This is a genomic window from Arthrobacter sp. RT-1 (assembly GCF_003367205.1).
In the GTDB taxonomy this organism is placed as follows: Bacteria; Actinomycetota; Actinomycetes; order Actinomycetales; family Micrococcaceae; genus Arthrobacter.
Map to the genome: position 1 here is coordinate 67,796 of NZ_QRGQ01000009.1, position 57,671 is coordinate 125,466.

At 66.7% G+C, this 57,671-nt stretch carries 50 protein-coding genes; 21 read left to right on the forward strand and 29 right to left on the reverse strand.

All coding sequences use genetic code 11. The features are described from left to right. On the forward strand, positions 1–920 hold a 920-nt coding region (locus DXK94_RS21645), incomplete at its 5' end, for an HNH endonuclease (protein ID WP_258868509.1). Positions 921–1,088: 168 nt separating this feature from the next. Here DXK94_RS21645 and DXK94_RS09780 read toward each other — a convergent pair. The 3 genes from DXK94_RS09780 to DXK94_RS09790 all read right to left on the reverse strand — a co-directional run bounded on the left by DXK94_RS09780 (position 1,089) and on the right by DXK94_RS09790 (position 4,617). Continuing rightward, a complete protein-coding gene (locus DXK94_RS09780; RefSeq protein ID WP_115524816.1) occupies positions 1,089–2,447 on the reverse strand; it encodes an ABC transporter substrate-binding protein in 1,359 nt (452 codons plus the stop codon). 291 nt (positions 2,448–2,738) lie between these two features. Then, positions 2,739–3,683 (reverse strand): carbohydrate ABC transporter permease, encoded by a 945-nt coding sequence (locus tag DXK94_RS09785; RefSeq protein WP_115524817.1) that lies wholly within the window; start codon positions 3,681–3,683, stop codon positions 2,739–2,741. Continuing rightward, on the reverse strand, positions 3,673–4,617 hold the full coding sequence (locus DXK94_RS09790; protein ID WP_079597532.1) for a carbohydrate ABC transporter permease: 945 nt from the start codon (positions 4,615–4,617) through the stop codon (positions 3,673–3,675). Before DXK94_RS09790 ends, DXK94_RS09785 begins: the two co-directional genes overlap by 11 nt. Before the next feature lie 376 nt (positions 4,618–4,993). Between DXK94_RS09790 and DXK94_RS09795 the strand changes: the two genes are divergently transcribed. The 4 genes from DXK94_RS09795 to DXK94_RS09810 all read left to right on the forward strand — a co-directional run bounded on the left by DXK94_RS09795 (position 4,994) and on the right by DXK94_RS09810 (position 10,705). Beyond that, positions 4,994–6,262, forward strand: a complete 1,269-nt coding sequence (locus tag DXK94_RS09795) for an ABC transporter substrate-binding protein (RefSeq protein ID WP_115524818.1) — start codon at positions 4,994–4,996, stop codon at positions 6,260–6,262. 87 nt (positions 6,263–6,349) lie between these two features. Beyond that, positions 6,350–7,498, forward strand: coding sequence for an acetylxylan esterase (locus DXK94_RS09800; protein ID WP_115524819.1), 1,149 nt, complete (start codon positions 6,350–6,352; stop codon positions 7,496–7,498). Between the two features lie 16 nt (positions 7,499–7,514). Next, positions 7,515–9,590, forward strand: coding sequence for a DUF6807 family protein (locus DXK94_RS09805; RefSeq protein WP_115524820.1), 2,076 nt, complete (start codon positions 7,515–7,517; stop codon positions 9,588–9,590). Next, on the forward strand, positions 9,587–10,705 hold the full coding sequence (locus DXK94_RS09810; RefSeq protein WP_115524821.1) for a Xaa-Pro peptidase family protein: 1,119 nt from the start codon (positions 9,587–9,589) through the stop codon (positions 10,703–10,705). Before DXK94_RS09805 ends, DXK94_RS09810 begins: the two co-directional genes overlap by 4 nt. A 317-nt stretch (positions 10,706–11,022) precedes the next feature. Here DXK94_RS09810 and DXK94_RS09815 read toward each other — a convergent pair whose 3' ends face one another. From DXK94_RS09815 to DXK94_RS09835, 5 genes are read right to left on the reverse strand one after another with little or no spacing between them, the layout of a single operon-like run. Beyond that, a complete protein-coding gene (locus tag DXK94_RS09815; protein WP_115524822.1) occupies positions 11,023–12,474 on the reverse strand; it encodes an aldehyde dehydrogenase (NADP(+)) in 1,452 nt (483 codons plus the stop codon). A 26-nt stretch (positions 12,475–12,500) separates the two neighbouring features. Further along, a complete protein-coding gene (locus DXK94_RS09820) occupies positions 12,501–13,604 on the reverse strand; it encodes a mandelate racemase/muconate lactonizing enzyme family protein (RefSeq protein WP_115524823.1) in 1,104 nt (367 codons plus the stop codon). Further along, entirely contained in the window at positions 13,604–14,509 is a 906-nt protein-coding gene (locus tag DXK94_RS09825; RefSeq protein WP_115524824.1) for a 5-dehydro-4-deoxyglucarate dehydratase, read from the reverse strand. The genes DXK94_RS09820 and DXK94_RS09825 overlap by 1 nt, the downstream gene beginning before the upstream one ends. Then, positions 14,506–15,471: an NAD(P)-dependent oxidoreductase gene (locus tag DXK94_RS09830; protein WP_115524825.1), complete on the reverse strand. Its 966-nt coding sequence runs from the start codon at positions 15,469–15,471 to the stop codon at positions 14,506–14,508. Before DXK94_RS09830 ends, DXK94_RS09825 begins: the two co-directional genes overlap by 4 nt. 30 nt (positions 15,472–15,501) lie before the next feature. Beyond that, positions 15,502–16,950, reverse strand: a complete 1,449-nt coding sequence (locus DXK94_RS09835; RefSeq protein ID WP_115524826.1) for a Gfo/Idh/MocA family oxidoreductase — start codon at positions 16,948–16,950, stop codon at positions 15,502–15,504. Positions 16,951–17,314: 364 nt separating this feature from the next. Here DXK94_RS09835 and DXK94_RS09840 point away from each other — a divergent pair, with 364 nt between their 5' ends. Next, positions 17,315–18,349: a LacI family DNA-binding transcriptional regulator gene (locus tag DXK94_RS09840; RefSeq protein ID WP_115524827.1), complete on the forward strand. Its 1,035-nt coding sequence runs from the start codon at positions 17,315–17,317 to the stop codon at positions 18,347–18,349. A gap of 24 nt (positions 18,350–18,373) precedes the next feature. On the opposite strand, the gene DXK94_RS09845 is transcribed toward DXK94_RS09840, so the two are convergent. Then, entirely contained in the window at positions 18,374–19,084 is a 711-nt protein-coding gene (locus DXK94_RS09845) for a FadR/GntR family transcriptional regulator (RefSeq protein WP_115524878.1), read from the reverse strand. Positions 19,085–19,183: 99 nt separating this feature from the next. On the opposite strand from DXK94_RS09845, the gene DXK94_RS09850 reads away from it, so the two are divergent. Beyond that, the gene (locus DXK94_RS09850; RefSeq protein ID WP_115524879.1) at positions 19,184–20,521 is read left to right on the forward strand and encodes an alpha-hydroxy acid oxidase; all 1,338 of its coding nucleotides are present in this window, start codon (positions 19,184–19,186) and stop codon (positions 20,519–20,521) included. Between the two features lie 81 nt (positions 20,522–20,602). On the opposite strand, the gene DXK94_RS09855 is transcribed toward DXK94_RS09850, so the two are convergent. Next, positions 20,603–21,160, reverse strand: a complete 558-nt coding sequence (locus DXK94_RS09855) for a helix-turn-helix transcriptional regulator (RefSeq protein WP_115524828.1) — start codon at positions 21,158–21,160, stop codon at positions 20,603–20,605. A gap of 152 nt (positions 21,161–21,312) precedes the next feature. Here DXK94_RS09855 and DXK94_RS09860 point away from each other — a divergent pair, with 152 nt between their 5' ends. Beyond that, the gene (locus DXK94_RS09860) at positions 21,313–21,783 is read left to right on the forward strand and encodes a hypothetical protein (protein WP_115524829.1); all 471 of its coding nucleotides are present in this window, start codon (positions 21,313–21,315) and stop codon (positions 21,781–21,783) included. A gap of 24 nt (positions 21,784–21,807) precedes the next feature. On the opposite strand, the gene DXK94_RS09865 is transcribed toward DXK94_RS09860, so the two are convergent. Then, positions 21,808–23,019 (reverse strand): acetoin utilization protein AcuC, encoded by a 1,212-nt coding sequence (locus tag DXK94_RS09865; RefSeq protein ID WP_115524830.1) that lies wholly within the window; start codon positions 23,017–23,019, stop codon positions 21,808–21,810. Positions 23,020–23,123: 104 nt separating this feature from the next. On the opposite strand from DXK94_RS09865, the gene DXK94_RS09870 reads away from it, so the two are divergent. Further along, the gene (locus DXK94_RS09870) at positions 23,124–24,554 is read left to right on the forward strand and encodes a TrkH family potassium uptake protein (RefSeq protein ID WP_115524831.1); all 1,431 of its coding nucleotides are present in this window, start codon (positions 23,124–23,126) and stop codon (positions 24,552–24,554) included. Between the two features lie 40 nt (positions 24,555–24,594). Then, complete coding sequence (locus DXK94_RS09875; RefSeq protein ID WP_172801511.1) at positions 24,595–25,233, forward strand: TrkA family potassium uptake protein; 639 nt, start codon at positions 24,595–24,597, stop codon at positions 25,231–25,233. Positions 25,234–25,293: 60 nt separating this feature from the next. On the opposite strand, the gene proC is transcribed toward DXK94_RS09875, so the two are convergent. The 5 genes from proC to DXK94_RS09900 all read right to left on the reverse strand — a co-directional run bounded on the left by proC (position 25,294) and on the right by DXK94_RS09900 (position 32,563). Beyond that, entirely contained in the window at positions 25,294–26,127 is an 834-nt protein-coding gene (proC, locus tag DXK94_RS09880) for a pyrroline-5-carboxylate reductase (RefSeq protein WP_115524832.1), read from the reverse strand. Positions 26,128–26,431: 304 nt separating this feature from the next. Next, positions 26,432–27,421, reverse strand: coding sequence for a Ppx/GppA phosphatase family protein (locus tag DXK94_RS09885; protein ID WP_115524833.1), 990 nt, complete (start codon positions 27,419–27,421; stop codon positions 26,432–26,434). Positions 27,422–27,501: 80 nt separating this feature from the next. Next, positions 27,502–27,954 (reverse strand): SseB family protein, encoded by a 453-nt coding sequence (locus DXK94_RS09890; protein ID WP_079597549.1) that lies wholly within the window; start codon positions 27,952–27,954, stop codon positions 27,502–27,504. 94 nt (positions 27,955–28,048) lie between these two features. Beyond that, positions 28,049–30,775 (reverse strand): type I DNA topoisomerase, encoded by a 2,727-nt coding sequence (gene topA, locus DXK94_RS09895; protein WP_115524834.1) that lies wholly within the window; start codon positions 30,773–30,775, stop codon positions 28,049–28,051. A 123-nt stretch (positions 30,776–30,898) separates the two neighbouring features. After that, positions 30,899–32,563: a methyltransferase gene (locus DXK94_RS09900; RefSeq protein WP_115524835.1), complete on the reverse strand. Its 1,665-nt coding sequence runs from the start codon at positions 32,561–32,563 to the stop codon at positions 30,899–30,901. A gap of 89 nt (positions 32,564–32,652) precedes the next feature. Here DXK94_RS09900 and DXK94_RS09905 point away from each other — a divergent pair, with 89 nt between their 5' ends. Further along, on the forward strand, positions 32,653–33,111 hold the full coding sequence (locus tag DXK94_RS09905) for a hypothetical protein (RefSeq protein ID WP_079597552.1): 459 nt from the start codon (positions 32,653–32,655) through the stop codon (positions 33,109–33,111). A 50-nt stretch (positions 33,112–33,161) separates the two neighbouring features. Beyond that, on the forward strand, positions 33,162–33,725 hold the full coding sequence (locus tag DXK94_RS09910) for a hypothetical protein (protein WP_079597553.1): 564 nt from the start codon (positions 33,162–33,164) through the stop codon (positions 33,723–33,725). A 30-nt stretch (positions 33,726–33,755) separates the two neighbouring features. On the opposite strand, the gene DXK94_RS09915 is transcribed toward DXK94_RS09910, so the two are convergent. Next, positions 33,756–34,649: a rhodanese-related sulfurtransferase gene (locus DXK94_RS09915; RefSeq protein WP_115524836.1), complete on the reverse strand. Its 894-nt coding sequence runs from the start codon at positions 34,647–34,649 to the stop codon at positions 33,756–33,758. A 116-nt stretch (positions 34,650–34,765) separates the two neighbouring features. Between DXK94_RS09915 and DXK94_RS09920 the strand changes: the two genes are divergently transcribed. Beyond that, positions 34,766–35,458, forward strand: coding sequence for a GNAT family N-acetyltransferase (locus DXK94_RS09920; protein ID WP_115524837.1), 693 nt, complete (start codon positions 34,766–34,768; stop codon positions 35,456–35,458). A gap of 88 nt (positions 35,459–35,546) precedes the next feature. Then, a complete protein-coding gene (locus tag DXK94_RS09925; protein ID WP_115524838.1) occupies positions 35,547–37,934 on the forward strand; it encodes a DEAD/DEAH box helicase in 2,388 nt (795 codons plus the stop codon). A 119-nt stretch (positions 37,935–38,053) separates the two neighbouring features. Here DXK94_RS09925 and DXK94_RS09930 read toward each other — a convergent pair whose 3' ends face one another. The 7 genes from DXK94_RS09930 to ssd all read right to left on the reverse strand — a co-directional run bounded on the left by DXK94_RS09930 (position 38,054) and on the right by ssd (position 43,486). After that, positions 38,054–38,437, reverse strand: coding sequence for an Rv3654c family TadE-like protein (locus DXK94_RS09930; RefSeq protein ID WP_258868510.1), 384 nt, complete (start codon positions 38,435–38,437; stop codon positions 38,054–38,056). 65 nt (positions 38,438–38,502) lie between these two features. Then, positions 38,503–39,015 carry a TadE family type IV pilus minor pilin gene (locus tag DXK94_RS09935; RefSeq protein ID WP_395928825.1) on the reverse strand — a complete coding sequence of 171 codons (513 nt, stop codon included), beginning with the start codon at positions 39,013–39,015 and terminating at the stop codon, positions 38,503–38,505. Continuing rightward, the gene (locus tag DXK94_RS09940) at positions 39,012–39,362 is read right to left on the reverse strand and encodes a DUF4244 domain-containing protein (protein ID WP_115524839.1); all 351 of its coding nucleotides are present in this window, start codon (positions 39,360–39,362) and stop codon (positions 39,012–39,014) included. The genes DXK94_RS09935 and DXK94_RS09940 overlap by 4 nt, the downstream gene beginning before the upstream one ends. Positions 39,363–39,580: 218 nt before the next feature. Then, a complete protein-coding gene (locus DXK94_RS09945; protein WP_115524840.1) occupies positions 39,581–40,195 on the reverse strand; it encodes a type II secretion system F family protein in 615 nt (204 codons plus the stop codon). Then, positions 40,192–41,028: a hypothetical protein gene (locus DXK94_RS09950; protein WP_115524841.1), complete on the reverse strand. Its 837-nt coding sequence runs from the start codon at positions 41,026–41,028 to the stop codon at positions 40,192–40,194. The genes DXK94_RS09945 and DXK94_RS09950 overlap by 4 nt, the downstream gene beginning before the upstream one ends. Then, complete coding sequence (locus DXK94_RS09955) at positions 41,025–42,287, reverse strand: TadA family conjugal transfer-associated ATPase (RefSeq protein WP_115524842.1); 1,263 nt, start codon at positions 42,285–42,287, stop codon at positions 41,025–41,027. The genes DXK94_RS09950 and DXK94_RS09955 overlap by 4 nt, the downstream gene beginning before the upstream one ends. Further along, on the reverse strand, positions 42,284–43,486 hold the full coding sequence (gene ssd / locus DXK94_RS09960; RefSeq protein ID WP_115524843.1) for a septum site-determining protein Ssd: 1,203 nt from the start codon (positions 43,484–43,486) through the stop codon (positions 42,284–42,286). Before ssd ends, DXK94_RS09955 begins: the two co-directional genes overlap by 4 nt. Positions 43,487–43,616: 130 nt before the next feature. On the opposite strand from ssd, the gene DXK94_RS09965 reads away from it, so the two are divergent. Next, on the forward strand, positions 43,617–45,335 hold the full coding sequence (locus DXK94_RS09965) for a bifunctional 3'-5' exonuclease/DNA polymerase (protein WP_115524844.1): 1,719 nt from the start codon (positions 43,617–43,619) through the stop codon (positions 45,333–45,335). 149 nt (positions 45,336–45,484) lie between these two features. After that, positions 45,485–45,676: a DUF1508 domain-containing protein gene (locus DXK94_RS09970; protein ID WP_079597563.1), complete on the forward strand. Its 192-nt coding sequence runs from the start codon at positions 45,485–45,487 to the stop codon at positions 45,674–45,676. 94 nt (positions 45,677–45,770) lie between these two features. Here DXK94_RS09970 and DXK94_RS09975 read toward each other — a convergent pair whose 3' ends face one another. The 3 genes from DXK94_RS09975 to DXK94_RS09985 form a co-directional block, all read right to left on the reverse strand. Then, a complete protein-coding gene (locus DXK94_RS09975; protein ID WP_115524845.1) occupies positions 45,771–46,448 on the reverse strand; it encodes a CoA pyrophosphatase in 678 nt (225 codons plus the stop codon). Then, the gene (gene nth / locus DXK94_RS09980; protein WP_115524882.1) at positions 46,445–47,239 is read right to left on the reverse strand and encodes an endonuclease III; all 795 of its coding nucleotides are present in this window, start codon (positions 47,237–47,239) and stop codon (positions 46,445–46,447) included. The genes DXK94_RS09975 and nth overlap by 4 nt, the downstream gene beginning before the upstream one ends. A 65-nt stretch (positions 47,240–47,304) precedes the next feature. Continuing rightward, positions 47,305–48,660 carry a hypothetical protein gene (locus DXK94_RS09985; protein WP_115524846.1) on the reverse strand — a complete coding sequence of 452 codons (1,356 nt, stop codon included), beginning with the start codon at positions 48,658–48,660 and terminating at the stop codon, positions 47,305–47,307. Between the two features lie 410 nt (positions 48,661–49,070). Between DXK94_RS09985 and acs the strand changes: the two genes are divergently transcribed. Together acs and DXK94_RS09995 are read left to right on the forward strand one after the other, a co-directional pair. Then, the gene (acs, locus tag DXK94_RS09990) at positions 49,071–51,071 is read left to right on the forward strand and encodes an acetate--CoA ligase (RefSeq protein ID WP_115524847.1); all 2,001 of its coding nucleotides are present in this window, start codon (positions 49,071–49,073) and stop codon (positions 51,069–51,071) included. 94 nt (positions 51,072–51,165) lie between these two features. Continuing rightward, positions 51,166–51,954 (forward strand): DeoR/GlpR family DNA-binding transcription regulator, encoded by a 789-nt coding sequence (locus DXK94_RS09995; protein ID WP_115524848.1) that lies wholly within the window; start codon positions 51,166–51,168, stop codon positions 51,952–51,954. Between the two features lie 9 nt (positions 51,955–51,963). Here DXK94_RS09995 and DXK94_RS10000 read toward each other — a convergent pair whose 3' ends face one another. Both DXK94_RS10000 and DXK94_RS10005 read right to left on the reverse strand, forming a co-directional pair. Beyond that, complete coding sequence (locus DXK94_RS10000; RefSeq protein ID WP_115524883.1) at positions 51,964–52,983, reverse strand: LacI family DNA-binding transcriptional regulator; 1,020 nt, start codon at positions 52,981–52,983, stop codon at positions 51,964–51,966. A 10-nt stretch (positions 52,984–52,993) separates the two neighbouring features. Then, positions 52,994–54,199 (reverse strand): Gfo/Idh/MocA family protein, encoded by a 1,206-nt coding sequence (locus DXK94_RS10005; protein ID WP_079597568.1) that lies wholly within the window; start codon positions 54,197–54,199, stop codon positions 52,994–52,996. A 209-nt stretch (positions 54,200–54,408) separates the two neighbouring features. Between DXK94_RS10005 and DXK94_RS10010 the strand changes: the two genes are divergently transcribed. The 3 genes from DXK94_RS10010 to DXK94_RS10020 are packed head-to-tail and all read left to right on the forward strand — an operon-like array spanning position 54,409 to position 57,668. Continuing rightward, positions 54,409–55,350, forward strand: a complete 942-nt coding sequence (locus DXK94_RS10010) for a carbohydrate ABC transporter permease (RefSeq protein WP_115524849.1) — start codon at positions 54,409–54,411, stop codon at positions 55,348–55,350. 9 nt (positions 55,351–55,359) lie between these two features. After that, entirely contained in the window at positions 55,360–56,286 is a 927-nt protein-coding gene (locus DXK94_RS10015) for a carbohydrate ABC transporter permease (RefSeq protein ID WP_115524850.1), read from the forward strand. A gap of 44 nt (positions 56,287–56,330) precedes the next feature. Next, complete coding sequence (locus tag DXK94_RS10020; RefSeq protein ID WP_115524851.1) at positions 56,331–57,668, forward strand: sugar ABC transporter substrate-binding protein; 1,338 nt, start codon at positions 56,331–56,333, stop codon at positions 57,666–57,668. Positions 57,669–57,671: the final 3 nt, after the last annotated feature.

Below are 57,671 nucleotides of genomic sequence, written 5' to 3' on the forward strand. Positions count from 1 at the left end.
TTGATGCCGCTCGGTCCCGCGGTGATGAACGGTCCCGCGGCCAGGTTATGGCCGACTCCCTGGTCGAACGCGTCACCGGGACCCCCGGCGGGATCACCGGGATCGACATTCAGCTGGTCGTGACAGACCGCACCCTCTTCCAGGGCGACAGCGAACCCGCCCGACTCACCGGCTACGGCACTGTCCCCGCACAATGGGCGCGCGAGACCATCCTGAACAGGACAACCAGCCCCGGTTCCGCGGGGATGGCCGCCCCGGACGCTAGTGCTGGTTCTGGCTCCGGTTCCGGTTCCGGTTCTGGTTCTGGTTCTGGTTCTGGCTCCGGTTCTGGTTCTGGCCCTTATGTTGGTTCTCCCGATCAGCATGAATTGTCCGTCTGGCTCCGCCGGCTCTACACCGCCCCCGGCACCGGCGAGCTGGTCGCGATGGACTCAAAAGCCAGGTTCTTCCCGCCCGGGCTCCGCCGGTTCCTCCAAGTACGCGACGACACCTGCCGGACCCCCTACTGCGACGCGCCCATCCGGCATGACGATCACATCATCCCTTGGCACAACGACGGACCAACCAGCAGCACCAACGGCCAAGGGCTCTGCGAAGCCTGCAACCACACCAAGGAAAACCCCGGCTGGACCGCCAAACCCATCCCCGGAACCCGCCACACCGTCGAAACCCGAACCCCAACAGGCCACACCTACTACTCCACCGCGCCCCCACTTCCCGGGACGCCGCTTATTGGCGCGCCCGTCAAGGATTCAACTCCAATACCGCTAACCAATGGGGGACGTGGAGTCGATCCAGCAGCAAGGGAATGTGCGGAGCACGCCAGCCAGCAGAAACCAGGCGTCATTGTGTTGGGCCGCGTCATGCAACACCATCCCCCGGTTTCGCGTAAAAAGGTGCGTCCAAGAAGCTCCCCTTGAACAGCTCCGTTTGAGCAGCTCCATGTATGTGGCTCCGGCTTAAACAGCTCCGCCCCGGAAGGAACCGCAAGGTTCCCGCCGGGACGGTGCTGCCACCCGCCGTCGGACGTTAGGGGGCGGAGGAGGCGTCCACCCGATCTGTCCGGAGCCGTGTTGGCGGTGTGAAAACTAGCTGCTGATGGCTGACTTCATCTCGTCGTGCGCCTTCTTGCCGGCTTCCTCCGTGGACAGCCGTTCGAAGAGCACCTCGGAGGTGTAGCGCTTGATGATCTCCTGGATGGAACCGGCGCCCTTCGGCGGCGGAGCCGGAGCCTCGCCAAGCTCGTCCTTGATCTGGTCGATGAACTTGACCACCTTGACGTCTGCCGGTGTCAGCTTGGATTCGATGGCTGCCCGGACCTCGGAGTTCGGGTAGACGCCACGGTCAGCAAGGAGCGTTTCGCCGGCCTTGACGTTGTTGGCCAGGAAGTTGATGAACTTGGCAGTTTCCTCAGGGTGCTTGGTGCGCGAGGAGGCTGACCAGAACTGCGAGGCCTTGTACCAAAGCCCGGCGTCAGCGGCAGACCCTGTCTTGGTGGGGAACCGCAGGATCTTCAGGTCGCTGCCGGAAGCCTTTTCCAGCGCAGGAGCCTGGTTGGACCACCAGAACGCCATGCCGTTCTTGCCGGTGGCGAGGCCACTCTGGTCCAGCGGGGCAGCCTCGGCTTCAACAACCTCGGATGCCGTGGGAACAGCCTTGTTCTCGCTGAGCTGCTTCAGGAACGCCCACCATTCGGCGATGTCACTGGGTTCGAAACCCAGCTTGCCGTCGGACGTGTACAGGGACTTGCCGTTCTGGCGGAGCCAAACGCCGAGTGAAGCCTCATCGGTTCCGTAGGCGGCGGCGCCGTAAGTGCCCTTGGGGGACTTTTCCGTGATTTCGGAGGCGATCCGCTCGAAGTCATCCCAGGTCCACTTGGAGTCATCCGGCAGCGGGACGCCGGCTGCCTCGAAGACGGCCGGGTTGGCCAGGATGGTGGCGGCGTTGATGCCTGCGGCGATGCCGGTCAGCCCGTCCTCGCTCTTGCCTGCATTCAGCGCGGCTTCATCGAGCTTGGACGTGTCGATCTCGTATTTGGAGAGGTCCAACAGGGCGCCGCGGCTTGAGTATTCGGTGATGTACTTTTCGTCCATCTGGATGATGTCCGGGGCGTCGTTGGCGGCAACCTGGGTGGCGAGCTTGTCCCAGTAACCGCTCCAGTCGCCGAACTCCGGCTTGATCTTGATGTTGGGGTTCTCGGCCTCGAACTGCTTGATGGCCTCCTGGGTCAGCTGGGCGCGCTTGTCGCCGCCCCACCAGGAGAACCGTAGTTCCACAGTGCCGTCGGCGTTTTGCGGGGCGGCAACCCCGCCGCAGGCACTAAGGGCCATAACGACGGCGGCTGCAGCGGCAACCACGCCTGTCTTACGGATGCGGCGGGCGGCGCCACGGGATGGAGTCTCTGCCGATTGCTTTGCAGCAGACGCAGAACGGGGGAAAAGCGGCACTGGGTACTCCGATCTTCTTTGATCTAGGTGCTGGGGATGGTTTGCTTCGGATGCTGGTGTTGCAGGGTTTCACTATTCATTGATGCTGGGGCAGTTAGCGGGAAAACGCTTTCTGCAGCTAATGCTACAAGTGAAAAACTTGTATTACAAGGAGTTGGAGAGGGCAAATTTACGGGTGGTTTCGTTCCGGCAGCCCAACGGCCCGTCGCGAGGACGGGCCGTCGGGTTGCGCTGCTGGTGCTCCGGAAAGCCGCCTAATCGCGGCGCCCGGCAGGTCCTGCAAAGTGCAGGTTATTTGATGCCGGTGGTGGCGATGCCCTTGATGAGGAACCGCTGGCCAAAGAGGAAGACGAGGAAGACCGGCAGCAGGGACACGATGGACATCGCGAACAGCGATCCCCAGCTGGTGGCGGACTGCGAGTCCACGAAGGCGCGCAGTGCCACGGGGACGGTGAACATGTCCGGGTCCGTCAGGTAGATCAGGGCGCCGAAGAAGTCGTTCCAGGTCCAGATGAAGGTGAAGATGGTGGTGGTGGCCAGCGCGGGGACCATCAGCGGCAGGATGACCCTCAGGAAGATGCGCGGGTGGCCGGCGCCGTCGATCCGGGCCGCTTCATCCAGTTCACGCGGGATGCCGCGGATGAACTGGACCATCAGGAAGACGAAGAACGCTTCGGTGGCCAGCAGTTTGGGCACGATCAGCGGCCAGAAGGTGTTCACCCAGCCGATCTGCGAGAACAGGATGTACTGCGGAACGATGACTACGTGGAACGGCAGCATGATGGTCAGCAGCATGATGCCGAAGAACAGCTTCTTGCCGGTGAACTGCAGCCGGGCGAAGGCGTAGGCGGCCATGGAGCAGGAGATCAGGTTGCCCAGGATCGAGCCGATCACCACGATGGCGGAGTTGATCATGTAGTGCCCGAACGGGTGGGTCAGGGCGGACCAGCCGTCCGTGTAGTTGCTCATCTCCAGGCTGTCGAGCCAGAGGCCGGGTTCGCGGAAGATCAGTTCGTTTGCCCGCAGCGAGGAGACGATCATCCACAGCAGTGGGTAGATCATCAGGCCGCCGGCAAGGATCAGGATGGCGTGCTTCATCAGGGCTTTACCGCGCTGGGCCCTGCTGAAGGCGAGGGTGCCGCGGGACTCGCGGACCTTGGGCTTGCGGTGGTTCGTAGGCTTGCCCGGCCCTGACTTCTTGTCCGGGGTGGGCAGCGTCTCCAGCTTAGTCGTCATAGAAAACCCAATACTTAGAAGCGATGAAGTTGATGGCGGTGAAGACACCGATGATGACCAGCAGGAACCACGCCATGGCGGAGGCGTAGCCCATGTCGAACTGGCCGAACCCCTTTTGGTAGAGGTACAGGGTGAAGAACATCGTGGAGTCGGACGGACCGCCGTTGCCTCCGGAGACGATGAACGCCTGGGTGAACGACTGGAACGAACCGATGATCTGCAGCACCAGGTTGAAGAAGAGGATGGGGCTCAGCATCGGCATGGTGATCCGCCAGAACTGCTGCAGCGTGGTGGCGCCGTCAACCTTTGCGGCCTCGTAGTACATGACCGGAATCTGCCGCAGGCCGGCCAGGAAGATGATCATGGGGGCGCCGAAGGTCCACACGTGCAGCAGGATGATCGATCCGAGCGCGGTGCTGGGATCGGAGATCCAGCCCGGACCCTGGATGCCGAACATCGCCAGGACCTGGTTGACCAGGCCGGTGGTGCCGAAGATCTGCTTCCACAGGATGGCAACGGCCACCGAACCGCCCAGCAGGGACGGCAAGTAAAACACGGAGCGGTAGAACGGCAGTCCGCGCAGGCCTTTATCCAGGACCAGGGCGATCAGCAGTGCCACGGCCAGCTGCAGCGGAACGCCGACCAGGACGTAGGTGAACGTTACGCCGAGCGAGTTGTGCAGCCGGGCATCGGTCAGCATGCGGGTGAAGTTGTCCAGGCCCACCCATTCCGGGGGCTGGAGCAGGTTGTAGTCCGTGAAGGACAGGTACAGGGACATGATCATGGGCCCGATGGTGATGGCCACAAGGCCCACCAGCCACGGCAGAAGGAAGATATAGGCGGCCTTGTTATCCCGGCCGTTCGCCTTCTTTTCCTCGGCGGAGAGTTTGCCCTTGCGGCGGGAAATCGAGCTGAGCTCGCTGATGGCGCTCACCGCAGTTGCCCCGTCCCGTTCAGGCCCGCTGCTGCCGGCGCATGCGCCGGGCGCGGTGTCCTGGGTATGTGTTTTGCGGCCATGTTGTCTCCTTTGGTCATCGTGGCCTCCACGTTCTTGGTTATCGCCGGGGCGATGTGTTCGAGCACCTTGCGGCTCCGGGGTCCCGCCGCAACAGCGTCAGGAGTGCGTGGTCCGGATGCCGCCGGTGGTGTTGGTGAAAAAGCGGCTCCGTACCAAAGTAAACGGTTTCTTGACTCCTGTATAGCCCTTTGTTAGTTTTTGAGAAAACGCTTTCTTGTTACGCGCATCACCCAACACTAGATCACACAACCTGAGGGGCAGGACAATGCGGTTTCGTCTCAAAAAGTCAGTAATGGGGGTGGCCGGCGCAACAGCGGCGATGGCCCTGGTTCTCACCGGATGCGGCAGCAGCCCGGAGACCGGAAAGGTGGGGACTGTCGAAGATCCTGTTACCATCCGGTTTGCCTGGTGGGGCAACGATTCCCGCGCCAAAACCACCCTGGAGGTCATCAAGGACTTCGAGGCCGCGAACCCCACCATCAAGGTCCAGGGCGAAAACACCGAGTTCAGCTCCTACTGGGACAAGATGGCCACCCAGATCGCCGGCGGCACCACGCCGGATGTCTTCGCCATGAGCGGCGCCTACCCCAGCGAATATGCCACCCGCGGCGTCCTGCTGGACCTGGACAAGGTCAAGGACCAGATCGACACCTCCAAGTTTGCCGAAGGGACGGTGGACCTCGGCAAAATCGACGGCAAGCAGTACACCATCACGGCCGGCGTTAATGCCATGTCCATGGTGATTGACCCGAAAGTCTTCGAGGCTGCCGGAGTGGAGCTGCCCGACGACGAGACCTGGACCTGGGACGACTACGCGGACATCGCCGCCGAGATTACCCGGAAGTCTCCTGCGGGAACATTCGGAACCACCCCGATGACCAACGACTCGTTTCTGGCGGTGTGGGCCCGCCAGCACGGCGAGGACCTGTACACGGACGACGGCAAGAAGCTGGGCATCAGCGAGGACACCGCCACAAAGTGGTTCGAGATGAACAAGAAGCTGATGGACACCGGCGGCGCACCCTCGGCCTCCCAGACTGTTGAGGACAACTCAGCCCAGCCGGAGCTGACGCTGATGGGCCAGGGCAAGCAGGGCATGAAGATCTCCTGGAGCAACCAGATGAACTCCTACTCGGGTTCACCCCTGGTCATGATGAAACTGCCGAACGAGAGCAAGCAGCCCGGCACGTGGCTGCGGTCCTCCATGGAATACGCCATCTCCTCCAAGTCGGCGCACCCCAAGGAAGCAGCCATGTTCATCAACTACCTGGTGAACAACGTGGACGCGGCCACCAAGATCAAGAGCGACCGCGGCATGCCTGCCAACACCGATCTCAAGGCCGCCATCACACCCCTGCTAAAGGAATCCCAGCAGAAGGAAGCGGAATACCTGGACCGCGTCGCTGAGATGAAGATCGAACCGCCGCTGCCCTTCCCCGCCGGGTCGTCGGCCACCATGGAGGTCATCAACCGGCTCACCACGGACGTCCTGTTTGGAAAGACATCACCGCGCGACGCCGCCAAGAGCTTCATCCAAGAAGTCAACTCGAACCTGGGCTGATCCCCGTACGGCGGATCAGAGCAGGCAGGCAGCAGCCGGACGCCCATCAAGCAGCTTCAACCAATCACAACCAGAGGAGGCAGGCCAGTGAGTGCCACTACCCGCCCTGCACGGCCCAGTGCCATTGCCGGTTACGAGGACTGGCCTGCCTACGTCCGCCAACCCCCGCGCTACCGTGCCGCCACCCCCGGGGCCCAGGAACTCTCGGACGCGTTGGGCGTGCCCGCCGTGTCCCGCCTTCCGGAGGTGACAATCCAGTGGGAAGAAACGTACGACGGCGTCACCACCTCCCAGCTCAGCTGGCAGTTGGGCTTCGGGCCGGCAACCACCGCCTGGCTGGTCAGGCCTGCGGACTCCGCAGGCCCGCTGCCCGGAGTCCTCGCGCTGCACTGCCACGGCGGGAACAAGTTTGGCGGTGCGGACCGGCTGGTGGAGCTTCCAACGAACCATCCCTCTGCCGAGGCCGCCCGCGCCGGCCATTATGACGGACACGCCCTCGCCACCGAGACTGCCCGCAGGGGCTTTGCCGTCCTGGCCCATGACAGCTTCGCCTGGGGCAGCCGCCGCTTCGACCTCTCCAGTCCCCCGTGGCGGACTGCCTCCGCGCTGGAGGCGCGGCGGGCGCAGTGGCGGGAGGACGGCGTCGTGCCTTCCGAGGCGGACGACTACAACGCCGCGGCCGCGTTCCACGAAGACACTGTTGCCAAAACAGCCGGGCTTCTGGGCACCAGCCTGGCCGGTATGGTGGCCCACGACGACCTCGCCGCGCTGGACATCCTGGCCGGACTGCCAGGAGTGGACGCAGACCGCCTGGGCTGCGTCGGCTTCTCCGGCGGCGGGGGCCGGTCGCTTGCCCTGGCCGTGCTCAGCCCAAAGATCCGGGCATCGGTGGTGACGTGCATGATGACCACGTTCCAGTCGCTCCTGCCCGCGTACCTGGACGCCCACTCATGGCTGCTCCAAACGCCCGGGCTGTGGAAACTGGGCGACTGGCCTGAACTGACTGCCCGGTCAGATGCCGACTTCCTGGTGCAATACGCGCTGGCCGATGAGCTGTTCCCGGAGCACGGGATGCGGCAGGCCCACCGGGTGCTGGAAACGCTGCACCGCGACGGGAAGTACACCGGGACCTTCTGGCCCGGCGGCCACGTCTTCACCACGGCAATGCAGGACGAAGCCATCGATTTCCTGGCCGGCGCCCTGCACCTCAAGACTCCATCCACTACAGCCCTTTAGCCTCAAGGACCCTTTGATGACTCAGCAATCCGCCACCGCGGAACACGGCAGCAGCCCCCGCCACGCCGCGCCTTTACCCGCCGCCGTGCCGCGCATCGCCCTGGTGGGCGTCCACGGCTTCGGCGAACGGCACCTGGCCAACCTCGCCCGGCTGGAGGAGGCCGGCGCCGTCGAACTGGTCGCCGTCGCTGACCCCAACCCTCCAGAGCCGGGCAAACTCGCGGAATCTGTTGCCGTCTTCCCCGACCTGGACGGGCTGCTCGCAGCCCAGCCGGGAGCCGACGTCGTCATCCTCGCCACCCCTATCCAGACGCACGCGCCGCTGGCCGTCGCAGCCCTCCGGGCAGGCATGGACGTCTACGTTGAAAAGCCCCCGGTAGCGTCGCTGGCCCAGTTCAACGAGGTCCTGGCAGCCGCCGAGGCAGCAGGCAAACTGGTCCAGGTAGGCTTCCAAAGCCTGGGGTCCCACGCCCTGCCCGCCATCCGGGACCTCGTTGAGACAGGCGGCATCGGGGATGTCCTGGGCCTGAGCGCCAAGGGCCAGTGGGTGCGGAACAAGGCATACTTCAAACGCTCGCGCTGGGCCGGGAAGCGCAGCCTGGACGGCATCGACGTTGTGGACGGCGTGGCCACCAACGCACTGGCGCACGCAGTCGCCACGGCCCTGCACATGGCCGGGGCACACACGCTTTCGGACGTCGCATCCGTGGACACGGACCTTTACCGCGCCCACGAAACCGAGAGTGACGACACCTCGGTGATCCGGGTGCGCACCGCCCACGGCACCACCCTTCTCTGCGGCCTGACCCTCTGTGCTCCGGAACAGCTGGATCCCTCGGTCACCGTGCACGGCACCCGGGGCGAGATCACCCTGTTCTACACAAAGGACGAGGTGGTCATCACCACCCCGGACGGCGAGCGCCGGGAAAGCTTCGGCCGGACGGACCTGCTCGAAAACCTCCTGGAGGCCCGCGCCACGGGTGCTCGACTTCTGTGCTCGCTGCCGGACACCGGCGCCTTCACCACGGTGCTGGAAGCCATCCGCACCGCCCCGGCGCCGCAGGCCATCGGTCAGGACCACATCAGCTGGGAGGGCGACGGTGACGACGCCCATCCCGTGGTCCCCGGCATCGCAAACCTGATTGACCGCGCTGCCAAGGCGCAGGCAACCTTCGCTGAGCTTGGATTCCTATGGGCACGCGCCCTTCCGGCGGTCCGCTCGCTGACCGTGGACGGGCGTGCGGTGGCGGATTACCAGGACGGCAGCCGCATTCGTGCCGTTTCCTCGCCGCGGCCCTACCTGCACCCCGTCCGCACGCTGGCCGGCACCGTGGTGACCGACCACCAGCCGTTTGACCATGTGTGGCACCTGGGCGCGGGCGTGGCGCTGCAGGACGTGGACGGCATCAACTTCTGGGGCGGCAGGACTTATACGCGCGACGCCGGGCAGTACGTCTGGCGGCGCGACCACGGCAGCATCTCCGTCACCGAAACTGTCCTGGATCAGACCGCCGCCGTGTCCGGCGGCTCCGCCGGCAGGCTGCAGGAGACGCTCAGCTGGAACGGACCCGACGGCAAGCCCGTCCTCGCGGAAGACCGATCCTGGCGCTGGCAGGGCATCAGCCCAAGGGTGTGGGCCCTGTCCCTCGAGTTCGCCCTCTCCCCCGCCGGCACCAACCCGGTCAGTCTGGGCAGCCCCGGCTCCAATGGCCGCCATGAGGGCGGCTACGGCGGCTTTTTCTGGCGGCTGCCGGAGTGCCGCAGCGCTGCTGTGTGGACCCCCGCCGGCACCGGTGAACCGGGGGTGCACGGCAGCGTGGCGCGCTGGCTCGCCTGGACCGGAAAGTTCGGCCCGGGAACGGCCGACGGCGAGGCCACCCTGGTTTTCGTCGCTCCCCGCGGTTCCACGGACCCCTGGTTCGTCCGCCTGGAAGGGTATCCCGGCGTGGGCCAGTCGCTCGCCTGGGACACTCCCGTCATCGCCGAACCCGGCAACCCGGTCCGGCGCAAAATTTTCGTCTTTATTGCCGACGGCATCCTGAACACCACCGACATCGAAGCTTTAATCAACCAACAGGGGGACCTCTCATGACCCAGACAACAGCCGCCGCTCCGCCGGCCCTCCGCGTATCACCGGCATCAGCGGCGGACCGGGAGGTCAAGCGCCGCCGGGTCCTGGACATCCTTGACGCCGCCGGCCGGGACTCGCTGCTCCTGACAACGCACACGGCACTGACCTGGTACCTGGACGGCAGCCGGGTCCACATCAGCCTCGCCGGCGATCCCATCGCCGCGGTGCTGGTGGACCGCGGCGGCGACCACCTGGTGACCTTCAACAACGAAGCCGGCCGTATCGCCGCCGAGGAGCTCCCGGCCGGGGTCTCCCTGCACACCGTTCCCTGGTACGGAAACCTGCACGAGGCTGCCGCCGCCGTCGGCTCTTCCCCTGCCGGAGCCCAGGCTCCGCTGGTGGAAGCGGACGTCGCGTCCGAGCTGCGCGCCGCCCGCCAGCAGCTGCTTCCCGCCGAAAGCGCCCGCTACGCCCTCCTCAGCGCCGAGTTGGCAGCCATCATGACCGATGTGCTGTCCACCGCACGGCCGGACACCACGGAATTTGAGCTGGTGTCCGCCCTGGCCGAACGCGTGGTGGCGGCAGGAGCGGAACCCCTGGTCCTGCTGTGCAACGGCAGTTCCCGCAACACGTTCCGCCACCCGCTGGCCACCCATTCCCCCCTTGGCCGCCGCGCGATGGCCGTGGTCTGCGCGCGCCGGGACGGCTTAGTTGCCAACATCACCCGCTGGGTGCGGTTCGACGCCGGCACTTTGGAGGAGCGGGACGCGGAGGCCCGGATCGCCGCAGTGGAGGCGGACATCTTCGACGCCACGGTCCCGGGCGCGCGGCTGGACCGTATCTTCTCCGAAATTCAGGCATCGTACGTCCGTCACGGCTTCGGCGCCGACCAGTGGGAACAGCACCACCAGGGCGGTCCCGCCGGGTATGCGGGCCGGGACCCGCGCGTTACCTCCGCCGTGGCGGACACGGTTGTCCTGGGCCAGACCTTCACCTGGAACCCTTCGGGTCCCGCAGTCAAGATCGAGGACACCGTGCAGCTGACGGAGTCCGGCCTGCAGGTCCTCACGGTGGACCCCCGCTGGCCGGTGGCCATCGTGAACGGGCTGCAGCGCCCCGTCACGCTGCAGCTGTAACCCTCTCTCACGTGATGCCGGTTTCTCGCCGATCCTCTCTCACGTGTCGCTCCGGCCGGGGCGGCACGTGAGGGGGCGTCGGGCTGGACGTACGACGGCGTCACGTCTGGCAGCCTTTTGGCCCACCACAGGCGCCGCTCCCCCGCCAAACCGGGCGCCGTCGTTGTGCGCTTGCCAAAAGCCGGCGCTGCGTGACGCCCGCCGGCCGAGCAGCACTCCGGACGTCCTGCCGCTTAAACTGAAACGCGCTATCACTCTCCTAAAGAAAGTGATAGAGCGTTTGAGTTTAAGCGGCACTGAGTGCGAGAGCGCTACAGCTACGGCAGCACGAGTTCACCGTCCACACGACGCGGGATGCGCAGCGGGTTGGCCTCGTGCAGCGCCGGGTGCAGCACCGTTTCCGGCGCGTCCTGGTAGGCGACCGGCCGCTGGAACCTGCGCACCGCCGTCGCGCCCACCGAGGTGAAGAGGGACGTGGTGGCCGGGTACGGGCCGCCGTGCTGCTGGGCCCAGTTGACGGCGACGCCGGTGGGCCAGCCGTCGAACAGGACCCGGCCGGCCAGCCCGGAGAGCTGCTCCACGAGCGCTGTGACGTCCTCGCCGGGCTGGGCGTGGAGGGTGGCTGTCAGGCTGCCCGGCACCTTGGCCAGCACGGCCGACAGTTCGGCCTGGTCCGCGTATTCGATCAGCACGGTGGTGGGTCCGAAGCACTCTTCGAGCAGTTGCCCCGGGTTCTCCAGCACCTTCGCGGCGGAGATGGAGAAGACCACCGGCGCTGCACCGTTGGCTGCGGCATCCTGGTCCACGCTGCCGCTGACCACGTCCACCCCGGGCACCGACGCAAAGCTGCGGAGCCCATCCGGGTATGCCTCGGCGATCCTGCTGGTGAGCATGCCGACGGCGGGCTTGTCCTTGCTGGCCTCCGCCACTTCCGCGGCAAAGGAGGTTCCTGCCGGAATGAAGACCAAACCCGGCTTGGTGCAGAACTGCCCCGCACCAAGCGTGAACGAGCCTGCCAGGCCCGCCGAGAGCTGGCCGCTGCGTTCTGCCAGTGCTGCAGCGGTGATGACCACTGGATTGAGGCTGCCCAGTTCCCCGTAGAACGGGATGGGGTCGGGCCGGGAGGTTGCGAGGTCGAACAAGGCACGCCCCCCGGGGATGGAGCCGGTGAACCCCACTGCCTTGATGGCCGGGTCCTGGACCAGGGCGGTGCCCACCTCACGGCCGCTGACCAGCGCGAACAGGCCTTCCGGTGCTCCCGCGGCGCCGAGGGCATCAGCCACGATTTCCGCTGTCCGCTCGGACAGGCGCAGGTGGCCGGAGTGGGCCTTGACGATGACGGAGCAGCCCACGGCGAGGGCCGAGGCGGTGTCACCTCCGGCCACCGAGAAGGCAAACGGGAAGTTGGAGGCGGAAAAGACTGCCACCGGACCGATCGGCCGCAGGATGCGGCGGAGGTCGGGCTTGGGCGGGGTGGAGGCCGGGTCCGCGTGGTCGATGATGGCCTCGAGGTAGGAGCCTTCGGTGATCACGCGGGCGAAGAGGCGCAGCTGGCCGGAGGTCCGGGCCACTTCGCCGGTCAGCCGCGGGGCGCCAAGGCTGGTCTCCGAATCCGCAATGTCCACCAGTTCGGCAGCGTTGGCATCCAGCGCGTCAGCTACTGCCGTGAGCCAGGCAGCGCGTTCGGCATCGGGTGCGGCGGCGGAAATCGTGGCTGCCTGGGTGGCGGCGGCGGTGAGTTCGGACAGGGAAAGCGTTGCAGTTGTCACTCAGGTACCTGTTCTTCGTCTGTAGTTTAAAGTTCGTCCCGGAACCGGAAGCCGAGGCCCGGCTGGCCGGCCAGGGTTACCCGGCTGTCGCTGAAGCGCACGGGAGAGGGCCCGTCCAGGATGCCGAGCTGTTCGAAGGATGCTTCTTCCACGTCCTCCACGAGTGTGGGCTCCGCCAGGGTGAGCGCCAGCTGTCCGGAAAGTTCCGGCAGCAGGTGGGGCATCACCCGGATGCTGTTGGTCCGGGCCAGCTCGACGATCCGCCGGAACGGGGTAATCCCGCCCACCCGGATGATGTTGGGCTGGATGATGTCCACCGCCTCGGCGTCGATGAAATCGCGGAAGCGGTAGATGGTGTGCAGGTTTTCGCCGAGCGCGATGGGCACAGGTGAATGCTTGCGGAGCCTGCGGTATGCCCACAGGTCGTCGGCGCGGATGGGTTCCTCCAGCCACTCCAGCCCGAAGCCGGACAGGACATCCAGGGCGCGGAGGGTGGTAGGGAGGTCCCAGCGCTGGTTGGCGTCGATCATCAGCTTCCGGTCGGGCCCCAGAACGGAGCGGACTGCGGCCACCCGTTCAGCGTCCTCCCGGATATCGGGCTTGCCCACCTTGATCTTTACCGCCTGGTGCCCGGCCGCAACCCACCGCTCAACCTGGGCAACGAGCTCTTCAAGGGTGTAGTGCAGGTTCACCCCGGACCCGTACACCTCCGCCGATTCCTGCCGCTGGCCCAGGAGCCCGGCCACGGATGTCTGGGAACGGCGGGCCTGCAGGTCCCACAGGGCAAGGTCGACGCCGGCCATGGCGATGGTGGTCAGTCCCCCGCCGCCGGCCTCGTGCAGGCGTTTCCACAGCGCGTCCCAGACGGTCTCCGGATTGGCCGGCAGCCCGGTGACAAAAGGGGCGATGTCGTAGTCCAGCAGCGCCTTGACGGCCTGCGGGCCGATGGTGGGCGTCCATGTAAAACCGTGCCCCGCGCCGCCGTCGTCCGTGTGGATTTCGGTGACGATCACGTGGTTCTCGGGTGCCTCGACGCCCCAGCTTCGGCGCAGCGGGACGGTGATGAGCCGGGAGGTCAGGCCCGTGATGCGGGGAACGGTGCGGACGGCTTCGGCCGCCGGGGCGCTCATCAGCGGCCGGCCAGCTCGTAGCCCTTGGCGAGGATGGACTTCAGCTGCACCAGCTGCTCCTCTGTGGGGTCCACCAGCGGCGGGCGCACGGAGCCTACCGGCAGCCCGCCCAGGCGCAGGCCTGCCTTGATCAGCGAAACGCCGAAGCCCGGGGTCTGGTCGCGGAGGCGGACCAGGGGCGCGTAGAAGCCTTCGAGCAGGGCGTTGCGGCGCTCCTCGTCGCCGGCCATGTAGGCGTCGTAGTAGGCCTTGGCGATCTCCGGGGCCATGGCGAAGGCGGCCGAGGAGTAGAGCGGGATGCCGAGGCCGCGGTAGGCGCCCTGCGTCAGTTCCGCGGTGAGCAGTCCGTTGAAGAAGGCGAAGTCCTCCCGGTCGGTGGCCTTGACGGCGGACACAATCTCCTGGGCAAGGCCCACGTCCCCCAGCCCGTCCTTGAAGCCGACCACCTTCGGGTTGGCCGCCAGGCGGGCCATGGAAGCGGCCGTGAACTTGGCGTTGCCGCGGTGGTAGACGATCACCGGCAGGCTGCTGGCGGCAGCGACTGCTTCGATGTAGGCCACCAGTCCGTCCGTGGGCCCGGTGACCAGGTACGGCGGCAGGACCAGGAGGGCGTCCGCGCCGGCTTCTTCCGCGGCGCGGGCGGCTGCAAGGGCGTGGCCAAGCGGACCACCGGCGCCGGCTACTACCGGGACTTTTCCTGCCACAACCTCGACGGCGGCCGTCACCACCGTGCGGACCTCCTCGATGCTGAGGGCGTGGAATTCGCCGGTTCCGCAGGCGGGGAACACACCGCCGGGCCCGAACGGGAGCCGGGAGCTGATGTGTTCCTTCAGCAGCTCTACATCAACGGCACCTTCGGCCGTGAACGGAGTGACAGGAAAGAACAGTACGCCGTCGAATTTCATGATGTCTCCTTGGTTCCGCTGCCGGCACTGACCAGCGCGGAGGTCTCGTCGTTGAGGGTGGGATGGGACTTGAGTTCCGTGCGCCAGCTGCGCGTGGGCTGCCAGCCCAGGAGTTCCTGGGCTTTAGCGATGGAGAAGGCGGGGCTGGTGCCGGTCAGCCCGGCACTGAGGGCTTCACTTCCGGGCAGGAACCTGGGCATCAGTTCGGCGAGGGATGCCGTGGCGAGGGCGTCGGCCGCGCCCACGAAGAAGGTTTCCCCGTTGGGAATGGAGTCCATCTTCTGCAGCAGCAGGATCAGGAAATCCGCCACGTCCCGGGCATCCACGTAGTTGAACAAGGCCGGGGCGGACAGCGCCGGATCGGCCAGCCGCTCGGCAAGGGTGTGGCCCTGCTGCGTCGGTGCGCCGTCCCACTCCTCCGGCGAGATCACGAAGCAGGGGCGGAAGGCGGCATAACGGATCTTCTCCCCCTGCGCGGCAGCGAACATCTGCACGGTCTGCTCGGCGATGAGCTTGGACAGGGCGTAGGCATTCCACGGCCGCGGCGTGGTCCGCTCGTCAAGCGGGAACGCGGCCGGCAGCCACCCGGCGGGCGAACCGTAGCCGAGGACCGTGGGGCTGCTGGCCGTCACGATCTTCGGCACTCCCAGTTCCGTCGCGGCGCTGACCACGGCGAAGGCGAGCCGGGTGTTGGTGGCGAAGATGACGTCCTCGGGCGCGCTGAACGGAACCGCGATCGCCGCAAGGTGGATGACGGCGTCGGGCCTGGTCTCGCGAAGGAGGCGCAGCGCCTCCCCCGGAGCAAGGAGGTCTGCCGTTTCCTGCACGACGCCGGCTGGCAGCTGATCGGCCGGCACGGCGTCCCGGTCCACCGAGATGACGTGGTGGCCGGCTTCTGCAAGCCCCGCCACCACACTGCGTCCCAGCCGGCCGGAGCCGCCGGTGACAAAAATCCTGCTCATATTGGTTCCTTTAGGTTTTCAGGCCGCGGACTAGGCGCCGCGTCGGAGGTCGACGCCGAGGTCCAGGTCCTCGATGCGGACGGGCAGGGACGATTCAAGCGAGCGGTTCCCGGCGATGCCCACGGAGACGGAGCGCAGTCCGTCCAGGTAACCGGACGGTCGGCCCAGGGGGTCTTCCCCCGGTCCGTTGAAAAGGTCCGAGAGGAGGAGCTCGTCCCCGCCGCCGTGGCCTCCTTCGCCGTTGACGATCGGCACCTCGTAGGCAGCTTCCCAGTGGCGCTGGACCACGAGGCGTTCACCGTTGCGGCGGATGGCGTCGTCTTCCTCGACGGGGGTAGCACTCGGGTCCACCACGGTCTTTTTGTCCGTGCTGCTGGTGACGGCGGCCCGTTCCACCACTTCGAGTTCGGCGCGGCCTTCGGTGCCGTTGACCGCCACGCGGTAGCCCTCCCAGGGGCTGTGTGCGTTCAGTGAGTAGCTCAGGCGCGGCCCGCCCTGGTATTCCACAACCAGCGCGAGGTTGTCCTCGATGGTGATGCCGCCGGTGAAGACGTCCTGGTCGCGGCGGTATCCGTCGTAGTGCTCGTTGTCCAGGAAGAGGGCCTTGAGCCGCTCGTCCTCGCGGAGGTCCAGCGTGAACGGGTCCTTCTCTGCCGTGGCCGGGGCGTCGGCGCTGGGGGTGCCGCGTTCGGGACGGGGGCCCAGGCCGCGTTCTGCCGCATTCTTGTCGCCATAGAACTTCAAGCCGCCGGAGGCAAAGACGCGCTCGGGGACGTCATCGATCCACCAGTTGACCAGGTCGAAGTGGTGGGATGCCTTGTGGATCAGCAGGCCGCCGGAGTTCTTCTTATCGCGGTGCCAGCGGCGGAAGTAGTCAGCCCCGTGGACGGTATCCAGGACCCAGCTGAAGTCGATGGAGGTAACCTTGCCGATCACACCGCTCTGGATGATTTCCTTGAGGGCGCTGTTCCGCGGCGAGTAGCGGTAGTTGAACGTGACCACCACGTTGCGGCCCGTCTCGTGCACGGCCTGGGTGATGCGCCGGCAGCCCTCGGCGTCGATGGTGAGCGGCTTTTCCACCACAACGTCGGCCCCTGCACGGAGCGCTTCAACAATGTAGTCGGCGTGGGTGTAGTCCGGCGTAGTCACCACTACGCGGTCGATGTTGTTGGCCTGGATGAAGGCGGTGAGATCTGCGGGATCGAACGAAGCAACAGGCCCCGGCGCACCCAGTTCCTGGATGAGCTTCTGGTAGAACTCCACGCGCCCGGGATTCACGTCGGAGAAGGCCACCAGCTCTGCGGTGTGGGCATAGTTGCCGAAGATTGCCCGGATGTACATTTCCGAGCGGCCCCCGGTGCCGATCAAGGCAATGCGGGCTTTACCGCCGGCTGCGGCAGCAGCGCCCACAGTTGCGGCGGTGTCCGGAGCAGCTGTTGCCGCCCCTGCAGCAGAACTGGATTCGGCTGTGTTGACCATGAGGGGTCCCTTTCGAAAGCTGATACCCGGCCGCCCGGCGGCCTCTGACGTTCGACAATCGGTGCAGTGCTGCACCTTGCCCAAGAAAGCGTTTTCTCAGGTCGCTATAAGATTTGTACCAAGGGGAATGTGCATCCGTCAACCATTATCAGCGTTGGGAGAAAACGGTTTCCAGTCCGGCTGCGGCTCCGGCTCCGCCGAATGGACAAAAAGTTGCTGGAAAACTTGGGAAAATGAGAGAAATCGCTTTCCCGCAGCGGTATATGCTGTGTTGGACACGCCGTCGGGCAAAGGCGGCAGGAGCCTGCCATCGGGCAGCAGTACGCGCAGGGACACCGTCCGCTGCGCCAAGGAAGGGACCAGCATGGTCAGGAAATCGGCAACCGGCCGGATTGGCATCGCGGATGTCGCCATCAAGGCAGGGGTTTCGCACGCCACGGTTTCCCGCGTAATGAACGGCAACTTCACAGTGGACCCGGACATCGCAGCCCGCGTCCGGGCAGCGGCGGCGGAACTGAAGTACCAGCCCAATCCTGTCGGGCGCAGCCTGGCCCTGGGTAAGACCGACACCATCGGAATCGTTGTGCCGGACCTGGCCAACCCCACCTTCCAGGCGATTCTTCGCGGCCTGAGCCGCGCCGCCGCGCAGGACAGCTACCGGGTTCTGATCGCCGATTCCTTCGAGGTTTCCAGCGAGGAGGCCATCCTCGCCGGCGAGGCCCGCCGTCGCTGTGACGGCCTCGTCCTCTGCGCACCCCGCATGAGCGACGCCGAACTGGAGGAGATCGCACCCTCGCTGCACCCCCTGGTGCTGATCAACAGGACCACCGCAGCCGCCGGCGTACCCAGCCTGGTGGTGGACTACGGCCAGGGCGTGCAGGACATCGCGGAGCACTTGGTGGACCTCGGACACACCCGCCTGGCATTCCTTGCCGGTCCGCCCCGCAGCGCCTCGAACGGACTCCGGCTCCAGGGACTGGAGTCCTTCAAGGCAGCCCATCCCCAGGTGGAGGTGACCATGCTTGAAGGCGGATCCGACTTCGACACCGGACACGGGGCAGTGGACGCGGTACTGGAGAGCGGCGCCACGGGAATCCTGGCCTTTAACGACCTGGTGGCCATGGGCCTGATGAGCGGGCTGCATGAACGCGGCCTGGACGTGCCGGGAGACATCTCCGTCACCGGCTTCGACGATATTCCGTTCGCCAAATACACGACGCCGGCCCTCACCACGGCGGCGGTGCCCATCACGGAACTGGGCGAGCAGGCATGGCAGCAGCTGCGGGCGCTCATCCGCAAGGAGGAGAACGAGGCTCCGGGGAGCCGGTACCAGCCCAGGCTCGAAGTGCGTTCAAGCACCGGCCCGGCCAAGGCCCCCCGCACGGCAGTCCACGGCTGACGGGCCGGCGGACGCGGGCCCGCGCTACGGCCGGGCCGGTTCCGTTCCGGCGGAAGCCAGCCCGGCCTCTTTGTAGTACCCCTCAATGTGGGCGGCCACCAGACTGGCCGCCTGCCCGCCGTCGTCGTTCCTGATGGCCGCCAGGATGTCCTGGTGCTCGGCCCGCAGCCGCGATGCCGTGGCCTCCCAGTCAGGCAGTCCGGACGTCAGCTCCGCCGCATATCCCTGAATGGACTCGCGGAGCGATCCCATCATCGCGCTCACAACGGCGTTGCCCGCGGCGTCGGCCAGCGCCAGGTGGAAACGGACGTCCAGTGCCAGGAAGTCGCTGACCGCGAGGTCTTCTGCGGCCATCGCTTCAAGAAGCGCCGAGGCCTCCTCCAGTTCCGGTGCATCCGGACCGGCTTTCGCCACGGCCCACGACTCCAACAGCACGCGGGTTTCCACGATGTCCGCCACCGGCAGGTGCTGGGTGGCCACGTGCAGCCGGAGGGCGGAGCCAAGCGCGGCCGTCGGATCCGAAATGACAACGGTTCCCGCTTCCGGGCCCGACCCTACGCCGGCCCGGACCACACCCATGGCCTCAAGGATGCGGATCGCCTCCCGGACCGAGGTCCGCGACACCTTCAGCTGTTCCGCCAGGGTGCGCTCGGCCGGAAGCCGGCCGCCCACGGTCAGCCGGCCGCCGGAAAGCTCGTTCTCGATCCAGGACAGGACAAGCTGGTGGGTGCGCATACGTAAATAGTAGTTGATGTGGTTGGACCACATGGCCTAGAGTGTGGTTAGACCACAGAAGGTTCCGGACACGGACCCGCCTGCCCAATGGAGGACGCCATGACCCACACCATCCAGCCCAACAACCCGGAAACGACCCCCGCGCCGGATGCCACCGACATTCCCGCCGCGCCGGCACCCGCTAAAGCACCGGCGCCGTCCGCTGTTCCGGCGGCACTGAAGCGGCGCATCCCCAAGTACTCGGACCTGGCCCCCCTGATGCAGTTCAAGAAGCCTGAGTTCAGCAAGGAGGCCCGGCTCAAGCGCGCCAGCACCATTTGGGAACTCCGGGACATCGCCAAGCGCCGCACCCCCCAGGCCCCGTTCGACTACACGGACGGCGCAGCTGAAGAGGAAATCACCCTCGGCCGAGCACGCCAGGCGTTCCTGGACATCGAGTTCCGGCCCGGCATCCTGCGGAACGTCTCCACGATCGACCTGGGCACCGAAATCCTGGGCAAGCCCTCCCGCCTTCCCGTGGGCATCGCCCCCACCGGTTTCACCCGGATGATGCAGTCCGAGGGCGAGTACGCCGGTTCCCAGGCGGCCGAAGCTGCGGGCATCCCCTACACCCTCTCCACCATGGGCACCGCTTCCATCGAGGACGTCGCCGCCGCCGCCCCGAACGGCCGCAACTGGTTCCAGCTGTACCTCTGGACAGACCGCGACCGCTCGCTGGAACTGATTGAGCGCGCCGCCAGGGCCGGGAACGACACATTGATGGTCACCGTGGACACCGCCGTCGCCGGCGCCCGCCTCCGCGACGTCCGCAATGGCATGACCATCCCGCCGGCACTGACAGTCAAGACCGTGCTGGACGCTTCCTACCGCCCGGCCTGGTGGTTCAACTTCCTCACGCACGAGCCGCTGACATTCGCCTCGCTGTCCCGCTACACCGGCACCGTGGCGGACCTCATCAACTCGATGTTCGACCCCACCCTCACCTTCGAGGACCTCGACTGGCTGCGCGAAACCTGGAAGGGCAAGCTGGTGGTCAAGGGCATCCAGACCGTGGAGGACGCCCGCCGGGTGGTTGACCACGGCGCCGACGGTGTGGTGCTGTCCAACCACGGCGGACGCCAGCTGGACCGGGCTCCCATTCCGTTCCACCTGCTCCCCGAGGTCAAGCAGGCTTTCACGGCGGACAACACCGACGCCGCGATCATGCTGGACACCGGCATCATGAGCGGCGCTGACATCGTGGCAGCCCTGGCCCTCGGTGCGGACTTCACCCTGATCGGCCGCGCCTACCTGTACGGACTGATGGCCGGCGGCCGCGCCGGTGTGGACCGCACCCTCCAGATCCTAGAGAAGGACATGGCCCGCACCATGGCGCTCCTCGGCGTCAGCAACATCTCGGAGCTCACCCCGGACCACGTCCGCCTGCTGAACAGGTAGGTCCTGCCCCAACTGAGTAGCGTCAAGTGTCGTTTTGAGGGGTCAAAACGACACTTGACGCTACTTACTTGGGCTAAGGGGCTACTTTTTGCGGCCGAACTTCGGCAAGTTGGCCAGCAGGTCGGCCGCGCGGGTCGCCGCACGGCCCACCGTGCGGCCGATTTGCTGCGGAACGCTGTCATCGCTCAGCGACTGTGTGGTGCCGCCGGGAATAACGACGGCGGGGCTCAGTTCGGCACCGTCCGGTGCCAGGACGCCTTCCGAGACGGCCTCGGCAGCCACCGCCTCGGGCGTCTCGCCGGCAGCGCCCCGGGGGGTGGCGGAGTCCCCGGCGGCGCGGCCTGCGGGACGGAGCGGAGCAGCAGCGGGAGCCGACGAGCCGACGTCGAACGTTTCCAGCCAGCTGGCGATCCCTTCCAGCGGCTTGCGGTTCAGCGCGTAGTAGCGCTTCTGTCCCTGCGCCCGCATGCTGACCAGCTGCGCCTCGCGCAGGACCTTGAGGTGCTTGGAAATGGTGGGCTGGCTTGCTGCCAGTTCTTCCACGAGTTCCCCCACGGCCTTGTCTCCGGAGCGGAGGGAGACCAAGATGTCCCGCCGGGTTGATTCCGCAATGACGGCAAATACGTCGTCTGTCACCATGCCTCCCACCCTAACGACATATACGCCGAAAGGCATCAACTATTTCGTCAGCCAACTGGCTATTGCTGCCCATGCGGCGCAGGTGTTACAACGGTTGAACTGTGCCCCGGCCGGCCCGGCCGCCGCCACCTGAGACAAGGGGGTGGGCCATCATGGATGCCCTGCGCCGGCAACTGTTCAACATCATCGCTTTTGTGTTCCTGGGCCTTTTCGTCGCCGTGTGGGGCAGCGTGCTGCTCCGCGTCGGGTTCTGGGTGCCGGACGGAAGGACTGCCGCTCCCGCCCTGAACGGCGCATTGGTCACGGCGGCGGGTGTCCTGACCACGTCGCTTAGCTCGCTGACAGCCTCCGCCCTGGGATTTACCATCGCCGAAGTGCGGCACGCTGAGGGGTCTGGCCGCACCGAAACCCCCTTCAGCCCCGGCGACGTCACCGCCAGGCTGTCCGGACGGATCGTCGCGGCCATTGTGGTCTACATGGCGGTGGGGCTGCTGGTCCTGCTCCTCTGGCTGGCCAAGGGCACGGCGTCCACGGACCTGATCGGAGCGTTCGCCCTGTCGCTGCTGGGCTGGCTGATTGGCGCGGCAGGCGTGGTGTTCCAGACCGAAAAGGCTGCATCCTGATGCAATGCGGGGCCGGACGGGACACTAGTCGAACCAGGGGTCGAGTCCGTGGAGCGGGAACACGGATTTGCGGGTGGCCATGACGGTACGGTCCACGGCGTCGTTGGGATCGAAACCGACCTCCCATGACCGCCACCACAGCTCCACGTCGTCGCCCATCAGGCCGGGCGTGGACGTGCCGAATTTCCCTTCCACATAGTCGCGCCAGTCCTGCGGCACCGGCGTACGCAGCGGCACCGGCCGCCCCGCGGCGATGGCCACCAGGTGACTCCAGGACCGCGGCACCACATGCAGGACGTTGTACCCGCCGCCGCCGGTGGCGATCCAGCGGCCGTCGCAGTGGCGCTCGGCGAGATGTCCGACGGCGGATGCCGCCTCCCGCTGGCCGTCAACGCTGAGATTGAGGTGCGTGAGCGGGTCCGTCCGGTGGGAGTCACAGCCGTGCTGGCTTACGATCACTTCGGGTTCGAAGGCGGCCACGAGCTGCGGCACCACGGCGTAAAACGCCCGAAGCCAGCCGGCGTCGCCCGTTCCGGCCGGCAAGGCGATGTTAACGGCCGTCCCCTCCGCCTGCGGCCCGCCGATCTCGTTGGCGAACCCGGTACCGGGGAACAGCGTGAGGCCCGTTTCGTGCAGGGAAAGGGTGAGGACCCGGGGATCGTCCCAGAAGATGCTTTCCGTGCCGTCGCCGTGGTGGGCGTCAACGTCGATATACGCCACCTTGCGGATGCCGCCGTCGAGCAGCTTCTGCACGGCAAGTGCGGCGTCGTTGTAGATGCAGAAGCCGCTGGCACGGTCCCTGGCCGCGTGGTGCATGCCGCCGCCGAAGTTCACGGCGTGCAGGGCTGACCCGTCCAGGATTCGGGACGCAGCCAGCAGGGATCCGCCCGCCAGCCGCGCGGCGGCTTCATGCATCCCGGCAAAGGCGGGGTCGTCCTCGGTGCCCAGGCCGCGGGATTCATCCGATTCGGACGGGTCCTCGCTCACCCGCCGCACCGCAGCAACGAACTCGGCCGAATGCACGGACTCCAGGTCGGCGTCGGCGGCCACCTCGGGGGCTTCCACCGAAACATGCTCAAGATCAAACAGTCCCAGGCTCCGGACCAGGCGTGCCGTTAGGTCCATCCGCTCCGGTGCCATGGGATGGCCGGGTCCGAAGTTGTAGGCGGTCATGTCAGGGCTCCACGCCACCGTCGTTGGCGGCGCGGGCTTGCTGAGACCGGGCAGGTATGTCATCAATCACAGGCTACCGGAGGCCGGGCCCTTGTCCGCCCGGCCATTACGCGGGCATTAGTGGTTTACTACTGAGGGAAGCAGATTCAACCGAGGAAAAGCCACACATGACGCAAAGCCAGTCGAGGCCCCGGAATTCGGCCAGCTGGCACCCCGCGCAGGAGCGGGAGGGCCTCTGGATCCTAACGCGGCTCCGCGACTTCATTGACGACATTGCCAACACTTCCCCTGCCCGGCTTGCCCTGAGCGCGTTCGCCGCCGTCTGCCTGGTGTTCACCTTCCTGCTGTCCTTGCCCGTTTCCTCTGCCACCGGCACCGCAACCCCACTGCACCAGGCAATGTTCACCGCAGTTTCCGCCGTGTGCGTTACAGGCCTCACGGTAGTGTCGACGGCGGTCCACTGGTCCTTCTTCGGCCAGCTGGTGATCCTGATCGGCGTGTTCATCGGCGGCCTGGGCACCCTGACCCTGGCGTCGCTGCTGGCCCTGATGGTGAGCAAACGGCTGGGAGTCCGCGGCAAGATCATTGCGGCGGAATCCATGAACAACGCAGGCCGCCTCGGTGAAGTGGGTACCCTGCTGCGGATCGTCATCACCACCTCCGTGGTCATCGAAGGGATCCTGGCGCTGGCGTTGATCCCACGGTTCCTCACCCTGGGCGAGCCGTTCTGGCAATCCGTGTGGCATGGAATCTTCTACGCCATCTCATCCTTCAACAACGCCGGCTTCACCCCGCACTCGGACGGCATCGTCCCGTACGAGACTGACCTGTGGATCCTGGTTCCCCTGATGCTGGGCGTCTTCCTGGGCAGCCTTGGATTTCCCGTGGTGATGGTCCTGCAGCAGAACGGCTTGAACTGGAAGCGGTGGAACCTGCACACCAAGCTGACCATCCAGGTTTCCTTTATCCTCCTGGTGGCGGGTACGTTCCTGTGGGGCCTGATGGAGTGGGACAACGCGCGGACCATCGGCACGATGGGTTTCGGAGACAAGGTGACACACTCGCTGTTCGCCTCCGTCATGACCCGGTCCGGCGGGTTCAACCTGGTGGACCAGAATCAGATGGAATCCACCACCATGCTCCTGACGGACGCCCTGATGTTCGCCGGCGGCGGCTCAGCGTCGACGGCGGGCGGCATCAAAGTGACCACCATCGCCGTGATGTTCCTGGCCATCGTTGCTGAAGCTCGGGGCGACGCCGACGTCAAGGTGTACGGCAGGACCATCCCGGAGGGCAGCATGCGGGTGGCCATTTCGGTCATCGTTGCCGGCGCCACCCTGGTGTCCGTCTCCGCGTTCCTCCTGCTCCATATCAGCGGCGCGTCCCTGGACCGCGTCCTGTTCGAGACCATTTCCGCGTTCGCCACGGTGGGGCTGAGCACCAACCTCAGCGCGGAGGTTCCGCCCGAGGGCGTGTACGTCCTGACAGCGCTCATGTTTGCGGGCCGTGTAGGCACCGTAACCCTCGCCGCCGCCCTGGCCCTGCGCCAGCGCAGCCAGCTCTACCACTATCCCGAAGAGAGGCCCATCATTGGCTAGTTCCCCAGACGCCCCCAGGCGCCCCGCACACAATGCCCCGGTGCTGGTGATCGGGCTGGGCCGCTTCGGTTCATCCACCGCCGAGCAGCTGGTGAAGCAGGGCCGTGAAGTGCTCGCGATCGAACGGGACCGGACCCTGGTGCAGAAGTGGGCTCCCCTGCTGACCCATGTGGTGGAGGCCGACGCCACCAACATTGACGCACTCCGGCAGCTTGGAGCCCAGGAGTTCAGCTCGGCCGTCGTGGGCGTGGGCACGTCCATTGAGTCTTCCGTGCTGATTACCGTCAACCTGGTGGACCTGGGCATTGAACACTTGTGGGTGAAGGCGATTACACCGTCGCACGGCAAAATCCTCACCCGGATCGGCGCCAACCACGTGATTTATCCGGAAGCGGACGCTGGCGTACGCGCGGCGCACCTGGTGTCCGGGCGCATGCTCGACTTCATCGAATTCGACGACGACTTCGCCATCGTCAAGATGTACCCGCCCCGTGAAACAGTTGGTTTCACGCTTGATGAGTCCAAGGTCCGCTCCAAGTACGGCGTGACGATCGTGGGCGTGAAGTCACCGGGTGAGGACTTCACCTACGCGCGGCCGGAGACCAAGGTGTCCTCGCGGGACATGCTGATCGTGTCCGGCCACGTGGACCTGCTGGAGCGTTTCGCCGCCAGGCCGTAGTCCCCAACCGCACCCTAACCTCGCAAGCTCGGCCAGGGAACCTTGCGGCCGTCGGCCCAATTAGCCGAGCTGTTTAGTGATCTCCGCTGCCCTGTCCGCTGCGGCCTTGGCCCCGGCGGCGATGATGGACGGAATGCCCTGCTCATCAAAGGTGGCGATGGCGCGTTCCGTGGTGCCGTTCGGGCTGGTGACCGCCTTCCGCAGTGCTGACGGGTCGGCACCGGGTTCGGCGAGCATGAGCCCGGCGCCGGCTACGGTTTCGCGGGCCAGGAGCAGGGACAGTTCATGGTCCAGGCCCAGTTCCACCCCCGCGGCGGCCATTGCTTCCGCGAGGTAGAACGCGTAGGCGGGTCCCGAGCCGCTGATGGCCGAGAGCGCGTCCACCTGTTCCTCGGGTACTTCGACGACTGTTCCTGCGCCCTGCAGGATGTCCTTGACCTGCTGGAGCTGTTCAGGGGTGCAGTTGGTGCCGGGCGAAACGGACACCACGCCGCGGCCCAGTTTGGCCGGTGTGTTGGGCATGGTCCGGATGACCGGCTGCCCGGCGGGAAGCGCGGCTTCGAGCTGGGCGATCGACACGGCGGCGGCCACGCTGACCACTACGGTGTTCGGCGAGAGAGCCTCGCTGATTTCCCGGGCGAGGTCCGCGATGCCCACCGGCTTGACGCCAAGAATGACGACGGCGGACCCCTTGGTGGCCTGCCTGTTGTTGTCCGGTTCCTCCTCGCCTGCGATGGCGGTGATGCCGTGGTACCGCTCGGCCAGTTCGGCGGCACGCTCGGCGCGCCGGACCGTGGCCACGACGTCCGCCGGATCCGTGCCAGCTTCCAGCAGGCCGCCGAGAATGGCCTCGTTCATGGATCCACAGCCAAGGAATGCGATTCGGTTGCTCATGGCTCCATCATTGCAGTTAGCCACGGCGGGTGCCGACTTCTTACAGCAACGCGGGGTCGGATAAAGCCCAATTCCTGACCGATTTTGGGCCATGTCTGACCCCGCGTTGGCTGGATTCACAGCTGGCTCACATGTTCAGCGCAGGTCCCTCACAAGTTGCGCCCCTACTGTGGTTACTACCTCATTGAGGGTGCGAGTGATGCGGCAGGCATGGGGATGTCTGCCAGGGCACCGGCGGCTGGCAACAGGTTTTCCCCCATTTTCCTGTTGCCGGCCCCGGTGCTTCCGCTTTTAAAGGCCAGTCCTAGACGGGTGCCTCCACGGCCTGCGGGGCGGCGATATGCGGCGCGGGTTCAAGAGGCCCGGAGAAGACCAGCTGGTCAAGGCGGCGCAGAATGAGGCCTTCGCGCAGGGCCCAGGGACAGATGCGGAGCTTCTTGAATTTGAACAGCTCCAGTGCGGCCTCAGCCACCAGCGCACCGGCTAGGAGCTGGTGTGCGCGCGCCTCGGAGACACCGGGCAGATGCAGCCGGTCTTCAGCTTTCATCGCCGAAATGCGCTGCGCCCAGATCCCAAGGTCGGAGGCGTGCAGTTCCCGCTTGACGTAGGGACCGCCCGCGCTCGGTGCCGCCCCGGCGATCCGGGCCAGGGACCGGAATGTCTTGGAGGTTCCGGCCACCAGGTTGGCCCTGCCCAGGCCGTCGAACTCCCGGACCGCGGGCTTCAGGGTGGCCTGGATGTACCGCCGCAGTTCCTTCACGCTCTTTGCGCTGGGAGGGTCCTCCGCCAGCCAGTCCCGGGTGAGCCGGCTGGCGCCCAGGGGCACTGACGTGGCCACCTCCGGGAGCTCGTCCTGGCCAAAGGCCATCTCGAAGGAACCGCCGCCAATGTCCAGGTTCAGGATGGGGCCGGCACCCCAGCCGTGCCAGCGGCGAACGGCGAAGAAGGTCATGGACGCTTCCTCACTGCCGGTCAGCTCCTGCAGCGTCACGGTGGTTTCATGCTTGACGCGGGCCAGGACCTCGGGACCGTTGGTGGCCTCGCGGATGGCCGACGTACAAAACGCCAGGAGGTCCTCTGCCTTGTGCCGGGCCGCGAACTCCCACGCTTCCAGCACGAATTCGGTGAGTTCGTGCTGCCCGGCGTCGCTGATGCTGCCGTCAGGTTCCAAGTACTGGACCAGGGACAGGGGCCGCTTGTGAGATGCAAAAGGAACCGGGCGCGCACCAGGGTGGGCATCCACCAGCAGAAGATGGACAGTGTTGGACCCGATATCGAGGACGCCTAGTCGCATCCTGCCATTATTCACTGGCGCAGCAGGTGGATTCCAACCGCCACCCAGTCAACGGGTGCAGCAGGTCAATTGTTGCGGCGTCAGTTGGTGGACGGGTCCGTCGGGGCATCGCCGGGGAGTTCGTCCGCGCGCTTGAAATCGCGCTTGATGTTGGCGACGCCCTCGGGGTTGATTTCGAAGCCGTAGGCCGCCCCGGGGTTGATGACCATGCCCAGCTCCTCGCCGATGTTGGCGATGATCGCTGCGCCCTGGGTGCCGAGCACGTTAGGGGCTGCTGCAAGATACTGCTCGTCAACACGGCTGGGGTGCGAGAAGACGGCAAGGACGGGGTCGCCGTCGGAGTTGGCCAGGACCAGGGGCTCCACCTGGGAGTCCTCGCCCTCGATGCCGTCCGAGCTGACGATGTACACCTCGCTGTTGAGGAAGGACAGGATGACGTCCACGGGACTCGCGTCAGGCTCTCCGCCCTTGGCGAGCTTCTCCTCAAGGTCGTTCAGCGGAGTCGGGTCGGCAATTCCGGGCTGTTCAGTCATGCCTCTACCCGATCACGTTCCGGTGCCTCGCGCAAACGCCGGTTGCTGAGCTGTTCGAAACATGGGTTTCGAACAGCTCAGCAACCGGAAGAGATTACTTCTTGGCCGTTGCCTTCTTTTTGGCCGGCGCCTTGCGGGTGGCCGTGCGCTTGACCGGGCCCTTGGCGCGCTTCTCGGCGAGGAGCTCCACGGCCTGTTCGCGGGTGAGTTCCTCCAGCGAGGTGGCGCGCGGAACGGTGATGTTGGTGATCCCGTCGGTGATGTACGGGCCGAACCGGCCTTCCTTCACCACGATGTTCTTCTCGGACACCGGATCGGGGCCGAATTCCGCCAGCGGCGGCACCGCAGCACGGGCACCGCGCTGCTTCGGCTGGGAGTAGATCTCGAGGGCCTGCTCCAGCGTGATGGTGAAGATTTCTTCCTCCGAGCCGATGGACCGGGAGTCCGTCCCCTTCTTCAGGTAGGGGCCAAACCGGCCGTTCTGCACGGTGATGAGGTTCCCTTCGGCGTCCTCGCCCAGGACGCGCGGCAGGCTCATGAGCTGCAGCGCCTCGTCGAGGGTTACGGACTCGACGGTCATGGACTTGAAGAGCGAGCCGGTGCGCGGCTTGGCCTTGACCGGCTTCTTAGGCGGCTTGGGCTTGCCGTTCTTGTAGTACTCCACCGGCTGGTTGGCGATCTGTTCCTCGGTCATCTCGGGGATGACCTCGGTGACATAGGCCCCGTAGCGGCCGTTCTTGGCAACTACGGTGTGGCCCGTGTGCGGGTCGGTGCCCAGCACCCTCTCCTCTGGGGCCGCCGTCTCCATCAGCTCGATGGCCTTGGCCGCCGTCAGTTCATCCGGTGCCAGGTCCTCCGGCACATTGGCGCGCGCCGACTCCACGATTTCCCCGGTCTTGGGGTCGACGGTGGCAGCGGAACTTTCCAGGTACGGACCAAACTTGCCAACCCGCAGCGTGATCTCGTCGGTGATGGGGATGGAGTTGATTTCCCGGGCGTCGATCTCGCCCAGGTTGTTCACGATGCTGAGCAGGCCCGGATCGGAGTCTTCCCCGAAGTAGAAGTGCCGAAGCCAGGAGGCGCCAACGGCCTGGCCGTTGGCGATCTTGTCCAGGTCGCCTTCCATGTCCGCGGTGAACTCATAGTCCACGTAGTCGCTGAAGTGCTGCTCCAGCAGGCGGATGACCGAGAAGGCGATCCAGCTGGGAACCAGGGCTGAGCCCTGCTTCCGGACGTAACCGCGGTCCTGGATGGTGGAGATGGTGGAGGCGTAGGTGGACGGGCGTCCGATGCCCTTCTTCTCCAGCTCCGCCGTCAGCGACGCTTCGGTGTACCGCGGCGGCGGCGAGGTTTCGTGGCCCACGGCGATGATGTCCGAGGCCTTGAGGGCATCGCCCTTGGCAACGTTGGGAAGACGGCGGGCTTCGTCGGAGTCGTCGTCGCCGCGGGTCTCGTCCTTGCCTTCCTCATAGGCTGCAAGGAAGCCGGGGAACGTGATCACGGTGCCGGACGCGGAGAACTCGGCATCCCGCCCGTCCGCAGCCACCGCACCCAGGCGGATGGTCGCCGTCGAGCCCTTGGCATCGCCCATCTGGGATGCAACGGTCCGCTTCCAGATCAGTTCGTACAGCCGGAACTCGTCGCCCGAGAGCTGTTTCGCCACCTGGGCGGGCGTGCGGAAGGAGTCACCGGCGGGACGGATGGCCTCGTGGGCTTCCTGCGCGTTGGCGGACTTGTTGGCGTAAACGCGCGGGGACTGCGGAACGTACTCGGGGCCGTACAGCTCGGCAGCCTGCCGGCGGGCAGCGGTCACGGCTTCGTCGCTCAGCGCGGACGAGTCGGTACGCATATAGGTGATGTAGCCGTTTTCGTACAGCCGCTGGGCAACCTGCATGGTGCTCTTGGAGGAGAACCGCAGCTTGCGGCCCGCTTCCTGCTGCAGTGTGGAGGTGGTGAACGGCGCGGCCGGGCGGCGGGTGTACGGCTTCGTGTCCACGGAACGGACAGTGAACGAGGCATCCTGCAGCCCTGCTGCCAGCGACGTAGCCAGCTCCTCATTGAGGTGCGCCACGTTCTTGGAGGTGAGGACGCCGTCGTCGTTGAAGTCGCGGCCGGTGGCCACCTTGGCGCCGTCAACAGCCGCGAGCTTGGCTTTGAAGGAGCCGGAATCCGCGCCGAACTGGCCGGTGAGGTCCCAGTAGGACGCCGCCTTGAACGCCATGCGTTCGCGTTCCCGGTCCACCACCATGCGGGTGACAACGGACTGCACACGGCCGGCGGACAGGCCGCGCGCCACCTTGCGCCACAGGACCGGGGAGATTTCGTAGCCGTACAGGCGGTCCAGGACGCGGCGGGTTTCCTGGGCGTCCACCAGCGCCGAATCGACATCGCGCAGGTTGCCCATGGCGCGCTGGATGGCTTCCTTGGTGATTTCGCCGAACGTCATCCGGTACACCGGGACCTTGGGCTTGAGCACTTCCAGCAGGTGCCACGCGATGGCTTCGCCCTCGCGGTCCCCATCGGTTGCGAGGTAAAGTTCGTCGGCGTCTTTGAGCGCCGCCTTGAGCTCGGTCACCTTTTTCTTTTTGTCCGCGGACACCACGTAGTACGGCTTGAAGTCGTGCTCGATGTCCACGGCGAACTTGCCCACCGAGGTTTTCTTCAGCTCTGCGGGGAGCTCGGACGGCTGCGGCAGGTCGCGGATGTGACCAATGGAGGCCTCAACGATGAAGCCCTCGCCGAGGTACTTGGCGATGGTCTTGCTCTTGGCCGGAGACTCCACAATCACGAGTTTCTTGCCGGTTTTGGCCTTGCTTGGCACGGTGCTCCTACAGAAAAAGGTTGCTGGGGCAGATGAGCCCATATTGGCCTAGTTCACCATATTTTGGAGAATTGTGCGCATTCCTGTGGAAAACCGGGGGCTGCAGGCAGACGCCGCGGACGCCTAATCGGCAGCAGGAATAAGGAAGCCGTCACGGACCAGGTTTTCCACATCGGCAAGCAGCGCGCCCCGGAAGGTACCGGCGTCAAAACCGCCGTCCGGGCCATCTTCGACGGCACCCATACTGCCGCCCAGCAGGGCCTCCAGCGCACCGGCGATCTGCCCGGCGGACAGGTCGCCGTCGCACGCCGATACAAAGCCGGCCAGTTCCGTACTGAGCAGGTTGGTGCGGCGCAGCCCTGCCCCTTGGCGGAGCAGGATGACGCCCGGGTGCTCCGCGCCCGGCCGCTGGTGCCGCTCCTCCGTGACGTCATCCGCCACCAGCAGGTGCGCGTCCTCAATGTCGTTGGCCGCCAGCCAGTCGCTGCGTTCGACGGCGGCGCCCAGGTGGGGGCCGATGGGCTGCTCGATGGGGTAGGTGATTTCCTCGAACCGGCTGACCGCGACCTGCCCGCCAGTAACGGGACGCCGCAGCCAGACCATGCCGAAGCCGATCCCCTCCACCTGCCGGGATTCAAAGTCGGCGAGGTAGGCCTCATAGGCATCGCGGTAATGCTGCCGGTCCCGGCCTTCCGACGCGTCCTGCAGCCACGTCTCGGCGTACTGTTCCGGGCTGACCTGTTCCCGCTGGATGAACCAGGCGTCCACGTCCGGACCGGCCCAGCTTTGCGGCCGCTCCTGCCACTCGGCGCCGGCCGGTACTTCCCAGTTGCCCAGCATTTGCGCCGTGCCGCCGGGGGCGAGCACGTCCGGCAGTGCCCTGACCAGCGAGGAGACGATCTCGTCGCCCGGCATCCCGCCGTCCCGGTAGGTGAACTGCTCCGCGGCTTCCTCCCCCGGACGCCGCGGGGTGATGACAAAGGGCGGGTTGGATACCACCAGGCCGAATTCCTCACCCGCCACCGGATCCAGGAGCGACCCGAGCCGGAGGCTCACCCGCTTCTCCAGCCGCGCCGGGTCAACAGAGAGGGCCTCGGCGTTGAGCAGGATGTTGAAGCGCGTGAAGGCCAGGGCCCGTTCGGAAATGTCGGTTGCCGTCACGTGCTCGCAGTGGTGGAGGAGGTGGAACGACTGGATCCCGCAGCCCGTACCGAGGTCCAGCGCCCGCTCCGTGTGCCGCCGGATGGTGGTCTGCACCAGTGTGGTGGACGCCTGGCCGATGCCCAGGACGTGGTCATGCCGCAGCACGCCCGGCTGCTGGTGGGCCGCAAGGTCGCTGGCCACCCACAGTTCGGCCCCGCCGCTGCCGTCCTCGTTCGCATCCCAGCCGTAGGGCCGCAGGTCCGCCTTGGCGGCCAGCCGTCCCGAGCCGGGAACGGGCTGCAGCAGCCCCAGCTCCAGCAGGCCCTCGGCGCGGATGCCCGGCAGGGCGGCGTCGAGCGTTTCCCGTTCCTGGGGTTCGGCCAGGAGCCACAGACGGACGACGGCGGCAAGCGCCGCTGCGCCCTCGTCCTCCCGGACGGCGCGCTCGGCAGCGAGCAGGGCAGGGATGATCTGGTCCCGGTTCAACGCAGCCGACGCGGAGGGCCCGAGCAGCCGGGCGACGCCGTCGAGCGTGTAGCCAAGCCGGCGCAGGTCAGCGGCGAGCGCCGTGAGCAGTTCGGGAAGGTCGCTGCGCGGGGCGTCGGGCGTGTTGCCGGCGGTGAACTCGTAATGGGATCTAGGCACCGGACAAGTTTAGTCCGGCGGGATGTGCCGCCCGGGGCTGCGCCAGCCGGCAGTGCAGCCTGGTCCCGCCCAGGCGGTAGCGTGGAAGCATGCCTTCCCGACTTTCCTTCCTTCCGCGCGCCCGCCGCGGAACCGCCGTGCTGACATTCAGCGCCCCGGTGGCCGCGGCCCTTGCATTGGCCGCCTGCGCACCCCTGGTGTCCATCGAGAACGCGGACGTTCCGCAGTGGCGGGCCACCGCGCTGCCCACGGCTTCGGGAACGGTCCTGGCGGACGCCGGCAAGATCCTTAACCGGGACCGCATCATTGAGGAAGCGGCCAACGTTCCCGCAGGCCGCTACACGCTGACAGCCACCTGCGAAGGCGGCGGCAAGGCCTTTTTTGCGGTATCGCTGAACGGCGCCCAGCTGGTGGACCACGGCGCGGCCTGCAACGGCAGCAAGGAAACAACCCGGATCACACTGCCTGAGGCAGGCACCCTGAACATCAGCACCTCCAGCGTGGACGCTCCGCTGATCTACGCCTACCACCTGGTGCCTGCCGAATAGGGAGCGGTGGGGCTATGGCCCGCCGGCGCCGGCAGGCATAAAGTCGGATTATGCCCAGCGTGCGGAAAGCCTCCGCGCCCCGTCCCGTACGGACAGCACGGGCGCCGCTGGCACGGAAGCCGGCGGCCGCCGTCGTCCTGGGCATCGTGCTGGCAGCGGGAACGCTAAGCGGCTGCGAATATACGTACGACGACGGCCGGGACTGGTCCGCCCCGGCGGAGGCGACACCGCTCCCGGGTCCGGTGTTCACTCGTGACCCGCTGCGGCGGGATCCCGTGTCCGAAGCCGAGCTGGAGGGATGGATCTCAGAGACCCTCCCCGACACCCCGCAGACGGTGGTCCACGCGGGGGCCGGGCTGCTGGGCGCCGGGGAGGTGCGGACCGAAGCCACGCCGGTCCTCGGAACCGGCACCTATGCACTGGCCCTTGCCTGCCGGAGCCAGCGGCGGGTGACGTTTACCGTCCGCAGTGATGCGCTCACGCTGGTGGATCTTGGCCTCAGGTGCGGGGTCAACCGCGAAAACGTCATCTACCTCTCCGCGGAGACGGCCCTGACCATCACCGTTGAGGCTCGAACCGGAGCCAACTTTGCCTACCGCGTGCGGCGCCTTTGATCGCGCGCCGGGCGGCAGCTCCAGGGGTGTTCAGGCGGCGCAGCCCTCGGGACACCGCAGCGTTTCCGGACTGGCGGCGCACTCGGCGCAGTAGAGCGTGAGGGTGCGGCAGCTGGGGTTGGAGCAGTTTTCGAACTTACTGGTGGGTGCTGAGCAGCGGGTGCATTCGCCGATGGTCTTGGCGTCCTCGCTGAACTCCAGGTGCATGCGCTTGTCGAAGACGTAGAGGGAGCCTTCCCAGAGGCCCTGGTCCTTGAAGGTTTCGCCGTACCGGACAATGCCGCCGTCCAGCTGGTAGACCTCTTTAAAGCCGCGGTTCACCATGAGGCTTGAGAGCACCTCGCAGCGGATCCCGCCCGTGCAGTACGTGACCACGGGTTTGTCCTTGAGTTCGTCGTACTTGCCGGACTCGAGCTCCTTGATGAAGTCGTGGGTGGTGGCGACATCCGGGACCACCGCGTCCTTGAACCGGCCGATCTGGGCTTCGAACGCGTTCCGCCCGTCGAAGAAGACCACCTCTTCCCCGCTCTGTTTCTTCGCGTCCACCAGCTCGTGCAGCTCTTCCGGCTTCAGGTGCTTGCCGCCGCCCACAACACCGTTGGCGTCCACCGTGAGCTCGCCGGGAGCTCCGAAGGAGACGATCTCGTCGCGCACCTTGACGCTGAGCCTGGGGAAGTCGTCCGCGCCGCCGTCGGACCATTTAACGTCGATGCCGTGGAAGCCCTTGTACTCCCGGGTGGTCTTGACGTACTGCTTCACGGCACCAATTTCGCCGCCTACGGTGGCGTTGATGCCGTCCTTGGAGATGATGATGCGGCCGGTGAGGCCCAGCTTTTCGCAGAGGGCACGCTGCCAGAGACGCACCGCGTCCGGGTCCGCGATGGGGGTAAAGCCGTAAAAAAGGACAATTCGGTTCAAAGCCACGTATTTAAGGGTACCGGCTGGGGTTCCTGGACCGGATCGGCGCCTCCTGCATCACGATTGCATAAGCACTCCGCCGCCCACTGTTGCTGGCGATCGGGCTGGATTAGTGTTCAGTCATGAGCCCGGAAACCATGATTGAAGACATCACAGGCCTTCTTGAAGTGTGGGTGGCCGGCTGGGCCGGCTGCCGCGGATACCAGACGTCCACCGAGGGCCGCTTCCCCGCTGCGCTCCGGGCCGACACCAGCGGGGAATGGGAATTTTTCGCCTCCGACCCAACCCCGGAAGAGTTCGCGGCCTTGGCGGCCAAGACCGCCGAGGTCCCCGCCCGGGTGCTGACCATCCTCACCAACGACGTCGAGCGCTACGCGGGGCTGGCCCGCCAGCACGGGCTGAACGTCACCTCAGATTCGCAAACCATGATGATCGTGGACATGGAAACGCAGGACGCCGAGGACCCGTGGCTTTCGGACGACGACCTGAAGCTGTACCTGTCCGAGCACAACCACGTCCACTACGCGGAAGTGCGCTCCGGCGACACTGTGGCTGCGAGCGGCCGGGTGTTCGTGGTGGGCGATACCGCCGTGTTCGACAAGATCATCACCGAACCGGGATTCCAGCGCCGCGGACTGGGCAGTTTCATCATGCGGGCCCTCGCTGCCCAGGCCTTCGAACACGACGTGGAGACCGGGTTGCTGCTGGCGTCCATTGACGGCCAAAAGCTGTATTCCCATCTGGGCTGGAGCACTGTCTCGCGGGTCCTGATGCTGTCGGCATCCCATGACGGTTCCGACCTTTCCCTGAGCTGACCCTCCTTCTTCGGCAGATCCCGCCGGTCCGGTTACCCCTTGGGCGAACCGGGCCGGCTGGCTCCGTGACGGGTGAAACAATGTTGGGGTGAACCCCCATGACTCCCTGATTCCCCTGCTGGGCCGCGGCCCGGATCCGGAACAGCTCCGTCATGTCCGCACCATCCCGGCCCGCGCCGCCCTGTACGAGCCGTGGCCGGACTGGCTGCACCCTGATGTGGCCGCGGCGTACGGCTCGCTGGGCATCCAGGAGCCGTACCGGCACCAGGTGGAAGCGGCGAACATCGCCCACGGCGGCGAACACGTGGTGGTGGCCACGGGAACGGCGTCCGGAAAGTCGCTGGCCTACCAGCTGCCTGCGCTGGATGCCATCCACCGCTCGGAACTGCGCGTCCTCGCCGACCCCGGCAAGATTCACGACGACGGTGCAGTCACCCTCTATCTCTCCCCCACCAAGGCGCTGGCCGCCGACCAGCTGAACGCGATCCGGGCTCTGAAACTGCCCACGGTGAGGGCGGAAACGTACGACGGCGACACGGACCCTGCCTCCCGGCGCTGGATCCGGGACCACGCCAACTTCATCTTGGCCAACCCCGACATGCTGCACTTCGGCATCCTCCCCAACCACGCCTGGTGGGCCGGGTTCTTCCGCCGCCTCCGCTATGTGATCGTGGACGAAGCCCACAGCTATCGCGGCGTGTTCGGCTCCCACGTGGCCAACCTCATGCGGCGGCTGCGGCGCATCTGTGCCTACTACGGAGCCGGCTCGTCCTTCCCCGAACCCGTGTTTATTGCCGCGTCAGCCACCGCCTCCGATCCCGATGCCTCGTTCTCCAGGCTGATCGGCGCACCGGTCAGGGCGGTCTCCCGGGACTGTTCGCCGCACGGTGCCACCACGGTGGCATTCTGGGAACCTGCCCTCACCGAGGTCCGGGGCGAAAACGGTGCCAAGGAACGGCGCACGGCGGTGGCCGAAACAGCTGACCTGCTGGCCAACCTGGTGTCCGCCCAGGTCCGCACGATTGCCTTCATCAAATCGCGCCGCGGGGCCGAAACCATCTCCTCCATCACCAAGCGCCTGCTGGACGAGGTGGACCCGAGCCTGCCGCAGCGGGTGGCCGCCTACCGGTCCGGTTACCTCCCGGAGGAGCGCCGTGCGGTGGAGAAAGCCCTGCGGTCCGGCCGGCTCCTGGGAGTCTCCAGCACCTCCGCGCTGGAGCTGGGAATCGACATCTCCGGACTGGATGCCGTCCTGGTCGCAGGGTGGCCCGGAACCCGGGCTTCCCTTTTCCAGCAGATCGGGCGGGCCGGCAGGGCCGGGCAGGAGGCCATCGCCGCATTCGTTGCCAGCGACGACCCCCTGGACACGTTCCTGGTGAACCATCCGGAGGCGATCTTCGACGTGTCCGTTGAAGCTACCGTTTTCGACCCCTCCAACCCCTACGTGCTGGGTCCACACCTGTGCGCCGCCGCCGCGGAACTACCGCTGGGCCCGGGCGAGCTGGACCTCTTCGGCAATACGGCGGAAGGGCTCCTGGACAAGCTGGTGGCACAGGGCTACCTTCGACGGCGGCCTGCCGGGTGGTTCTGGACGCATTCCCAGAGCGCCGCGGCCATGGTCAACCTGCGGGCCGACGGCGGCGGTCCCGTCAGCATTGTCGACGCGGAGACGGGCTCCCTCCTCGGCACCATGGACTCGCCGCAGACCCACTACCAGGCGCACAACGGCGCGGTGTACATCCACCAGGGCGACAGCTATGTGGTGGAGGACCTTAACGAGGACGACCACTGCGTGGTGGTGCGCAGGGCCAACCCCGACTACTACACCACCGCGCGGGACGTTACCCAGATCGAGGTCCTGGAAACCCAGCGCACCATGCAGTGGGGCGACATAACAGTCCACTTCGGGGACGTGAAGGTGACCACCCAGGTGATCTCGTTCCAGCGCAAGGCACTGATCTCCAACGAAATCCTGGGCGAGGAACCATTGGAGCTCGGTGCCCGGGAACTGTTCACCAAGGCGGTGTGGTTTGTGGTGGACAACCGGTCCCTTACGGCAGCCGGCCTTATCGAAGCCCAGTTTCCCGGTGCCCTGCACGCGGCCGAACATGCGGCAATCGGGCTCCTCCCCCTGGTGGCATCCAGCGACCGGTGGGACATCGGCGGTGTCTCGACAGCCCTGCACGCCGACACCGGAGTGCCCACCATCTTTGTGTATGACGGGCACCCCGGCGGCGCGGGGTTTGCTGAACGGGGTTTCGATAAGGCGAAGGTGTGGCTGGCTGCCACCCGGGACGCCATCAAGGCCTGTGAGTGCGAATCCGGCTGCCCGTCCTGCGTGCAGTCCCCCAAATGCGGGAACAAGAACAACCCGCTGGACAAGGACGCTGCCGTGACCCTCCTGGACGTCCTGTTGAAGGACGCGACCGAAAAGACCGCAGCCGCCGAACCAAGCGCCGGCATCCGGCCCGCCTAGGGACAGAGTGTTTGGCCGGTGGCGACCCGTCAGGCCAGGATTGGGTGCCCGCCAAGGTGGGGAGCCCGCCAAGGTGGAGTGTCCGGCCAAGAGAGGTTCATGGCTAGGACGGGCGGATGCTAGGGCGGCGGTCCGGCCTGGGCATGGCCGCTTGCCGGGCCCAGCATGGACCGCTCCCTCAGCTCTGTCCTGACCTCGAGGATCTGTCCTGCGCCTTCCGCGCAGCTGAGGACGGCGGCCGCGTGCCGGGCAGCCACCTCAGCTGCCACCGTGCAGGGTTCACCGTCGGTGATGCCCCGCAGCGCATCAGCTCCGGCAAGGGCGGCGAGGTCAGCGGCCGAAGCTGCCCGACTGGCCAGCACTGCAGACTGGGCCAGGAGCAGCATCATGGCCATCACCAGCATGACCACCAGTGCCAGGCCCGCGGCCAGGACAGTTCCGGAACCCCTTTCACCGGAATCCTCCTCCAACCCGGCCCACGACTCGTGCACCCCGCTCCGCACGGCAGCCCTCCTGCTCCGGCTCGTTCTCCAATCAGGCAATGGAACATAGGCCAGGCATCCACCGGTCACGTCCCATCCTCGCGATCAGCGGCCACGCCGGCCCGGAGCACGTCGACCTCAAGCACGGCGGGCTGGAGCGCGGTAGCGGTCTCGCTCCGGGTGGAAGCGCGGGCGGTAAGGGTCCACGGAATCGAGGAACCCAAGGGCCCACCCACCCGGTCGGTAACCGTGATGCTGAACCAGCCGCCCTCGGCCGCGATCGAGGCCGATGCCGTGCCGCCGGCCAAGGTCCGGACTGTCCTTTCGACAGCGGCAGGATCCTCACCCCTGGCGAGGGCGCGGGCGCCGGCTCGTGCCCCCTCCTCAATCCGCAGCTGGGTGACGCCTGCAGCGGCACCTGTCAGGAGCATGGCCAGCAGAGCAACGACGGCGGGTAGAACGACAGCAAACTCGGCGGTTACCGCGCCGCGGGAATCATCAGCGTTCCTTCCGCCGGACATCACAGCTGTGGGGATTCCCCGGCTTCCGCGGCTCATGAGGAGCTTCCGGCCCCGCAGTGGCACGGGCGCAATGGTCACGGCAGCGCCAGGGCTGTACGGATGAGTGTCAGCAGGAAGCCGCGGACCTCGTCGCTTCGGAGGATGAAGACCAGGAGCCCGGCCAGGCCCACGGCCGCGAGCGTGGCGATTGCGTATTCCGCTGTAGCCATGCCTGCTTCGGAGCCCATCAGGCGCACGGCGCGGCCGCTGCTCGGTGCCAGGCTTGCGCCCGGGTAAAGCTCCACGACGTTGGCCGGCAAGGTGCTCTCCCCCCGGCCCGGCCCTGTGCTGCGGCTACGGCTGCCGCTGTGTCCCCTGGGAGCAGGCCTGGAAGCGGCGGGAACGGCAGATCCGGCAAAGTAGCGCCGGTGGTGGTTCATGGACATGTGGTGTTTCCTTTCCTGGGGCCGGTGGTGTTGCCGGCTGTACCGACTCTTCCGGTCCCCCACTGGCGCGGTAAGGCTCCTGCTGCGCTAAGTGGATAAGCCCGGCCGCTGCGCTGGTGTGGAGGACAAGCTGGTGTGGAGGACAAGACCGGACAGCGGGCAGGGATGGGCGGGGCCCGCGTTTAGGAACCGGAAGGAAGCTCAGGAACCGCAAGGATTCAGGAACCGGAAGGAACCAAAGCCAGCAGCACGGGAACCACGCCCAGGCAGATGAACGCCGGAAGCGAGCACAAGCCCAGCGGAACCACCAGCTTCACCCCCAGTGAGGCTGCGCGCTTCTCAGCGGCCCGGAACCGTTCGCGGCGGAGCCGGGCGGCCTGGGCATACAGGATGGCCGACGACGGTGCGCCGGTCAGAGCAGCAAACCCCAAGGCATCGCGCAGTTCAAGGATCTCGGGAAGGCGGACGGCCGAGCTGCGCCAGGCGGTGTCCCAGTCGGCGCCGATGGCCAGGGCTGAGACAACAGGCCGGAGCGAATTGCTGTACCGGGCCGAAGCCGAGGCTGCCACCAGTTCAAGGCTGCGCCCAATGCTGGACCCTGCGTCAAGCATCGCGGCGACCAGTTCGAGCATCATGGCGGTGTCCTTGAGACCGGGCCCTCCCCGGTTCCGGGTGGTGGCACCCGCCGCCTGTTCCACACGCCCAGCCCCGTCCCCTGCCAGAGGCAGGCTGCGCAGGCGCTTCCTTGCCGCCCCGGGTCCGGCACAAACGAGGCAGGCAGCTGCGGCGAGCACCAGGAAGACGGCCAAGGCCAGGGCGTAGTTCCCGGTCATGGCACCCCAGCACCGGCTGCCGCCGCCACGAGCCGCGCCGACCAGACCCTTCCGGCCACGGTGAGCGCGACGCCGGCTGCCAGTGCTGCCAGCCCGAGGGGTGTGCCGAGCAGGATGGCGAGCGGATCCACCCCCAGCGCCACTCCGAGCCCCAGCCCCATGAGCGGAAGCCAGGTCAGCAGGCTCACTGTGGCCTTGGGACCAGCGAGTGCGGTCTGCCGTGCTGCGTCGGCGTCGTCCTCCACTTCCAGCTGGGCGGCGAACCGGGTGAGCACGTCCGCAAGGGGACATCCGCTTGCTTCGGCGATGTCCAGGCAGGCGGCCAGCTCCGACCAGATGCGGGTCTCCCGGTCCCCGCCGGCAGCCGCGGCCTCCAGCGTCCGCCGGATTGCGTCCGATACCGGGGTACCCCCGGCCGCCGCCGCCCGGGCAGAGCCCAGCACGGCGATAGACCCGGCGGACAGCCCGCCGGAGGGGTGCTGCCGCGGGGATGGTGGGAAGCGGGGCGCCACGGATGCGGGCAGGTGCGGTGGCTGTTCGTGGCCGGGAGCCCCGTACACCACCCACAGTTCGTCCCACAGCCGGGCAGGGGTCCGCCCGCCTTTGAGCAGCGCCGCGAGTTGCTGGACCACGAGGGTCATGGGCGACCCCCGCATCATTCTCCCTCTCCTGGCTGCAGGCCTGGCCCGCGAAAAAATCCGTATTCCCATGGAAGCGGATGCGGGAGCCGAACCCTGACCTGCGGCACGGCGCAGCCGGCCCGGAGCCCCATACGGCGGCTTGAGCAACAGCACCGCAGCAAGGCACAGGGCCGCGGCCAGGAGGAAAATCACGCGAGACTCTCCGGGTCCAGTCCCAGCCGGGCTGCCAGCGCGGGCCACGCCGGACCAACACCGGGCGCGGCAACCCCCGCCGGCCCGGGAACGCCCGCAGCCGTTCCCAGCGCCGGGACCACAGCAAGCCCGTCTGGACCATCACCGATCAGGCCCAGGCACGTTACCTCCCGGCCCCGGCGTGTCCGTTCTACGTGGATGACCACGTCGAGGGCGCTGGATGCCTGGAGCCGCACGGCATCGGGACCCAGCCCGGCCAGGGCGCCCAGGGCTGTCAGCCGGGCCGGAACAGCGGTGGCAGTGTTGGCATGGATTGTTCCGCCCCCGCCACTGTGGCCGGTGTTCATTGCGGTCAGAAGCTCCCGGACCTCCGCGCCGCGGCATTCACCCACCACCAGCCGGTCAGGGCGCATGCGCAGGGCCTGCCTGACCAGTTCGCCGAGGTCCACCTCGCCGCCGCCTTCAAGGTTCCCGTGGCGGGATTCCAGGGACACCACATGCGGATGGACGGGGTTCAGCTCGGACGCGTCCTCGATCAGGACCAGCCGCTCCTCCGGGGAGCACAAGCCCAGCAGGGTGGAGAGCAAGGTGGTCTTCCCGGATCCGGTGGCGCCGCTGATCAGGAAACTCAGCCTGTGCTCGACGACCTTCTCCAGGACAGCCTGCAGCTGCGGGCCGAACATTCCGGCCGTGCCGAGTTCGTCCATGGTGAACACCCGTTCCCGCCGGATCCTGACGCTGAGCAGGGTCCCCGCCGTGGAGACCGGCGGGAGCACGGCGTGGACGCGGTAGCCGCCTGCCAGCCGCACATCCACGCAGGGCGAGCCGTCGTCCAGCCTGCGCCCGCCCGCCGCGACCAGCCTGCAGGCCAGTGCCCGCAGCTGGGTTTCACTGTCGAAAACCACCGGCGTCCGCTCGATGCCGCGGCCCCTGTCCACCCAGACGGAATCAGGAGCGTTGACGAAAATGTCCGTGGCGGCAGGATCCCGAGTGAGTTCCTGCAGCGGCCCCAGCCCGTTGAGTTCCGCGCTGATCCGTTCCGCTGCAGCGAGGGAACCGGCGGTGCCCAAAAGCTTGCCGGTGGCCTGCACAGCGGCGGCCACCCGCGATGGCGTGACCGCCCCGGCCTCCGCCATCATGGACTCTCGGACTGATTCCAGAAGGCCGGCGTCCACGCTGCGCCTGCTGCGGAAATCCTGCTCGCGGCCGTCCCGCCTGCGGCCGCCCAAACCTGTTTCCAGTCCGGGCTGTTGCCTCATGCCGGCCCTCCCACCGGCATATCGTCACCGAGCAGGTCAAGGACCGACGCGGCAAAGTGGCGGACGCCCCGCCGCTTACCGAGGTCCAGGAGCCGCCCGGATTCCGTGGCTGCGGCCACAATGCGCAGTTCGGGCACCCGGCCCTGGACAGGCAGTCCAATCGCCTCGGAGAGCAGCGAGCCGTCCAGCGCTGCGCCGGGTTTCCCCCGGACCAGGAGGGCAGCCTCAACCGGCGGAAATTCCTGCAGCAGCCGCACGGCCGCCACGGCTGCCTTGAGCTGCGCGGGAACCACGAGCAAAATACGGTCGCAGTCCCAGGCAAAGGCCTGCAGCGGCTCTGTCCTGCGCCCGATGTCCACCACCACCAGTTCATAACCCCGCCGGGCAGCGTCGAGTACTCCCACGGTGGTAGCAGCGGCGACCGGAGCCGGCTGGTCCCTGCTGGCGGGCCATGACAGGAACGAGAACCCGCCGGCTATGGGCAGGGAGTCCGACAACTGTGCCGGGTCGATGCTGCCCCTCGCCTCGGCGAGATCGGGCCAGCGCAGCCCCGGGTTTTCCTCTGCCGCGATGGCGAGTTCCAGGCCGCCGCCCCAGGGATCGCCGTCAACGAGCAGCACGCGGACTCCCAGGCCTGCCGCTGCCTGCGCTATCCAAACGGCAGCAGTGGTTGCGCCGGCACCGCCGCACCCGCCGGTCACGCCGAGGACCAGCCCTCCCGGGCCGGGCGATTTGGACCGGCTGAGGTGGTCAGCCAACCAGGCCGCCGCGTCCGGCAGGACGGCAACCCGTTCTGCTCCCAAGGCTGCGGCGAGATGCCACAGGCTGTCTCCTTCACCGTCGAGGCCCACCAGGACCGCGGGTGCCCGGCGCCGCGGGGGCAGCTCGCGGATGTCGCTCCCCACCAAAACTGCGCCGGCCCCGTCCCAGTGCCTGCTGGCTCCGGCAGCGTCAGCCGCGACCCGAAGATGCGCTCCGGCGGCGGCAACAATCCGCTCCACCTCGGCCCGGAGAAACGCCGACGACGTCACCAGGAGCACGTCATCGGAACCCTCCGGCAGCCAGGAATCGGCGCTGTCCCCTGGACTTGCCTCACCGGGACTGAATATTCCCGGCTGTCCCGCCCCGGAAGGCCGCAGCTTTCCGCCGCCGGAACTGCCCTGCTCGGTGTGGGAAGGGGTCAACTGGTGCCTGCTCATGGGGCCACTCTTCACTGCCGGCCGGAGCCACGTAAGGGATCACAGCCGCTATGTGGAAAAGCCCGACGGGGCAGCCAGGCCGAGGCCACACCGTCAGCGGGGCCCCCGGAAAACAGGGCACAATTGGACCATGTACCTGCTGCTCGCCGCCCACCCCGACGGCGTGGCCCTGCAGGAGCTGACGCAGGCCGGACTCCCCCAGCCAGCCAACCCCGAACCGCGCCTTGTGGACCGAAGCGGCCTGGCCGCCGTCGTCCGCGATCTGGAAACGAGGCGGCCCGGCGGGCAGCCGCCCCGCTGGATCTGGCACCGCACCCGGGACTGGTATCCGGACCTGCTCGCGGCCGGCGTGGAGCTGGAGCGGTGCTACGACATCAGCCTCTGTGGGAACATCCTGGCCTTTTCGCAGTTCACCGCCCACACCGAGTACGCGCGCAACGCCGTCACGATGCCGGTGGATGATCCGTTGCTCCCGCCAAAGGCGCTCCTGCCGCCCCGTCCGCCGGCGGACCAGGGCGCCCTGTTCGACGAACCCGAGACCGGCCCCGCACCGCGGTACACCCCGGACGAACTCCGGTCCGAATACGCCGCCCAGCAGGATGCCCTGGCGGCGGTGGACACCGGGGAGAACCGGCGCAGCCGGCTGCAGCTGCTGCTGGCCGCTGAATCCGCCGGCGCCATGATCGCCGCGGAAATGCAGCATACCGGCGTCCCATGGAGGGAGGATCTGCACGAGAAGATCCTCGTTGAGTACCTGGGGCCACGCCCGCCCGCGGGCCAGCGGCCGGCCCGGCTGGAGGCGCTGAACTCGGAGCTCCGGGAGCTGCTGAACTCGCCCACGCTGAACCCCGATTCCCCGCAGGACCTGATGCGCGCCCTGCACCGCAACGGAATCGAGGTGAACAGCACCCGGAAGTGGGAGCTGAAAGAGTCGAACCACCCGGCCATCGGGCCGCTGCTGGAGTACAAGAAGCTGTCCCGGCTGCACACCGCCAACGGCTGGGCGTGGCTTGATGCCTGGGTTGCCGGCGGCAGGTTCCGGCCCGAATACGTGGTGGGCGGGGTGGTGTCCGGCCGCTGGGCCTCCCGCGGCGGCGGTGCCCTGCAGATCCCCCGCCAGGTCCGCGGTGCCGTGCACGCCGATCCGGGCCACAAGCTGATCGTCGCGGATGCCTCCCAGCTGGAGCCGCGCGTGCTGGTTGCATTGGCCAGGGACGCCATCATGGCTGAGGCTGCCCGGGACCAGGACCTGTATGCAGGCATCGCTGCCAAGGGGTTCGGCGGTGACCGGGCGAAGGCGAAGGTGGCCCTGCTGGGCGCCATGTACGGCGCCACCTCGGGCGAATCCGGCCGCCTGATGCCCCAGTTGGCAAGGACCTATCCGCGTGCGGTGGACTTCGTGGAACGCGCGGCGCGCGCCGGTGAATCAGGTGGCACCGTGACCACGCGGCTGGGCCGCAGCAGCCCGCCGCCGTCGGAGCGTTGGTTCCAGAGCCAGCGCTCCACCACGGCGGAGGAGCAGCGCCGTGCGGAGTCCATTGCCCGGTCCCGCGGCCGCTTCACGCGGAACTTCGTGGTCCAGGGCTCGGCGGCAGACTGGGCGGCGTGCTGGCTTGCCGAATTACGACGACGGCTGCGGAGCCTCCGCACGGAAGGCACCTTGGGTGCCGAACTGGTCTTCTTCCTCCACGACGAGGTGATGGTCCACGCACCGGCGGAGAAAGTGGACGCCTGCATCAAGGCTATCGAAGACGCGGCCAGCGCAGCCAAGGAGTTGCTGTTCGGCCCCATCCCGGTTGAGTTTCCGGTCAGCGTGGCCGTGGTTGATTCCTACGACCACGCAAAGTAACTGGTCGCGCGGGCCTCAGTTAAGGAAAAGTAACCTACCCGGCAGTAGCTCGACGGGCAGCGTGACGGACGTTACAGTTCATACCGGCGACTGAGGCAGATCGGCGCCAAAGATGATGCAAAGACGCATACCCAGGGGAGGTCCGGCATATGGCGGGCAGGTTTGAAATTCATCGAGTTGGAGACGAGTCGTACCGGCTGCGGCTCACGGACGCTGAAGGCAACATTGTTGCCGTTTCACCCAACTTCAAGTCGCTGAACACACTGGTTGACGGCATTAAGGCGATGCGGGAGAACGCAGCAACAGGCGTAGTGGTGGACCTGCGGCAGCAGCAAGCCTAAGCCTGGAGTTTTTTACGGGCGCCCGGCACCATAACGGGCGCCCGCATCCAGACCGGGCAGCCGCGCTCAAAGGCGCGCGTGGCTCCCTTACTCTTTACGCCCCCATCGGATGCAGGCGGTTCCGGTCCCACGGAACGGACCAGCCAAGCTGGTCGAAAAGCCCGCTCAGGACAATCCCGGTAAACCCCCACACCACCACGCCGTTGACGGTAAAGGCGGGGCTGTCGAAGGTCCGGCCGGCCCGGTGGACGGTAGCCATCACCCGGTTGTCCGGATCCAGCAGGTCCCGGACGGGAATCCTGAAAACCTGCGCGGATTCCGCGTAGTCCACCACCCGCACGGGTGACGGGGACCGCCACCAGCCCAGCACCGGTGTCACCAGGAAGTTGCTGTGGGCCAGGCCGAGTTGCTGGAGTGTGCCCAGGACTTCGACCCCGCTTGAGTCAAGCCCGGTTTCCTCTACTGCCTCCCGAAGCGCTGCCTGAACGGCAGTTTCGTTGGCATCGATGCTGCCGCCGGGAAACGCCACCTGCCCTGGGTGCGATCCCAGGGTGTGGGCCCGTTCCAGGAGCAGCACATCGAGGTCGGCGGGCGCCAGCGGCTTGCCGGAGGTGGCCGGAACATCGTCCAGCGCGCCGAAGAGCATCAGGACGGCAGCCTTGCGCGCCCGCTCCTCGTCCACCGTCAGGGCAGCCCATCGGGGGTCAGGGGCGGCGGCTGACCCGGATTCGGCCCGGCGCGCCAGTTCCAGAAGGTCTTCGCGGGCGCTCACAGGGTCCGCTTCCGGGAGGCCATCCTGATTTCGGCGGCACGGTGGGTTTCAGCGAGCAGCTCCGCCAACAGCGCCTCGCTGCCGGGTGCGAGCTCGTACTTGAGGAGTTTGGCCGCCTTCACCGGATCCGTTTCGCCCATGCCGTAACTGGGGCACCAGTTGGCCACCGGGCACGCCCCGCACGCCGGTTTCCGGGAGTGGCAGACGCGCCGGCCGTGGAACACAACGCGGTGCGAAAGCATGGTCCAGTCCTTCGGCTCGAACAGTTCGGCCACATCAGACTCGATCTGGACGGGGTCTTCCGATTGCGTCCAGCCGAACCTGCGGGCCAGCCGTCCGAAGTGGGTGTCCACCGTGATGCCGGGGATGCCGAACGCGTTTCCGAGCACCACGTTGGCGGTCTTGCGCCCAACCCCCGGAAGGGTGACAAGGTCCTCGAGCCGGCCTGGCACCACACCGTTGAACTCGTCCACCAGCCGGGTGGCCAGTGCGATCAGGTTCCGGGACTTGGCACGGAAGAAGCCGGTGGGCTTGATGATCTCTTCAAGCCGGGAGGGGTCGGCCTCGGCCATGGCCCGCGCGTCCGGGTAGTTCTGGAAGAGCAGCGGCGTGATCTGGTTGACCGTCACATCCGTGGTCTGGGCCGAGAGCACGGTAGCCACCAGCAGCTCGAAAGGGTTGGTGAAATCCAGCTCCGCGTGCGCGTACGGGTACTTTTCGGCCAAAGCCCTGTTGATGCGCCGCGCCCGCCGCTTCAGGGCGAGCACCGACTCGGAGGAAACCAGCGGCATGCCGGCGGCCTGGCCGGCAGCAGCCTTCCCTCCGCCGGCCTTGGCCCGGGGCGCGGCCATTGGAGCTAGCCGCGCTCGATGTTGCTGAGGTCCCGCAGGACGCCCAGCCGCCCGTCGGTGTGCTGGACCAGGAACTCGTGGCCGCGGTCCTCAAGGGCAAGGACCCACCCGCCCGGCTCAATAACGAAGGCCGGGGCCCCGGTGCGGGGGTCATAGGCGGTACGGTGCTGGGCGACAGCGAACCAGAACGCCTCATGGATGGGCAGTTCGTCCGATTCGTAGTGCCGGCTGGCAGGGTCCACGGTGGCCCCAATGGGTTCCTCGGAGCGGACCTGCTGGTGGACGGCAGTTGCCGCCGGCGGTTCCCACGTGCTCCTCGCCGCGGAGGCAGCCGGCTGCGCGCCGCCGTCGTGATGGGACGTCGCGGATGAACCGCCTGCCCCGGCACCTACGTGCACATCCCCGAACTGCGTCTCTTCTGCGGCAGGCGCGGAGGCGGGACGGACGACGTCGGCTGCCTGGGTTGGCGGGCCGGCGTCAACTTCGGGCGCCCGGTCGGACACTTCGGGGGCGGTGGATACGGGACCACCGGCGGCGGGTCCGCCCGCGGCAGCGACGCCGGCGGATGGGACGGCGGCGGTAGCAGGTGAATGCGGCGCGGCTGTCGTGGGAACGGCCGCAGTGGCCGGTGCATGATGGGTGGGTCCGGGCTGGACCGCCGAGGATCCCGCGCCGGCACCGCCGAACAGCTTTCCGCCGGCAGCGCCCAGCAGCTTCCCGCCGCCGGGCTTGGACGCGGACTCGGGCTTGGGCTGCTTGGGTGCACGGGGCTTCTGGACCGGGGCGGCCGCCTCACGGGCCACCACATGCGCCGGCACCTCAGCGCGGTCCTTGAAGTCGCCCGAAAGATACGGCAGGAAGCGGCCCAGGACCGTTGCAGCGAACAGGATCAGGGTGCCGATCAGGCCCACCAGCAGGCTGGGCACGTACGCGCCTGCCACGGACAAAAAGAAGAAGGCGACGGCGAAGCAGGCCACCACCGACGCGAACTGGTCGATGGAGAGGGAGCCGATGCGGATTTTGGTGGCGGGTGCCAGCCTGCGCGCCGCGAAAAGGGCGCTGACGATGAGGGGCAGGATGATGCCCAATCCCAGGAAGAAAAGGTTGTTCAGGTTCCACAGGTTGTAGCGGCCGCCGAAGATGGGCAACAGCGAAGCGATGAACAGGATGAGGGTGGCGACAAACACGGCCAGGTCCCGCACGGTGAACGGACCGAGCACTGCCTGGTTGGCGTCCTTGGCAAGGCCTGCCGGCTTCCCTTCGGACGTGGCCTGCTGGCCTGCCCCGGTGGCGGGTCCGGCGGCGCCGGAACCTGCCGCGGTATCGGGGCCGGTCTTCTGGCCAAAGCTTTGCTGGTTCATTCTGTTCTCCTTAGCGTGGCGGCACCGGGGCCGGCATGGCCCCGATATCGTGCCGTCGTAACACCGGATCCGCCGCGGCCACGCGCAGTTGCGCCTGTCCACAGCGGTCCGAAGTGAAGTCACAATTCCATTTCAGCCTAGTCAACAGCCGGGCTGATCACTAGCTGAACGGCGCCGCCGGGGGCGTCCTCCCGACGGCGGGCCCAACCATTCACCGCTTAATGGACGCCGCTCGCGGGTACGTCTGTGACAGGGCACACATGTATGTCCGGGCAAGCATTAGTCTTGATTCCGGAACAGCTCTTTGCGGTATGTCCGTGATCGGCCGGTGCCCAACGTCGTGCGTGCGGCGGAGCCCGGCCGGCAGCCACCATGCCGCGCAGCAAAGATCGATGAATGATGAGGTTCACATGTCCCAGGACACTCCAAGCTCCACGGCCACCGTTCCCGCAGGCTCGGCACAGCAGGGCGATGCCTTTGAAAACCTGCTTCATGAGACCCGGACCTTCCCGCCTTCGCCGGAGTTCGCGGCCAACGCCGTGGTCACCGCGCAGGAGTACCAGGAGGCCGACGCCGACCGGCCGGCTTTCTGGGCGAAGCAGGCGCGGGAGCTGCTCACCTGGAGCAAGGACTTCGACGAGGCGCTGGACTGGTCCAACCCGCCGTTCGCCAAGTGGTTCGTGGGCGGCGAGGTCAACGCGGCCTATAACGCGCTGGACCGGCACGTGGAGAATGGCCGGGGCGACCGGGTGGCCATCCACTTCGAGGGCGAACCCGGCGATACCCGCTCCTACACCTACGCTCAGCTGACCGAGGAAGTGAAGAAGGCAGCCAACGCCTTCGAATCCCTCGGGGTGGTCAAGGGCGACCGAGTGGCCGTCTACCTGCCGATGATCCCCGAAGCAGTCATCACGCTGCTGGCCTGCGCCCGGATCGGCGCCGTGCACTCGGTGGTGTTCGGCGGGTTCTCCGCCGACGCGCTCCGCTCCCGCATCGATGACGCCGAAGCCAAACTCGTTGTCACCGCCGACGGCACCTACCGCCGCGGCAAGCCCAGCGCCCTGAAACCCGCCGTGGATGAAGCCCTCGCCAAGGCCGGCCACACGGTGCAGAACGTGGTGGTGGTCAAGCGCAACGGCCAGGACGTGGACTGGACCGAGGGCCGGGACCACTGGTGGGCCGACACCGTCGAGGCAGCTTCGGCCGAGCACACCGCCGTCGGGCATGACTCCGAGCACCCTTTGTTCATCCTCTACACCTCCGGGACCACCGGAAAGCCCAAGGGCATCCTTCACACCACCGGCGGCTACCTCACCCAGACCGCCTACACCCACAAGGCAGTGTTCGACCTGCACCCCGAGACGGACGTGTACTGGTGCACGGCCGACGTCGGTTGGGTCACCGGCCACTCCTACGTCACCTACGCCCCGCTCATCAACGGCGCCACCCAGGTCATGTACGAAGGCACCCCGGACTCCCCACACCAGGGCCGCTGGTGGGAGATCATCGAAAAGTACAAGGTCTCCATCCTCTACACCGCGCCCACCGCCATCAGGACGTTCATGAAGTGGGGCCGGGAGATCCCGGACAAGTACGACCTCACCTCCCTCCGTGTGCTCGGGTCCGTAGGCGAACCCATCAACCCCGAAGCCTGGATGTGGTACCGGAACGTCATCGGCGGGGACAAGACCCCCATCGTGGACACCTGGTGGCAGACCGAAACCGGCGCCCAAATGATCGCCCCGCTGCCCGGCGTCACCGCCGCCAAACCCGGCTCCGCCCAGGTGCCCCTGCCCGGCATCGCCGTGGACGTCGTGGACGAAATGGGCGAATCGGTGCCCAACGGCCACGGCGGGTTCCTGGTGATCCGCGAACCCTGGCCGGCAATGCTCCGCGGCATCTGGGGCGACCCGGAACGCTTCAAGGACACCTACTGGTCCCGTTTCGAGACCATGTACTTCGCCGGTGACGGCGCCAAGAAGGACGAGGACGGGGATGTCTGGCTGCTGGGCCGGGTGGATGACGTCATGAACGTCTCAGGGCATCGGCTCTCCACCACCGAAATCGAATCCGCCCTGGTCTCCCACCCAGCCGTGGCCGAAGCCGCCGTCGTCGGAGCCGCAGACGAAACCACCGGCCAGGCCGTCGTCGCGTTCGTCATCCTCCGCGGCGACGCGGTCAACGGCGGCGACGACACCGTCCAGGAACTCCGGAACCACGTGGGCAAGGAAATCGGACCCATCGCCAAACCGAAGAACATCCTGGTGGTCCCGGAGCTGCCCAAGACCCGGTCCGGCAAGATCATGCGCCGCCTCCTCAAGGACGTCGCAGAAGGCCGCGACCCCGGCGACGCCACCACCCTCTCCGACCCGACGATCATGCAACAGATCGCCCAGTCGCTCAGGAAATAGAAGTCCCCGCGACGACGGCGCTGCCCACTTGGTGGGCGGCGCCGTCGCCGTATGCTGGGAGCAGCCCCGTCACCTGCCCGAAGGAACCGCCCGAATGCTCGCCGTCGCACGCCACCAGGCCATTTTGGACGCCCTCCAGCGCGAACGGGTGGTGAGGGTCTCGGACCTGGCCCAGCAACTCGGCGTTTCCCTGATGACGGTGCGCCGCGACATTGAGGTGCTTGAAGAGGGCGGGCGCCTTGAGCGCATCCACGGCGGCGCCAAGGTCCCGGGTGACACCAGCACGCATGAGCCGGGATTCGACCTGAAATCCACCCAGCTGACCGACGAGAAAAAGGCCATCGCGGTTGAGGCGGCCAGCCTTGTGCAGGAGGGCATGGCGGTGGGCCTGAGCGCCGGAACCACCACCTGGGCGCTGGCCAAGGAACTCACCGGCGGGCCCCGGATCACTGTTGTCACCAACTCGGTACGCATCGCGGATCTGTTCCACCACGCCGCGTCCGCCGGCTCCGCCCGCTATGCGTCCACGGTCATCCTGATCGGCGGCGAGCGGACGCCGTCGGATGCGCTGGTGGGCCCCATTGCCACGGGCGCGCTGAAGCAGCTGCACCTGGATGTTTTGTTCCTGGGCGTTCATGGGATGGACGCCGACGCCGGGTTCACAACCCCCAACCTGCTGGAGGCGGAAACGGACCGCGCCTTCGTTGCGGCTGCACGCAAGACTGTGGTCCTGGCTGACCACACCAAGTGGGGCCTGCTGGGCATCAGCTCCATCGCTTCCCTGGAGGAAGTCGACGAAGTCATCAGCGACGAAGCCCTCAGTCCGGAGGCTCAGCGCATCCTGCAGGAACGGGTAGGCCGGCTGAGGCTCGCCGGCCTCTGACTAAAACCTTCAGGGGCAGCCGCAGGATTGGCGGATGTGCAGTTTCGTCGGGAAGATCCGGTGCTGCGGCTTTTCCCCGCGGCTGGCTCCCACCAGCGCCGCCACCGCGGCTTCCGCCATCACGGCCACCGGCTGCTCCACCGTGGTCAGCGGAGGCCAGGAGTATTCGGATTCGGCGGAACCGTCAAAGGAAGCTACCGCCATCCCGCCGGGGATGGACAGCCCTGCTTCGTGCACTGCCCGCAACAGGCCGATCGCCTGCATGTCGGAGGTGGCGAAGATCGCCGTCGGCCGGTTGACGGAAGCCAGCAGCCGCTGGCCGGCAAGGTAACCGCCGGGCCGCGTAAAGGCGCTGTAGACAATCGGCCCCTCCGGCAGGCCCGCCTCCTGCAGGGCTTCCCGCCATCCCACTTCACGGCCGTCAGTGGACCCGGAAACGTTGGTGCCCATCGCCAGGCCTATGTTGGTGTGGCCGTGGCCGATCAGGTGTTCCACGGCCATCCGGGCGCCCGCCGCGAGATCCACGCCGATGCTGTTGAACCCCGGCGCATCCCGCTCCTGGTTGAGCAGGACCGAGGGGATGTCCGCCGTTTCCAGGACCTCCAGGTCCGGTTCGAAAAGGACGCTGGCCAGGAGCACGCCGTCCACCTGCCGGGCGGCAAGGTTGCGGATATTCCGCCGCTCCTTGGCGAGGTTCCCGTCGGAGTTGCTCAACACCAGGGCGTATCCCAGTTCTGCCGCGGCGTCCTCCACGGCATGGGAGAAAAGCGAGAAGAACGGGTTGGAGATATCCGGAACCACAAGCCCGAGCGTCTCGCTGGAGCCCAGCTTGAGCGCACGGGCCGCCGCGTTGGGACGGTAGCCCAGGACGCGGATGGCGTCCTGGACCTTGGCTTCGGTGGCAGGCGCCACCTTCTTGGGCCCGCCGTTGACAACGTAACTGACGACGGCGGTGCTCACGCCGGCGTATCGCGCCACGTCCTTGCGGGTCACGGGGCCCCGTGTGGCCTGCGCTGCCGGAGAAGTCATGCTGTCCATGTTAGGTACAAGTACCCGGCGCATCGCCGAAGTCACGGATGGGAAGCCGTGCGCCGCTTTGCAAAGCTGACTGGTGCGCCACGATTCCGGGCAGGGTGAAGCGGGCTGCCACCCAGGCGTTCACCGGCGGCAGGGTGCGGTTGTTGACGGCCGTGACGAAGTCATCCACCAGGAAGTGGTGGCTTCCCTCGTGCCCGTTCGGCGCGCCGCGGAACTCCTGCGGAAGCCGTTCCGGGTCGTGGACCGGTGCCAGGCCGGAGACGAAGGCATCCCTCAGCTCGGGCGCCACGTTGGCGAGCGACGGGTCGTCCAGGGAAATGCTGGGCCGGGTCTCGAGTTGCTCGGAGATGTCGTGGACGTTGCGCTTGTCCTGCCACACGGTGACTTTCGCGAGCTGTTCGAAGCTGGCCTCGGTGCCGAAGAACCGGAACCGGGACTCCCGGATGTGTGAGGGGTAGCCCACCCGGCGCATCTCATTGGTGCGCATGACCCCGCCGTCGTTGAGCTCAAAGAGGGCCGTGGCATTGGAGAAGTCGTTGCCGAACATGCTGACGTCCTTGTCAAAGACGCCGTCGTTGCGGTCATCCCTGACTCCGACGCAGCTGACGCTGACCGCATGGGCGGGAACGGCACCGAGTACTCCGCCCACGGCGTGGGTTGGATAGAGCATGGGCGGGTAGCTGGCCGTTTCCTTCCAGCGGTCCCCGCCGCTGTACTGGTAGGCCTCGTAGAAGCCCAGGTCCATGTCGTGGACGTAGTCGCCTTCGGCATAGAAAATCCGGCCGAACTTCCCCTCAGCGAGCTGCTTGCGCGCATAGACGGTGGCGGGGTTGTAGTAGCTGGTCTCCCCCATCATGTAGACCAGCCCGGTGTCACGGACAGCCTCGATGATGCGGGCAATCTCGTCCTCGGAAACAGCCATCGGGACGGCCGAGTACACGTGCTTGCCGGCGCGGAGGGCCTGCTCCACCAGCGGACCGTGCGTCCAGCGCTGGGTGAAGATGGCCACGGCGTCGACGTCGGAGGCCAGGAGCTCCTCAAAGCTTGCCTGTGACCCGGCCAGCCCATAGCGGTCCACCGCTTCCGCAGCCCGCTCCGGAAGCTCGTCCACCACGTGGACGGCACTGACGCCGGGGTGGAGGTTGAACAGGTGGGCGAACTGGCTGCCAAACTGGCCGGCTCCTACTACGCCGATTGAGAACGTCATTGTCTTCCTTCCGGGAAGTTTTGGCAGCACCGGGCAAGCGCTGTCCTTCGGGAAGGCCAGTGTTACACCTGCATCTACTCGAGTCAACACACCATCAAGCGGAAAATGGCTTTTACCTCCGAGGAAAAACAAAAGCTTGCCGCCGCAAATCTACTCGTGTAGATTACATCGCAGTTGTTATTCACATCACAGTCAGGAAAGGGTCGAAGATGACCACCCTTGCCAAACACCCCAGAGCGGCGTCGCCGGCAGCGGCTTCGCCCAAGCCGCTAGGAAGCTACCGCCGGTTCGGGGACCTCAGGATCGCACTGCTCTTCATCGCCCCGGCGCTCATCGGGTTCGTCTTTTTCTACGTCGTGCCAACCATCCGCGGCATCTACCTGAGCTTCACGGAATACAACATCCTCGGCGATCCGGAATGGATCGGCCTGGACAACTACACGGCCATCGCCAAGGATCCGCTGTTCTGGAATTCCCTCGCCGTTACAGGACAGTACGTCTTCCTGAACATCCTCCTCCAGACGGCCCTGGCCCTGGGCCTGGCCCTCCTGATGCACCAGGTGGCAAAGTCCACGATCATCCGCGGGGCACTGCTGCTGCCGTACCTGATGTCCAACGTCATCGCCGCACTGTTGTGGTTCTGGATGCTGGACTACCAGATCGGCGTAGTGAACCAGTTCATCGAGTGGAGCGGGCTGCCCCGGGTCGCCTTTTTCGGCAGCGAGGAGTGGGCCATTCCCACCCAGGCCCTGATCAATACCTGGCGCCATATGGGTTACACGGCACTGCTGATCTTTGCCGGGTTGCAGGCCATCCCGGGCCACGTTTATGAGGTGGCCAAACTGGACGGCGCCTCAGCATTCCAGACCTTCCGGAAAATCACCATCCCGTTGTTGCGCCCGGTCCTGGTCCTGGTCCTCGTGGTGACGGTGATCGGTTCCTTCCAGGTCTTCGACACCGTTGCAGTGACCACCGCAGGCGGCCCGGTCAACGCTACCCGCGTCATCCAGTACTACATCTACCAGCGCGCCTTCACCGAGTCGGACTTCGGCTACGGATCCGCCATCGCCGTCATTCTCTTCCTCATCCTCGCCCTGGTGGCCTTCATCCAGATGAAGTTCCTCAAGGGCAACGAATCGGACCTGGACTAGGAGTCCCGCATGACCACCACCGCAAGCCGCGCAACGCTGCCGGCCGGAACCCGCCGCCGTCGTCCGTTCAACGCCCGCCGTGCCGGCGCGTGGGCCCTCCTGGTCCTCGCCATCGCCGTCTCCGTCCTGCCCTTCCTCTGGGTGCTGAGGACCGCACTGTCCACCAACAATGCCCTGGCTTCCAGCGCCGCCAGCCTGCTGCCGGCGGAGTTCACCTTCGGCGCCTTCAAACGGGTCTTCGGGCTGCAGTCACCGGCGGAAGCCGTGGCCGAAGGCGGCTCGGGTGCCGCCATCGACTTCTGGCTCTACCTGCGGAACTCGATCATCTTTTCCTCCATCACCACCGCCGGCGCCGTGTTCTTCAGCGCGATGGCCGCCTACGCTTTCGCCCGGCTGCGCTGGAAGGGCCGCAATGCAGTCTTCAGCCTCTTCCTCGGCACCATGCTGGTCCCGCCGATCTTCACGGCGCTCCCCAACTTCCTGCTGATCAAGAACCTGGACCTGCTCAACACGATGCTCGGCATGGTCCTGCCGTACGTCTTCATGACGCCGTTCGCCATCTTCTTCCTCCGCCAGTTCTTCCTGAACATGTCCCGTGAGGTGGAGGAAGCGGCCATGCTCGACGGCGCCAAGCACCTCCGGATCTTCTTCCAGATTGTGCTTCCCAACGCCGCAGCCCCCATCGCCACCCTGGCGCTGCTCACCTTCATCGGCCAGTGGAACGAATACTTCTGGCCCCTGTTGGTCGGCTCCCAGGACGACGTCCGGGTCCTCCAGGTGGGGCTCGGCGTCTTCAAGTCCCAGTCGCCGCAGGGCGCGCCGGATTGGTCCGGCCTCATGGCGGCAACCCTTATCTCGGCCCTGCCGGTGCTGATCCTGTTCGCGGCCTTCGGCAAGAAGATCGTCAACTCCATCGGCTTCTCCGGCATCAAATAAGCAATCCCACCTCCCGCCAATACCCCCGAACGGAAAGTAGAACCATGAAGAAATCCCTCGGCGCCGTTGCCGTCGCCGCAGCTGTGGCACTCTCCCTGTCTGCCTGCAGCGGATCCTCGTCAGAAGAAGCCGCCAAGGGCGAGATCAGCTACTGGCTCTGGGATGCCAACCAGCTCCCCGCCTATCAGCAGTGTGCTGACGACTTCACGAAGGCCAACCCTGACATCACGGTCAAGATCACCCAGCGCGGCTGGGACGACTACTGGTCCACACTGACCAACGGCTTCGTGGGCGGCACCGCACCGGACGTCTTCACCAACCACCTGGGCCGCTACGGCGAACTGGCAGAGAACAACCAGCTGCTGGCCATCGACGACGCCGTCGAAAAAGACAATGTGGACCTCTCCGCCTACAACGAGGGCCTTGCAGACCTCTGGGTGGGCCAGGACGGCAAGCGTTACGGCCTGCCCAAGGACTGGGACACCATCGGCCTGTTCTACAACAAGGCCATGCTGGCCGGCGCCGGGATCACCGAGGACCAGATGAAGGACCTCACCTGGAACCCCGAAGACGGCGGCACCTACGAGAAGGTCATCGCCCACCTCACCGTGGACAAAAACGGAAAACGCGGCGATGAGCCAGGCTTCGACAAGAACAACGTCGACGTCTACGGGCTGGGCCTGAATGGCGGCGGCGACTCCTCCGGCCAGACGGAGTGGAGCTACCTGACGAACACCACCGGCTGGTCCCACACGGACAAGAACCCGTGGGGCACCAAGTACAACTACGACGACGCCAAGTTCCAGGAGAGCATGGACTGGTTCGCAGGGCTGGCCGGGAAGGGTTACATGCCCAAGCTTGAGACCACCGTGGGCGCGGCCATGGCGGACACCTTCGCGGCCGGCAAGTCCGCCATCAACGCGCACGGATCCTGGATGATCGGCCAGTACACCGGTTACAAGGGCATTGAGGTGGGCATCGCCCCCACCCCCGTTGGCCCCGAAGGCGAGCGCGCGTCGATGTTCAACGGCCTGGCAGATTCCATCTGGGCCGGGACCGAAAAGAAGGACGCAGCCATCAAATGGGTCGAATACCTCGCGTCCGCCGACTGCCAGGATGTCGTCGCCTCCAACGCCGTGGTCTTCCCCGCACTCAAGGCGTCCTCGGACAAGGCCGCTGAAGCCTTCAAGGCCAAGGGTGTGGATGTCACCGCGTTCACGGAGCACGTCAAGGACAAGACCACATTCCTGTACCCCATCACGGACAACACCGCCAAGGTCAAGGGCATCATGGAGCCCGCCATGGACGCCGTGGTCTCCGGCAAGGCGCCCGCCAGCTCCCTCACCCAGGCCAATGAGCAGGTCAACGCCCTCTTCAAGTAGGCA

Coding starts and splice junctions, on each gene's coding strand:
- DXK94_RS09785 (WP_115524817.1), bottom strand. CDS start 3,683: ATGACGACTAAGCTGGAGACGCTGCCCACCCCGGACAAGAAGTCAGGG.
- DXK94_RS09795 (WP_115524818.1), top strand. CDS start 4,994: ATGGGGGTGGCCGGCGCAACAGCGGCGATGGCCCTGGTTCTCACCGGA.
- DXK94_RS09805 (WP_115524820.1), top strand. CDS start 7,515: ATGACTCAGCAATCCGCCACCGCGGAACACGGCAGCAGCCCCCGCCAC.
- DXK94_RS09810 (WP_115524821.1), top strand. CDS start 9,587: ATGACCCAGACAACAGCCGCCGCTCCGCCGGCCCTCCGCGTATCACCG.
- DXK94_RS09820 (WP_115524823.1), bottom strand. CDS start 13,604: ATGAGCGCCCCGGCGGCCGAAGCCGTCCGCACCGTTCCCCGCATCACG.
- DXK94_RS09825 (WP_115524824.1), bottom strand. CDS start 14,509: ATGAAATTCGACGGCGTACTGTTCTTTCCTGTCACTCCGTTCACGGCC.
- DXK94_RS09830 (WP_115524825.1), bottom strand. CDS start 15,471: ATGAGCAGGATTTTTGTCACCGGCGGCTCCGGCCGGCTGGGACGCAGT.
- DXK94_RS09835 (WP_115524826.1), bottom strand. CDS start 16,950: ATGGTCAACACAGCCGAATCCAGTTCTGCTGCAGGGGCGGCAACAGCT.
- DXK94_RS09840 (WP_115524827.1), top strand. CDS start 17,315: ATGGTCAGGAAATCGGCAACCGGCCGGATTGGCATCGCGGATGTCGCC.
- DXK94_RS09845 (WP_115524878.1), bottom strand. CDS start 19,084: ATGCGCACCCACCAGCTTGTCCTGTCCTGGATCGAGAACGAGCTTTCC.
- DXK94_RS09850 (WP_115524879.1), top strand. CDS start 19,184: ATGACCCACACCATCCAGCCCAACAACCCGGAAACGACCCCCGCGCCG.
- DXK94_RS09855 (WP_115524828.1), bottom strand. CDS start 21,160: ATGGTGACAGACGACGTATTTGCCGTCATTGCGGAATCAACCCGGCGG.
- DXK94_RS09860 (WP_115524829.1), top strand. CDS start 21,313: ATGGATGCCCTGCGCCGGCAACTGTTCAACATCATCGCTTTTGTGTTC.
- DXK94_RS09865 (WP_115524830.1), bottom strand. CDS start 23,019: ATGACATACCTGCCCGGTCTCAGCAAGCCCGCGCCGCCAACGACGGTG.
- DXK94_RS09870 (WP_115524831.1), top strand. CDS start 23,124: ATGACGCAAAGCCAGTCGAGGCCCCGGAATTCGGCCAGCTGGCACCCC.
- proC (WP_115524832.1), bottom strand. CDS start 26,127: ATGAGCAACCGAATCGCATTCCTTGGCTGTGGATCCATGAACGAGGCC.
- DXK94_RS09885 (WP_115524833.1), bottom strand. CDS start 27,421: ATGCGACTAGGCGTCCTCGATATCGGGTCCAACACTGTCCATCTTCTG.
- DXK94_RS09890 (WP_079597549.1), bottom strand. CDS start 27,954: ATGACTGAACAGCCCGGAATTGCCGACCCGACTCCGCTGAACGACCTT.
- DXK94_RS09905 (WP_079597552.1), top strand. CDS start 32,653: ATGCCTTCCCGACTTTCCTTCCTTCCGCGCGCCCGCCGCGGAACCGCC.
- DXK94_RS09910 (WP_079597553.1), top strand. CDS start 33,162: ATGCCCAGCGTGCGGAAAGCCTCCGCGCCCCGTCCCGTACGGACAGCA.
- DXK94_RS09920 (WP_115524837.1), top strand. CDS start 34,766: ATGAGCCCGGAAACCATGATTGAAGACATCACAGGCCTTCTTGAAGTG.
- DXK94_RS09940 (WP_115524839.1), bottom strand. CDS start 39,362: ATGTCCATGAACCACCACCGGCGCTACTTTGCCGGATCTGCCGTTCCC.
- DXK94_RS09945 (WP_115524840.1), bottom strand. CDS start 40,195: ATGACCGGGAACTACGCCCTGGCCTTGGCCGTCTTCCTGGTGCTCGCC.
- DXK94_RS09955 (WP_115524842.1), bottom strand. CDS start 42,287: ATGAGGCAACAGCCCGGACTGGAAACAGGTTTGGGCGGCCGCAGGCGG.
- ssd (WP_115524843.1), bottom strand. CDS start 43,486: ATGAGCAGGCACCAGTTGACCCCTTCCCACACCGAGCAGGGCAGTTCC.
- DXK94_RS09965 (WP_115524844.1), top strand. CDS start 43,617: ATGTACCTGCTGCTCGCCGCCCACCCCGACGGCGTGGCCCTGCAGGAG.
- DXK94_RS09970 (WP_079597563.1), top strand. CDS start 45,485: ATGGCGGGCAGGTTTGAAATTCATCGAGTTGGAGACGAGTCGTACCGG.
- nth (WP_115524882.1), bottom strand. CDS start 47,239: ATGCCGCTGGTTTCCTCCGAGTCGGTGCTCGCCCTGAAGCGGCGGGCG.
- DXK94_RS09985 (WP_115524846.1), bottom strand. CDS start 48,660: ATGAACCAGCAAAGCTTTGGCCAGAAGACCGGCCCCGATACCGCGGCA.
- acs (WP_115524847.1), top strand. CDS start 49,071: ATGTCCCAGGACACTCCAAGCTCCACGGCCACCGTTCCCGCAGGCTCG.
- DXK94_RS09995 (WP_115524848.1), top strand. CDS start 51,166: ATGCTCGCCGTCGCACGCCACCAGGCCATTTTGGACGCCCTCCAGCGC.
- DXK94_RS10000 (WP_115524883.1), bottom strand. CDS start 52,983: ATGACTTCTCCGGCAGCGCAGGCCACACGGGGCCCCGTGACCCGCAAG.
- DXK94_RS10005 (WP_079597568.1), bottom strand. CDS start 54,199: ATGACGTTCTCAATCGGCGTAGTAGGAGCCGGCCAGTTTGGCAGCCAG.
- DXK94_RS10010 (WP_115524849.1), top strand. CDS start 54,409: ATGACCACCCTTGCCAAACACCCCAGAGCGGCGTCGCCGGCAGCGGCT.
- DXK94_RS10015 (WP_115524850.1), top strand. CDS start 55,360: ATGACCACCACCGCAAGCCGCGCAACGCTGCCGGCCGGAACCCGCCGC.
- DXK94_RS10020 (WP_115524851.1), top strand. CDS start 56,331: ATGAAGAAATCCCTCGGCGCCGTTGCCGTCGCCGCAGCTGTGGCACTC.